This window comes from Actinomadura sp. 3N407, from assembly GCF_052245875.1.
Taxonomy (GTDB): Bacteria; Actinomycetota; Actinomycetes; order Streptosporangiales; family Streptosporangiaceae; genus Spirillospora.
Window position 1 is genome coordinate 338,545 of the sequence record NZ_JBQQBP010000002.1, and the last position, 55,916, is coordinate 394,460.

53 protein-coding genes and 1 pseudogene (2 of these 54 only partly in view) are annotated in these 55,916 nt (G+C 70.8%); 14 read left to right on the top strand and 40 right to left on the bottom strand.

What is annotated here, in order from left to right; translation table 11 throughout:
* Positions 1-1,189, bottom strand: partial view of a glucuronyl esterase domain-containing protein gene (locus tag ACTWPP_RS05645; protein WP_443103007.1) — the 5' portion only. Its footprint begins 416 nt before the window's first position; only the first 1,189 of its 1,605 coding nucleotides appear in the window; it begins with the start codon at positions 1,187-1,189; its stop codon lies off the left edge, out of view.
* Positions 1,190-2,348: 1,159 nt separating this feature from the next.
* On the opposite strand from ACTWPP_RS05645, the gene ACTWPP_RS05650 reads away from it, so the two are divergent.
* Positions 2,349-3,590, top strand: a complete 1,242-nt coding sequence (locus tag ACTWPP_RS05650) for a DUF222 domain-containing protein (RefSeq protein WP_443103008.1) — start codon at positions 2,349-2,351, stop codon at positions 3,588-3,590.
* A gap of 1,698 nt (positions 3,591-5,288) precedes the next feature.
* On the opposite strand, the pseudogene ACTWPP_RS05655 reads toward ACTWPP_RS05650, so the two are convergent.
* The 3 genes and pseudogenes from ACTWPP_RS05655 to ACTWPP_RS05665 all read right to left on the bottom strand — a co-directional run.
* Positions 5,289-5,433 (bottom strand): annotated as a pseudogene (locus tag ACTWPP_RS05655) (IS481 family transposase); the annotation flags it as partial.
* Positions 5,430-6,323: an NAD(P)-dependent oxidoreductase gene (locus tag ACTWPP_RS05660; RefSeq protein WP_443103009.1), complete on the bottom strand. Its 894-nt coding sequence runs from the start codon at positions 6,321-6,323 to the stop codon at positions 5,430-5,432. The pseudogene ACTWPP_RS05655 and the gene ACTWPP_RS05660, both read right to left, overlap by 4 nt.
* Positions 6,320-7,186, bottom strand: coding sequence for an NAD(P)-dependent oxidoreductase (locus ACTWPP_RS05665; RefSeq protein WP_443103010.1), 867 nt, complete (start codon positions 7,184-7,186; stop codon positions 6,320-6,322). Before ACTWPP_RS05665 ends, ACTWPP_RS05660 begins: the two co-directional genes overlap by 4 nt.
* A 131-nt stretch (positions 7,187-7,317) precedes the next feature.
* Between ACTWPP_RS05665 and ACTWPP_RS05670 the strand changes: the two genes are divergently transcribed.
* Entirely contained in the window at positions 7,318-7,698 is a 381-nt protein-coding gene (locus ACTWPP_RS05670) for a winged helix-turn-helix transcriptional regulator (protein ID WP_443103011.1), read from the top strand.
* Positions 7,699-8,006: 308 nt separating this feature from the next.
* Here ACTWPP_RS05670 and ACTWPP_RS05675 read toward each other — a convergent pair whose 3' ends face one another.
* The 4 genes from ACTWPP_RS05675 to ACTWPP_RS05690 form a co-directional block, all read right to left on the bottom strand.
* On the bottom strand, positions 8,007-8,645 hold the full coding sequence (locus ACTWPP_RS05675) for a hypothetical protein (RefSeq protein ID WP_443103012.1): 639 nt from the start codon (positions 8,643-8,645) through the stop codon (positions 8,007-8,009).
* Positions 8,646-8,955: 310 nt separating this feature from the next.
* Positions 8,956-9,213, bottom strand: a complete 258-nt coding sequence (locus tag ACTWPP_RS05680) for a hypothetical protein (RefSeq protein WP_443103013.1) — start codon at positions 9,211-9,213, stop codon at positions 8,956-8,958.
* 89 nt (positions 9,214-9,302) lie between these two features.
* On the bottom strand, positions 9,303-10,070 hold the full coding sequence (locus ACTWPP_RS05685; protein ID WP_443103014.1) for an endonuclease/exonuclease/phosphatase family protein: 768 nt from the start codon (positions 10,068-10,070) through the stop codon (positions 9,303-9,305).
* Positions 10,067-10,450, bottom strand: a complete 384-nt coding sequence (locus tag ACTWPP_RS05690; protein ID WP_443103015.1) for an MmcQ/YjbR family DNA-binding protein — start codon at positions 10,448-10,450, stop codon at positions 10,067-10,069. Before ACTWPP_RS05690 ends, ACTWPP_RS05685 begins: the two co-directional genes overlap by 4 nt.
* Before the next feature lie 521 nt (positions 10,451-10,971).
* On the opposite strand from ACTWPP_RS05690, the gene ACTWPP_RS05695 reads away from it, so the two are divergent.
* The 3 genes from ACTWPP_RS05695 (at position 10,972) to ACTWPP_RS05705 (ending at position 13,407) form a co-directional block, all read left to right on the top strand.
* Positions 10,972-11,199, top strand: coding sequence for a hypothetical protein (locus ACTWPP_RS05695; RefSeq protein ID WP_443103016.1), 228 nt, complete (start codon positions 10,972-10,974; stop codon positions 11,197-11,199).
* A gap of 100 nt (positions 11,200-11,299) precedes the next feature.
* Positions 11,300-12,406: an LLM class flavin-dependent oxidoreductase gene (locus tag ACTWPP_RS05700; protein ID WP_443103017.1), complete on the top strand. Its 1,107-nt coding sequence runs from the start codon at positions 11,300-11,302 to the stop codon at positions 12,404-12,406.
* Complete coding sequence (locus tag ACTWPP_RS05705; RefSeq protein ID WP_443103019.1) at positions 12,403-13,407, top strand: AraC family transcriptional regulator; 1,005 nt, start codon at positions 12,403-12,405, stop codon at positions 13,405-13,407. Before ACTWPP_RS05700 ends, ACTWPP_RS05705 begins: the two co-directional genes overlap by 4 nt.
* A gap of 93 nt (positions 13,408-13,500) precedes the next feature.
* Here ACTWPP_RS05705 and ACTWPP_RS05710 read toward each other — a convergent pair whose 3' ends face one another.
* From ACTWPP_RS05710 to ACTWPP_RS05725, 4 genes are all read right to left on the bottom strand, one after another.
* Complete coding sequence (locus tag ACTWPP_RS05710) at positions 13,501-15,309, bottom strand: SDR family oxidoreductase (RefSeq protein WP_443103020.1); 1,809 nt, start codon at positions 15,307-15,309, stop codon at positions 13,501-13,503.
* A gap of 72 nt (positions 15,310-15,381) precedes the next feature.
* Positions 15,382-15,912 carry a GyrI-like domain-containing protein gene (locus ACTWPP_RS05715; protein WP_443103021.1) on the bottom strand — a complete coding sequence of 177 codons (531 nt, stop codon included), beginning with the start codon at positions 15,910-15,912 and terminating at the stop codon, positions 15,382-15,384.
* On the bottom strand, positions 15,909-16,667 hold the full coding sequence (locus ACTWPP_RS05720; protein WP_443103022.1) for a MerR family transcriptional regulator: 759 nt from the start codon (positions 16,665-16,667) through the stop codon (positions 15,909-15,911). The genes ACTWPP_RS05715 and ACTWPP_RS05720 overlap by 4 nt, the downstream gene beginning before the upstream one ends.
* A gap of 91 nt (positions 16,668-16,758) precedes the next feature.
* The gene (locus ACTWPP_RS05725; protein ID WP_443103413.1) at positions 16,759-17,850 is read right to left on the bottom strand and encodes a CapA family protein; all 1,092 of its coding nucleotides are present in this window, start codon (positions 17,848-17,850) and stop codon (positions 16,759-16,761) included.
* 370 nt (positions 17,851-18,220) lie between these two features.
* Between ACTWPP_RS05725 and ACTWPP_RS05730 the strand changes: the two genes are divergently transcribed.
* Together ACTWPP_RS05730 and ACTWPP_RS05735 are read left to right on the top strand one after the other, a co-directional pair.
* The gene (locus tag ACTWPP_RS05730; RefSeq protein ID WP_443103023.1) at positions 18,221-18,838 is read left to right on the top strand and encodes a Uma2 family endonuclease; all 618 of its coding nucleotides are present in this window, start codon (positions 18,221-18,223) and stop codon (positions 18,836-18,838) included.
* A gap of 31 nt (positions 18,839-18,869) precedes the next feature.
* Entirely contained in the window at positions 18,870-19,490 is a 621-nt protein-coding gene (locus tag ACTWPP_RS05735) for a hypothetical protein (RefSeq protein ID WP_443103024.1), read from the top strand.
* On the opposite strand, the gene ACTWPP_RS05740 is transcribed toward ACTWPP_RS05735, so the two are convergent.
* Together ACTWPP_RS05740 and ACTWPP_RS05745 are read right to left on the bottom strand one after the other, a co-directional pair.
* Complete coding sequence (locus ACTWPP_RS05740; protein WP_443103025.1) at positions 19,491-20,495, bottom strand: SPFH domain-containing protein; 1,005 nt, start codon at positions 20,493-20,495, stop codon at positions 19,491-19,493. It abuts the gene before it with no gap.
* Entirely contained in the window at positions 20,492-20,944 is a 453-nt protein-coding gene (locus ACTWPP_RS05745) for an NfeD family protein (protein ID WP_443103026.1), read from the bottom strand. Before ACTWPP_RS05745 ends, ACTWPP_RS05740 begins: the two co-directional genes overlap by 4 nt.
* Positions 20,945-21,092: 148 nt before the next feature.
* Here ACTWPP_RS05745 and ACTWPP_RS05750 point away from each other — a divergent pair, with 148 nt between their 5' ends.
* Both ACTWPP_RS05750 and ACTWPP_RS05755 read left to right on the top strand, forming a co-directional pair.
* A complete protein-coding gene (locus tag ACTWPP_RS05750) occupies positions 21,093-23,327 on the top strand; it encodes a molybdopterin oxidoreductase family protein (RefSeq protein WP_443103027.1) in 2,235 nt (744 codons plus the stop codon).
* A gap of 105 nt (positions 23,328-23,432) precedes the next feature.
* Positions 23,433-24,350, top strand: a complete 918-nt coding sequence (locus ACTWPP_RS05755; RefSeq protein WP_443103028.1) for a Rieske 2Fe-2S domain-containing protein — start codon at positions 23,433-23,435, stop codon at positions 24,348-24,350.
* Between the two features lie 158 nt (positions 24,351-24,508).
* On the opposite strand, the gene ACTWPP_RS05760 is transcribed toward ACTWPP_RS05755, so the two are convergent.
* Positions 24,509-25,114, bottom strand: a complete 606-nt coding sequence (locus ACTWPP_RS05760; protein ID WP_443103029.1) for a hypothetical protein — start codon at positions 25,112-25,114, stop codon at positions 24,509-24,511.
* A gap of 375 nt (positions 25,115-25,489) precedes the next feature.
* On the opposite strand from ACTWPP_RS05760, the gene ACTWPP_RS05765 reads away from it, so the two are divergent.
* The gene (locus tag ACTWPP_RS05765) at positions 25,490-26,566 is read left to right on the top strand and encodes a TauD/TfdA family dioxygenase (protein WP_443103030.1); all 1,077 of its coding nucleotides are present in this window, start codon (positions 25,490-25,492) and stop codon (positions 26,564-26,566) included.
* Between the two features lie 75 nt (positions 26,567-26,641).
* Here the strand turns inward: ACTWPP_RS05765 and ACTWPP_RS05770 are convergent, their stop codons facing one another.
* Genes ACTWPP_RS05770 through ACTWPP_RS05785 form a run of 4 tightly spaced genes read right to left on the bottom strand, consistent with a single transcriptional unit; the run spans position 26,642 to position 30,945 of the window.
* A complete protein-coding gene (locus ACTWPP_RS05770; RefSeq protein WP_443103031.1) occupies positions 26,642-27,898 on the bottom strand; it encodes a hypothetical protein in 1,257 nt (418 codons plus the stop codon).
* Positions 27,862-29,040, bottom strand: a complete 1,179-nt coding sequence (locus ACTWPP_RS05775; RefSeq protein ID WP_443103032.1) for a Dabb family protein — start codon at positions 29,038-29,040, stop codon at positions 27,862-27,864. The genes ACTWPP_RS05770 and ACTWPP_RS05775 overlap by 37 nt, the downstream gene beginning before the upstream one ends.
* Before the next feature lie 10 nt (positions 29,041-29,050).
* Positions 29,051-29,590 (bottom strand): aromatic-ring-hydroxylating dioxygenase subunit beta, encoded by a 540-nt coding sequence (locus ACTWPP_RS05780; RefSeq protein ID WP_443103033.1) that lies wholly within the window; start codon positions 29,588-29,590, stop codon positions 29,051-29,053.
* The gene (locus tag ACTWPP_RS05785; RefSeq protein ID WP_443103034.1) at positions 29,587-30,945 is read right to left on the bottom strand and encodes an aromatic ring-hydroxylating oxygenase subunit alpha; all 1,359 of its coding nucleotides are present in this window, start codon (positions 30,943-30,945) and stop codon (positions 29,587-29,589) included. The genes ACTWPP_RS05780 and ACTWPP_RS05785 overlap by 4 nt, the downstream gene beginning before the upstream one ends.
* Before the next feature lie 349 nt (positions 30,946-31,294).
* Between ACTWPP_RS05785 and ACTWPP_RS05790 the strand changes: the two genes are divergently transcribed.
* Positions 31,295-32,080: an IclR family transcriptional regulator gene (locus tag ACTWPP_RS05790; protein WP_443103035.1), complete on the top strand. Its 786-nt coding sequence runs from the start codon at positions 31,295-31,297 to the stop codon at positions 32,078-32,080.
* Between the two features lie 103 nt (positions 32,081-32,183).
* On the opposite strand, the gene ACTWPP_RS05795 is transcribed toward ACTWPP_RS05790, so the two are convergent.
* The 13 genes from ACTWPP_RS05795 to ACTWPP_RS05855 all read right to left on the bottom strand — a co-directional run bounded on the left by ACTWPP_RS05795 (position 32,184) and on the right by ACTWPP_RS05855 (position 45,616).
* On the bottom strand, positions 32,184-32,573 hold the full coding sequence (locus ACTWPP_RS05795) for a cupin domain-containing protein (RefSeq protein WP_443103036.1): 390 nt from the start codon (positions 32,571-32,573) through the stop codon (positions 32,184-32,186).
* The gene (locus ACTWPP_RS05800) at positions 32,570-33,349 is read right to left on the bottom strand and encodes an HpcH/HpaI aldolase family protein (RefSeq protein ID WP_443103037.1); all 780 of its coding nucleotides are present in this window, start codon (positions 33,347-33,349) and stop codon (positions 32,570-32,572) included. The genes ACTWPP_RS05795 and ACTWPP_RS05800 overlap by 4 nt, the downstream gene beginning before the upstream one ends.
* Entirely contained in the window at positions 33,346-34,500 is a 1,155-nt protein-coding gene (locus ACTWPP_RS05805; protein ID WP_443103038.1) for an amidohydrolase family protein, read from the bottom strand. Before ACTWPP_RS05805 ends, ACTWPP_RS05800 begins: the two co-directional genes overlap by 4 nt.
* An 82-nt stretch (positions 34,501-34,582) precedes the next feature.
* Positions 34,583-35,428, bottom strand: coding sequence for a fumarylacetoacetate hydrolase family protein (locus tag ACTWPP_RS05810; RefSeq protein ID WP_443103039.1), 846 nt, complete (start codon positions 35,426-35,428; stop codon positions 34,583-34,585).
* Positions 35,429-35,576: 148 nt separating this feature from the next.
* Positions 35,577-36,050 (bottom strand): nuclear transport factor 2 family protein, encoded by a 474-nt coding sequence (locus ACTWPP_RS05815; RefSeq protein ID WP_443103040.1) that lies wholly within the window; start codon positions 36,048-36,050, stop codon positions 35,577-35,579.
* The gene (locus ACTWPP_RS05820) at positions 36,032-36,484 is read right to left on the bottom strand and encodes a VOC family protein (RefSeq protein ID WP_443103041.1); all 453 of its coding nucleotides are present in this window, start codon (positions 36,482-36,484) and stop codon (positions 36,032-36,034) included. The genes ACTWPP_RS05815 and ACTWPP_RS05820 overlap by 19 nt, the downstream gene beginning before the upstream one ends.
* A 57-nt stretch (positions 36,485-36,541) precedes the next feature.
* Entirely contained in the window at positions 36,542-37,456 is a 915-nt protein-coding gene (locus ACTWPP_RS05825) for an ABC transporter permease (protein ID WP_443103042.1), read from the bottom strand.
* Complete coding sequence (locus tag ACTWPP_RS05830) at positions 37,453-38,619, bottom strand: ABC transporter permease (protein WP_443103043.1); 1,167 nt, start codon at positions 38,617-38,619, stop codon at positions 37,453-37,455. The genes ACTWPP_RS05825 and ACTWPP_RS05830 overlap by 4 nt, the downstream gene beginning before the upstream one ends.
* Before the next feature lie 81 nt (positions 38,620-38,700).
* Positions 38,701-40,377, bottom strand: a complete 1,677-nt coding sequence (locus ACTWPP_RS05835) for an ABC transporter ATP-binding protein (RefSeq protein ID WP_443103044.1) — start codon at positions 40,375-40,377, stop codon at positions 38,701-38,703.
* Between the two features lies 1 nt (position 40,378).
* Positions 40,379-41,464 (bottom strand): BMP family ABC transporter substrate-binding protein, encoded by a 1,086-nt coding sequence (locus tag ACTWPP_RS05840; RefSeq protein ID WP_443103045.1) that lies wholly within the window; start codon positions 41,462-41,464, stop codon positions 40,379-40,381.
* A gap of 1 nt (position 41,465) precedes the next feature.
* Positions 41,466-42,899, bottom strand: a complete 1,434-nt coding sequence (locus tag ACTWPP_RS05845; RefSeq protein WP_443103046.1) for an amidohydrolase family protein — start codon at positions 42,897-42,899, stop codon at positions 41,466-41,468.
* A complete protein-coding gene (locus ACTWPP_RS05850) occupies positions 42,896-43,924 on the bottom strand; it encodes a zinc-binding dehydrogenase (RefSeq protein WP_443103047.1) in 1,029 nt (342 codons plus the stop codon). The genes ACTWPP_RS05845 and ACTWPP_RS05850 overlap by 4 nt, the downstream gene beginning before the upstream one ends.
* Before the next feature lie 234 nt (positions 43,925-44,158).
* Positions 44,159-45,616: an aldehyde dehydrogenase family protein gene (locus ACTWPP_RS05855; RefSeq protein ID WP_443103048.1), complete on the bottom strand. Its 1,458-nt coding sequence runs from the start codon at positions 45,614-45,616 to the stop codon at positions 44,159-44,161.
* 77 nt (positions 45,617-45,693) lie between these two features.
* Here ACTWPP_RS05855 and ACTWPP_RS05860 point away from each other — a divergent pair, with 77 nt between their 5' ends.
* Positions 45,694-46,773, top strand: coding sequence for an NAD(P)-dependent alcohol dehydrogenase (locus ACTWPP_RS05860; RefSeq protein ID WP_443103049.1), 1,080 nt, complete (start codon positions 45,694-45,696; stop codon positions 46,771-46,773).
* A 69-nt stretch (positions 46,774-46,842) separates the two neighbouring features.
* Positions 46,843-49,053: a cytochrome P450/oxidoreductase gene (locus tag ACTWPP_RS05865; protein WP_443103050.1), complete on the top strand. Its 2,211-nt coding sequence runs from the start codon at positions 46,843-46,845 to the stop codon at positions 49,051-49,053.
* Positions 49,054-49,135: 82 nt separating this feature from the next.
* On the opposite strand, the gene ACTWPP_RS05870 is transcribed toward ACTWPP_RS05865, so the two are convergent.
* From ACTWPP_RS05870 to ACTWPP_RS05880, 3 genes are all read right to left on the bottom strand, one after another.
* Entirely contained in the window at positions 49,136-49,387 is a 252-nt protein-coding gene (locus ACTWPP_RS05870) for a hypothetical protein (RefSeq protein WP_443103051.1), read from the bottom strand.
* A 78-nt stretch (positions 49,388-49,465) separates the two neighbouring features.
* Entirely contained in the window at positions 49,466-50,245 is a 780-nt protein-coding gene (locus tag ACTWPP_RS05875; RefSeq protein WP_443103052.1) for a sulfite exporter TauE/SafE family protein, read from the bottom strand.
* Positions 50,246-50,391: 146 nt separating this feature from the next.
* On the bottom strand, positions 50,392-51,183 hold the full coding sequence (locus ACTWPP_RS05880; RefSeq protein WP_443103053.1) for an ABC transporter ATP-binding protein: 792 nt from the start codon (positions 51,181-51,183) through the stop codon (positions 50,392-50,394).
* 222 nt (positions 51,184-51,405) lie between these two features.
* On the opposite strand from ACTWPP_RS05880, the gene ACTWPP_RS05885 reads away from it, so the two are divergent.
* Positions 51,406-52,161, top strand: a complete 756-nt coding sequence (locus ACTWPP_RS05885; protein ID WP_443103054.1) for a hypothetical protein — start codon at positions 51,406-51,408, stop codon at positions 52,159-52,161.
* A gap of 50 nt (positions 52,162-52,211) precedes the next feature.
* Here the strand turns inward: ACTWPP_RS05885 and ACTWPP_RS05890 are convergent, their stop codons facing one another.
* The 5 genes from ACTWPP_RS05890 to ACTWPP_RS05910 all read right to left on the bottom strand — a co-directional run.
* Entirely contained in the window at positions 52,212-52,940 is a 729-nt protein-coding gene (locus ACTWPP_RS05890; RefSeq protein ID WP_443103055.1) for an RDD family protein, read from the bottom strand.
* Between the two features lie 88 nt (positions 52,941-53,028).
* Positions 53,029-53,478 carry a DUF2752 domain-containing protein gene (locus tag ACTWPP_RS05895; RefSeq protein ID WP_443103056.1) on the bottom strand — a complete coding sequence of 150 codons (450 nt, stop codon included), beginning with the start codon at positions 53,476-53,478 and terminating at the stop codon, positions 53,029-53,031.
* A 541-nt stretch (positions 53,479-54,019) separates the two neighbouring features.
* The gene (locus tag ACTWPP_RS05900; protein ID WP_443103057.1) at positions 54,020-54,805 is read right to left on the bottom strand and encodes a PP2C family protein-serine/threonine phosphatase; all 786 of its coding nucleotides are present in this window, start codon (positions 54,803-54,805) and stop codon (positions 54,020-54,022) included.
* 36 nt (positions 54,806-54,841) lie between these two features.
* The gene (locus tag ACTWPP_RS05905) at positions 54,842-55,561 is read right to left on the bottom strand and encodes a response regulator (protein WP_443103058.1); all 720 of its coding nucleotides are present in this window, start codon (positions 55,559-55,561) and stop codon (positions 54,842-54,844) included.
* Positions 55,558-55,916: the 3' portion of a GAF domain-containing sensor histidine kinase gene (locus ACTWPP_RS05910; RefSeq protein ID WP_443103059.1), read on the bottom strand. 784 nt of this gene lie beyond the right edge of the window; only the last 359 of its 1,143 coding nucleotides appear in the window; the start codon falls outside the window, past its right edge; the stop codon is at positions 55,558-55,560. The genes ACTWPP_RS05905 and ACTWPP_RS05910 overlap by 4 nt, the downstream gene beginning before the upstream one ends.

Sequence of the window (55,916 nt, forward strand, 5' to 3'; positions counted from 1 at the left end):
CATTGCCGGTCTTCAGCAAGAACTTCTGGATGTTGGCCTGCAAGGGCGCCTGCCATTCGGACCGGTCAGCGCAGTGGCTACCGTCCTGAATGTCGGACCAGTAGGTGATGTTGTCTCCCGCACCGAGCGCCTTGTAGACCTCCGCCCCGGCCAGGGCCGCGACACTCCCCGACCTGGCAGCCAGCCAATCAATGTGAGGGTTCTCCATGACGAACAAGCCTCGCGGCGCGATCATGGCGACCATCTCGTGCGTATCCACCGGCAGCGTGGTCGGGTTGCCCGTGAAGGAGCCGAACGCATCGCCAAGCCACGGCTGCTCGTCATATGCGCTGCTCAGAGGCTGGGCACCGCTCTCCCCTGGAATCCCGCGGAAGATGGGAACACCGGCGCTACCCGACTCGATCGGCATGGTCAGAGCAATACGCTGATCGAACGCGCCGGCAGCGAAAGCTCCCTTTCCGTAGCGCGAGCATCCCGTGACGCCCATCGCATCCGCTTTGAGGATGTTGCCACCCGACTGCTCAATGACATCGATGATGCGGCTCGCACCCCAGGCCCAGGCGGCCAGCAGTCCGGTGCTGCTCGTGGCGCCGTAGATGCCGTAGAACGCGCCTTGCTTGTTGTTCCGTCCTGTGCCCTCTTCCCCGACCGCGAGAGGGTCGTAGCTGATGACGGCGGCACCGGCGGACCTGATCGTGTTCGTGTCCGCTCCGAATCCCCCAAGTACAATGACGGCCGGGAAAGGTCCGGTACCGCTCGGCAGTTGGACGCCCGCTGAGAAGCTGGCGGTTCTGCCGTTGTGCGACACATTGACAGTGATGTTGTTATTCGAAACCGTCCCAGTGACACTTGCCGGTTTTGCGGGCTTCTCGCCGTAGACGTATCGCTCCGCCAGTTCCTTGATTTCTGCCCGTCGGCACCGCCAGTCGGACTTGGTGGTGATGCGCGTACCGTCCAGCTTCCTGAAGGGATCGGGGAGCTTGGAGTCGGCGGGCAAAGAGCCGGGGACAGTGACCTCGCAGTCGGCGCCCTCGTCTTCAACGGACGAGGCCGCCACGAGGCTGCCGGCGGCGGCCTCGGCAATTGTTGTTCTCGCTATTACCTGTACCGCTCCAGCGATCGCAAGCGCCGCTATCGCCAACATGACGATCGTCGCACGCAGCATGGAACGGCCCGAGCCGATGACCACTAGGGCCCTCCTTCCAGGAGGCGTTGAAGGCTGCGCAGCGATCGATGATCACGGATGTCGACAGTCCCGAGTTTCAGATGAGGTAGCGAGACATGTCAATGGCGCCCCGGGATGCTTTCATTTCCTTTCATAGGTCAACGAATGATGATCAGTAAGCGTCGCCGGGTTTCGCGCGGTGTTGGATGTATGGAAGTGGTCCCGGTTGTGCGGGCGGCATCCGGCCTGCCCTGGGCGATCTCCTCGCTGGGCGGTCGACTCGTCGAAACATTTTCGCTGCCCGACAGATGTCACGCATGTGCTGGGTAGGGCTGGGCCGCTGCCATGTAGGACGTTCCGGACAGCTTTGCACGGGCGATCCGCCGCCTCCTTGGAAGCCAGCAGGCGTGGCATACGGGAAACACCACATGACCGCGCTGCTAGATCTGCTGGACGGTACGCCCGAGGGGCGGTCGAGTCGGCTGCTCCATCGGCCGAGTCGGCTGCTCCATCGGCCGAGTCGGTTGTTCCATCGGTTGAGTCGGCTGTTTCATCGGTCGAGTCGGCTGCTCCACGTGCCCGCCGTCTGTCCGAGGGGTAGAGGAACCCGGCGGCTGGGCTGGGGACGAGTCGCTCAGGCGATCAGAGGTTCAACTCGTCCCGCTTCACGACCACCGGCGCTTGAGGAAGGCCTCCGTGGGTGACAGCACACCGATGGCATCTGTTGCGTCCTAGGATTATTCGAGGCGCGATCGCGGCGACTACATCGACTCAATATAGGTCCGTGTTTCGTTGTTCTGGCTGCTGGACTTCACTGGCTCGATTTCTGTGTTCGGGGTTGGCGGTTCGGCGGTGGGGTGGCGCTGCGTACGGGGCCGCCCCTCCAAAGTCAAGGGCGCTTCGCGTCGCTTCGCGATGGGACTCCGTCCCACCCTTGACTTCGGAGCCTCTGCGGCCCCTGAGTGCAGCTTTCGTCGGGCAGGCTCCGCCTCCCCTCTGCCCGACGCGCCACCCCACCGCCCAGCTCACCAACACACAGACCCCACACCCGGCCACGGGTGCGTCCGAAAAGGCAACCCCGAAGTTCGATTCTCCAACTCACCGGCTCCGACTAGCCGCAGAGTGACAATAATCAAGCCCATTTCTCGGCCCGGTCGCTTTGATCAACCGGTATTCTTTTCCCATGCGTCCGATCACCGTCGATCTCGACGAGGCGTCCACCATGGAATTGGTGCACGCCGCAGCCGCGATCGCCGCCCAATTGGCCGGACGCACCCCACCCGAATCGGCGGCCGCGTGCATGGAACTCGCCGAAACCCTGGCTGCGGCATCGGACGCGCACGAAAGCGCCCTGGCCGGCCTGATCGGGCGGGTGGACACCGCCGGAGAGACACGCCGCTGGGGCCTGCCCTCCACCCAGGCGTGGCTACGATCACGGCTGGGCATGCGCGACACCCGCGCCAAAGAACGCCTCACCCTCGCCCGGCAGCGGCACCGCCTGCCCGAAGTAGCCGACCGGTGCGCCGCCGGAACGCTCTCATTCGGGTACGCCGCCACCATCGCCGGTGCGGTCGCCCGCCTGGACGACACCGACTGCGCCAAAGCCGAAACCGTGCTCCTCGACATGGTCGAACAAGGGTTCTCGGCCGGGAAGATCGCCGCGTTCGGCGGCCGGATCCGAGACATCATCGCCGAACGCGACGACACGGAGGAACCCGACACCGACACACGACGCGGATACCAGCGGTCCTGGATCACCTCCACACGGTCCCTGGACGGCGGCCGGTACATCAAGGGCTGGCTCAACCCCGAAGACACCGCGATCTGGGACGGCACACTCGCACCCCTGGCCACACCCACCGGCGACAACGACCACCGGGACCTGCCCGAACGGACCGCGGCGGCAGTGTCCAGCCTCCTGTCGGGCGGCCACCAGGCCACCAAGGTCACCGTCATCTGCGACCTGGACACCCTCACCGGCGGCACCGCCCCCGCCCGGCTCACCGACGGCACCCCGATCCCCGCCGCCCAAGCCCGCCGCATCGCCCTGACCGCCGGCGTCTCGCCCCTGCTACTGGGACGCGGACACCTACCGCTCTACCTCGGCCGCCGCCAACGGTTCGCCACCCCCGCCCAACGCCGCGTCCTGGAAACCCTCTACCCCACCTGCGCCGTCCAGGACTGCCAAGTCCCCGGCACACTCTGCGAAGTCGACCACGTCAACGGCTGGGCCCTCGGCAACAGCCCCACCGACATCGACCAACTCGCCCTGGCCTGCGGCTGGCACAACCGCTTCAAACACACCAACGCCGAACAAATCCACATCGCCCGGCACGCCAACGGACGCTACATCTACCGCGTCCTCCCGCCACCCCACACCGCACCGACAAACCACCCACCAACCGAACTCGGCTGGGCCGCATGACGCCCAGAATCGTCGGCTACCCGAACGACACCGATCTTGGCCGCTGGCAGGTCTCAATGCCGGGCTGGCTGGGCCTGGGGTGTGGTGTCGGACGCGGTGACTGCTGCGGAGATCACGCTGATGCGCCGGTCCAGGGGGCCTCGGCCGCCGGTGCGCGCAGAGTCCGGGCGCACTCACCGCAGGTGCCCACGGCTCTGTCAGCGTCAGCGCACGGACCCGGCGGAGACGGGCTGGGCTGGCAGGACGTCCAGCCGATGTATCTCGGCCGCCGGCGCAGGGTGTGCCTCCCAAGGCGATGTCCGGGCGGTCAGGTTGTGCGAGCCCGGCGATGACGGGACTCGTCAGCAGGGCACGGCTCCTCCCACCGCGCTTGGCGATCCCTTGCAGGGCGTTCCCAGGACGGCTTGGGTGCGGGCGCGGCCGAGGCGGCTTCTCCGGGGAACGCCTAGTCAGGGTTCCCTGTTCGCGGAGGCTGATCTGCTCTTACCTGTGGAGGCCGGTCTGCTCCTGCCGGTCGACTGCGGTGAAGCTGGGGCGCGAGTTGGGGAGGTCTGGGCGGTTGTCGGTGGTGGGGAAGCGCGGCGCGCGCCGCCTACCTTGATGCCCCGGTCGGTCGGATGTGCGGTGAGAGGCGTGCCGCCGCCTCGGGTGCCTTCGATGGTCGGCGACAGGTGCGGGGAGGAGGGGCGAGCTGCGGTGGTTGGGCGGTTCACTGTGATGGGAGTGGCAGGATCGGGTCATGCGTAACGACGTGATGCTCCGGCCGCTCAAAGGTGAGCTGCTGCTGGAGTTGTTGGATGCCGCCGTGGCGGACGCGGATCCTCTTGAGGTGATGCCGCCGGTGGCCGGGCCACCGGGGTGGACCACCGAGCGTCGGGACGAATTCTTGCGTTTCCATCGGTCGAGGGCGCTGGCGGCCGAACCGTTGGAGGCCACGTATGCCATCGTCGTGGGGGCGGCGGTGGTGGGAGCTGCCCGGCTGTGTCCGGTGGAGAGTGAAAAGAGGCGGCCGAGGCCGGAGTGTGGATCGGACGTTCCCATCGGGGTGGCGGCCTCGGCGGTGCCGTACTGGAGCAACTCCTGGCCTTGTGGGCTGTGTGGACGCTCCGTCCATGCTGCTGCCGTCGCGGCGTGCCGCGCGCATCTCGGGGTCCGCGGATCCAGGTGTGCGCCCGGGCCGGTGGGGGGCTGATGGCCGCGGGCGCATGCGCTGCGCCCGGCGGCCGGTTCTTCGAGATGCGGCACCCACTGTCTGAGCGCGACTCAACGCCCCGCAGCAGCTCGTCCGCCTCGACCCTCTCATCAGATCACTGCCGACCCGAACCGACGCCGACCTCGACCTGGTGGAGGCGCCGCCATCCCTCACGGTCCGTCGAAGTCCCCGGCCTGGACGATCTCGCCAATCCGTCTTTCCCCGCTGGACTGAGCGCCTGGTCCAGCCTCCGGCAGGATCGCCCCGGCCGGCGAACACCCCCGCCTACAGATGGCTTGCCGACGACCTCACCTCCGTGGGCCGGCAGCGCCACCGCCGATCCTTCTTCGACCGACGACGCCAAGCTCGACCACGCGCGAAAGGAGGGCTAGCTGTAGGAGGGCTGAACGTTGGTGACGCCCCAGCGCAGCCGAGAGGCGGGCGGCTGGCCGCCGGCTCCGCTGTGCAGCCGGTGGTAGCTGTAGTGCGCATTCAAGACGCTGATGGCGCCAGCGGTTGACCCACTTCGACACGCACGCTCGGGAGATACCCGTCCTGCGGCCACGTGTGCGATCGGCCGGTCTTGGCACCGTTCCACGAGTCGTCGGCGCCTTCGGCCGGCAGTGGAGCATTCCGGTGGACGGCATTCATGCATTTGTCTCGGGGGCTCGGATGCCGTCGATGGTGCGGGTCCAGCCGTCGGTGCCGTGTCCGCCGTCGATGGCACGACGGTAGAGCGTTTGCACCGCACGAGGGAGTGCGGTGTCGATGCCGACCGACTCGGCGGTGGCGTGGATGTGGTCGGCGGTGGCGCCCATCATGATGTTGTTGCTGCCCTCGCCGGGATGCTCGCCGGCATCGATACGAGCTCCGAGAGCCGCGATGCCGCCAGGGGCGATCATGTCGGGGATCGCGGTGAACAGCTGCATGACCTCGGGCAGGAATGTTTCGGCCGTGATCCCCGCGGAGCCCACGAGGGCGGTGGCGTGTGCGAATCCGGCCAGTGTGGTCAGGAAGACGTCGAGATTCGCTTGGTACATGAGCTGGGCACGTCCCGGATCGTCACCCAGGAACCGTGGATCTCCGATGTGGGCGAGGGTGTCTCGATGAGCGTCGAAGCCACGCTGGTCGCCGCTGTAGTAGGCGTAGGAGTGGTCCGTGCCGACCATCGGGGCGGGCACCATCACGCCGCCCGCCACGAACGACGCGTCGTGCGAAGCCGCCCAGTCCGCCGCCTCGCGGGTCTTGTCCGGTGTGTCCGAGCTGAGATTGGCGAGCGTGCGTCCGGCGAGTGAGGCGGTGGCGTTGCCGAGGACGTTCCACATCGCTTGGTAGTCGGTCAAGCTGAGGATGACCAGGTCACCGGCCGCCACGGCCTCGGCAGGCGACGCCGCCAGTCGTGCTCCGGCGGCGACAACACTTTCCGCGCGCTGCGGAGTACGGTTCCACACTGTGACGGGGTGCCCGGCAGCCAGCAGGGAGTGGGCCATCGCCTGGCCCATCGGGCCCAGGCCGATCACGGTGACGGGCGAGGCGCTCACGCGACACCACCGAACGTCCGGTCGTCCGCGCGCAAACTCTCATAGATCCGCGCGAGCCCTTCGGAGCCGTGTCCGGCGGCGATCTGCCGGCTGATCAGCGCCTGCACCGCCGCGAGTGTCGCCGGGTTCACGCCCTGTTCGTCGCTGGCCCGGACGATGGGGGACAGGTCGGAGAACTCCAGGCTCTGCTGCCCCGGGACAGCGTAGTCGCCACCGTCGATGACCTCTGCGTACCCGGCGAATCCGTTGGTCATGGCGCTGATGAACGGGGTCGTGCGGGCGGCGAACTCCGTCGCGGTCATGCCTTCGGACCCGACCATGGCGGCACCGTGGATGAAGCCCGCGAACATCTGGTACATGCCCGACAGCATCGCGAGGTCGATCAGCGACGCCATGCCCGCGTCCCGGCCGTCGAATGTGCTGGTCGCCCAGGTGTCGAAGATGTCGCGGTGCTGCTCGAATGCCGTCTGTGAACCGCTGTAGAAGATCTGTGCCTCGCGCGATCCGATCATGTCGGGCACCGCCATGATCGCGCCGTCGAGATACGAGACGTCATGCTCGGCGGCCCATGCGGCGAGCTCGCGCGCTTCATTCGGAGTGGTCGTTGTGAGGTTGACCAAGGTTCGGCCGCGCAGCCCGTCGACGACGGGGTCAAGGGTCTCGTGGACCGAGAGGTGTCTGAGCAGGCAGGCAACGATCAGCGGCTGCGCGGTGATCGCGTCGGCCACGGTCGCAGCGGCCTCGGCGCCGACTTCGATCAGAGGCTTGTCGCGTCCAGGAGTCCGATTCCACACCGTCACCGGGTGACCGGTGTCGACGAGCCGGGCGGCGAGGGCACTGCCCATGTCGCCGAGGCCGAGCACCGTGACGCCGGAGCGCATGTGCGGGGTTGTGGATGTTGTTGGCATGCCTCCATGCTGAGCAAGACACCACCAGCCGGGGAAGTACCCACTTTTATCTGCGGTACTTACCAGTTCGTAAGTAGGGAGTCGTCATGGCGAAGGCACCACGGTCCGGGCCGTACATCTGCGGCATCGACGCCGCTCTGGACGTCGTCAGCGGGAAGTGGAAGGGCCTCGTCCTCTGGGAGCTACACACCCATGGCACGCGACGTTTCGCCGAGCTCCGCCGCGCACTGCCGGGTGTGAGCGAGAAGATGCTCACCCAGCACCTCCGCCAGATGGAGGGAGACGGTCTCGTCCACCGCAAGGTCTACCCAGAGGTGCCGCCGAAGGTCGAATACTCCCTCACCGAGTCAGGCATCTCCCTCAACGAGGCACTACGCCCACTCGGCAAGTGGGGGCAAGAACGACTGCGCCGAGAAGGCCTCGATGTCACCGACACCCCTCGAACCGCCGCCTCAACAACGTCCTGACCCGCAACGGCTAGCGATGATCACGGGTCGGCGGACATGCCGTGCGATCGGCCGGTATGACGGCGATTGGCACGGCGACGGCGGCTGTGGAGTGTGCGGCGTGCCGACCCCAGGGGGAGCGAAGGTCCATAGCTCAGATCACGGCGAGACGGCCCTCGACCAAGGGGAGACAGACGCCGAAGACCTGCCCCGCCGAGCCGCGTGACGGCGATGACCGGCTCGGATGGGACGAGGTCGACGTGGCCGACTGTGGGTGGTTCAGCGAGAATCGGGGCGCACGCGTCGACGCCCTCCGCCTGCCCCTTCGATCAGAAGTGGCCTTCGGCGGTGACAGCAGGGCCGTCCCGTTCCGTGGCTCGGACCGTGTAGGCGTCCTTGCGCGAATTGTGGGCGGTGGTCCGGTTGTACTGGGCGGCCAAGACGTACGAGCCCGGCCCGACGGTGCGTTTCGGCAAGAGCGTCCACCGGTAGACGACCGCGTCCCGGGTGGTCTCAGTGGAGGCCTTGAAGTTGCTGCTCGGCAGCGTCAGCCACGAACCGGTGGCCTGGACACGCTCGGTGCGGACCACCCGGATCGTGACCGTCAGAGCGCGCAGCGGCCGCTGCACCCGCAGGGTGAGGTTGTTCTGGGCCCAGTGGTCGTTGCTGTCCGGGTCGAGTGCGCCTCGCGAGGAGATGGCGGCCTTCCCTTGCGGCTTGTTCACCGACGGGTGGCGCGGGCTGGTCGGCGCGGTGGGGGAGGGCGACGGCGACGGGCTGCCGCTCGGCACGGTCCCGCCCGCCGTGGTGGGCGGCGTGTCCTCGGGCTGGGTCTCGATGGCCTGAGCAGGCGGGCTCGACGGGCTCGGCGGGGTCGGGGCGTTGTGGTCGGCCAACGACGTCGCGATGCCGTACAGGGCCCCGCCCGCGGCCGTGGCGAGCAGCGCCAGCCCGGCCCACGTGCTCATGTGCTTGGCCCGCTGTGGCCGTGAGTGTTTCGGCCGCCTTCGCCATCCGGCAACCAAACTGGCAAAGTGCCGCACCAGAAACATCCGTTCCACTTCCGTCGTTTCGCCCTTTCCAACCCTCACGTCACTGCCTACGCTCGCAGATCATTCCGGTCAAGAAGGAACAGGTCACGATTTTGGCTCGTGTCGCCACACACGGTGAACGCCCTGGGCACGCTCGGTGCCGCAAACGGCGCCGCCGCCCGCAGTAGGGGGCAGATCAAGTAAAGATGCAATGGCCCGGGCAACCTCGTGCGCCTGACATCAGTGGTCACGTGGAGGACAGGCCCAGCAGGGGCAGACAGGGCGTCCGGCCCTCGATGGTGACGGTGCGGTGATGATCCCAGTCGGCGCGGCTCAGACGCAGACGGCCATCGGGAACCATCATTCCCCGGACCACGCGTCGGTCGACGCCGTCGGGACGGTAGCCGAGTTTGCGTGAGACGGCATGGGAGGCATTGTTGGTCACAAAGGCCGCGGCGTGCTCAGGCGTGGGCCCAGCAACGGCCACCGCGCCGCTGTCGATCACTTCGTTTCCAGGAGCGCCGGGCGGTCCGGATTCCCGGCCGTCCGCTCACACGGCGCCGCGCTTCACCAGGTCGGTGAAGTTCGAGCGTATTAGGGCGGCGGCCGGCGGGCGGTGAGGGTCGCGTCTATGCCGTAGTGGTCGGACAAGACCGTCGTGCGGCCGTCGGGCAGGCGGATCTTCTCCTTGAAGACCAGGCGCGGGGTTGCGTCCATGCCCTGCCGGGTGAGGATCTGGTCTATTGGCTTGATGTCCGCGTACTCGGGGCGGTAAGTCGGTTCCGTGTCGTCGGCCAGGGCGTCCTGAAGGCCGGTGGTGGACGCGAAGTCCTTGAAGAGGGAGTAGTCGCGGGGGACGTTGAAGTCGCCCATGACCACCATGGGTTCCGCCGGGTCGATCCTGCCGATGAGGGCGGCCAGTTCGCGCAGTTCGGATTCCTCGGCCTTGGTGTACGCGTTGGACGGGGCCCAGTGCATGTCCATGTTCGCGGAGAGGTGCGTGTTCACGACCGTCAGGAAGCCGTCAGGGAGATGGACGCGTGTGAACAGGGCGCCCTTGCGCAGCAGCCATTCGAGGCGGGCCGGGCGGGTGGGTGTGAACGGCTGGAAGTAGCGGCGGGTGATCGGCCAGCGGGAGAGGGTGACCAGGCCGCCGCGCACGACCGGGAAAGTCGCCGCGTGAGCGGTGTGCGGGTACGATCTCGCGGCGTGCCGGAGGTGGGCCAGATTCCGCGGCGATATGACCTCTTGAAGGCAGACGACGTCGTAGTCCGATTGCTCCATGAGCTGGGCCAACGCGCCCAGGCGGGCTCGGGAACGGCCTCGGAACAGGGTGTTGAACGTGAGGACTCGGGCCTTCATGACTTGAGATACTCCGTGGCGAGGCGCTTCGGGGCGCGGTCCAGCCATGCTTCGATGAGGAGTTCCTCCAGTTCCGGAGGTTCCATTCTCTCCAGGCGGACGAGGACGGCCGGGAGACCGTCGAAGTGCGGGGTCGTGAAATACACGTCCGGGTCGTCTGTGAGCAGGGCCTCTTTGGCGCCCAGGTCGGGGACGCGTGCGGCGAGGATCGGGCCGTCCGGTGCGCTGTCGCCCAAGGCGGCCAGGTCGGATTTTCTCAGGGGGCGTTCCCACGTGAACGCCTTGGCCCGGACGCGCCATGCGAGGTCGCCTCGCCGGTCGATCTCGTCCGTCTCCGGAAGTGCCAGCGCGATTCGTCGCACGTCGTCCCACGTGGCCATGCACGTCACTCTACGGGGAGGGTTCGGTGATGCCGCATGGCCTGTTCCCCGGTGATGCTTCGGCGCCTGTGAGCCCTTCCACGTCGGCGGTGGGCCGATTGCTCGGCGGGGGCGTCGATGTCGATCCTCTCCCCGTCCGGTCACGCCGATCCGGCGGGACGATCGTGACGTGGCTCGACACCGCCGGCGCTCGTCATGTCTCGACACCACCGGCCATCATGTCTGTATTAATCAGTAGATAGCACGCATTCAGGACTAGCCCATCGGCGCGGTGGACTATCTCGTTCGCGTTGAAGCATGCGGTGACCTAAGGCATCATTGATGCTTCACGCCCAGCCGTTGCCACGGAGGCATATCCCTGCGGCTCTACTGTCCGCAGGGGTACTGATTTCCTACCTCCGAGGCAGCATTTCCGCTCTCCGCGACGCCGAAAGTGCCACTTGATGCACCCCGCACGTCTTCCCCTCAACGGCAAGCAACCCTGCTCGATGTCACACTGTGGTCGTTTGTCGTGCTTTCATGTGCGACTTGAGACCGGCGGCGTCACGGACGATCGGCCGCGTGCCGGGGATTCCTGCGGAGCTCATCTCGCCGAGGTCGTCCAGAAATTGGCGCGCTGGGCCAAGGAGGAGCGGCGGCAGCCCGCGCAGGTGGTCGTCTACGCGATGACGGAGGACCGCCTCGCAAATGAGGCGAACGGCAAGGTGAGGCCTTTCGACCGGCTCCCTCTCGGCACGATCCCGGTATGACATTACGCAGCGTGGCTGCATCCGGACATTGCCCGCCGCCCGGCGGCTTCCCATACTGGGCGGGCAATGCCGAACGCGGACGGACGGAAAAGGGGTCGGCATGGGATTCCAGCTGGGCTTGTTCTCACCCAACACCGAGTCGGGACTCGCGATCACGACCGCCCCGGAAAGATGGCACGCCACCTGGGACAACAATCTCCGTCTCGGGCGTCTCGCGGATGAGGCGGGCATCGACTTCCTGCTGCCCGTCGCGCGGTGGACGGACTGGGGGCCCGACACCGACTTTCACAGAAGCGCCCTCGACCCGCTCGTGTGGGCGTCCGGTCTCCTCGCCGCCACCAGCCGGATCCGCGTGTTCAGCACCGTCCACACCGCTTTCCATCACCCGGTCGTCGCGGCCAAGCAGCTCGCGACCGCCGACCATCTCAGCAAGGGACGGATCGGGCTCAACATCGTCGCGGGCTGGCACGCCCCCGAATACGAGATGTTCGGGCTCACCCTGCCCAACGACCATGACACGCGTTACGCGCTCGCGCAGGAATGGTGGGACGTCGTCAAGCGCATCTGGTCGACCGACGAGCCGTTCGACCATGAGGGGCAGTTCTTCCAGCTCAAGCATGTCGTGGGGAGGCCCAAGCCGTACAACGGGCACAGCCTTCCGGTGATCAACGCCGGGTCGTCCGCGCAGGGACGTTCGTTCGCCGCCCGCAACGCCGACCGTGCGTTCACCGTCGTCGGGGGCCCCGAGGACGGGGCGGAGATCGTGAAGGCCATCCGCGCGGAGGCCGCGTCCCATGGCCGGACGGTCGGGGTCTTCACGCTCGGCCACGTCGTGTGCCGGCCGACGAGAACCGAGGCGGAGGACTTCCTGCGCTACTACGCCGACGAGCAGGCCGACTGGCCCGCCGTCGACGAGGTGATGCGGTTGCAGGGTCTGCACGCGCAGTCGTTCACGCCCGAGATGCTGCAGGTCTACCGGGACAGGTTCGCGGCCGGCCACGGAAGCTGCCCCCTGGTCGGCGACCCCGACGACGTCGCGGACGGTCTCGCGGCGTTCGCCAGTGCGGGATTCGACGGTATCGCTCTGTCGTTCCTCAATTACGCTGATGAGCTGGGCTACTTCGCCGCCGAGGTCATGCCGCGGCTGCGGGCCCGGGGTGTTCTGTCCGCCGACCGTCACGAAACGGCCCCACCACCACGAACATGACTTCTCCCGAGACCTCGCCGCCCCTGTCGGCCTACCAGCGGGTCGTCAGCCAGGACATCGATGTCCTGCACGACACGGTCGAGCCGTTCGCCGTCGGGCACGACCTCCACGCCCGTGAGCCGGATGCTCCGCTGGACGGTCTCGTCAACGCCGTCGGTGTCGGCTCGGTCAATCTCGTCTGGGTGCGCTACGGGGGCGGTGGGGTCATCGTGGACACGCCTCCGACCGAAGGACACTTCGCCATGTGCGCGCCGATCGCGCCGATGGGCGTCGAGTACCGGTCCACCCACAACCGGGACACGGCGGGCGGCAGCCTCGTCCTGTCCCACGACGAGGCGATGCGGATGACGCCGCACCCGACGCTGGGTTGCCTCGTCATCGCCACGAGCACCGGACGCCTCGCCGACCATCTCGCCGGCCATCTGGGGCGGGAGCACAGCCCGCCGCTGCGTTTCCACAGCGTGGACGGGCCGGCCATCACACCGTCCTCGATCGTCGAACGCACCTGGCGGCACGTCTGCGGCGTGCTCGACCACGCGACGGCGCGGGGCGGCCTGCATCCGCTGGCGGCGCGGAGCCTGGAGGAGTCGCTGCTCACCGCCATCCTCCTGGGGCTTCCGCACACCGCCACCGAGAGCCTCGCGGAGACGCCCGCCCGCGTCCCGCACCATCTCGCGGGGACGATCCGCGAGTGGGTCGAGGCCCATCACCATCGCCCGATCGGCGTCGCCGACATCGCCTCGGCCGTGGGGATCGGTGTCCGGCAACTCCAGGCCATCTGCCAGGACCAGTGGGGCGTGACGCCCACGCAGCTCCTGCGCGGGGTACGGCTCGACCATGCCCGCACCGCGCTCGTCGAGGCCCGCCCCGGCCCGCGCACGGTCACGGACGTCGCCGGGGCCGCCGGATACCTCCACATGAGCCGTTTCGCCGCCCACTACCGGCAGCGTTTCGGGGAGACCCCCACCCAGACCCTCAAGCGAGGCGTGGGCACCCTCTGATGCCCCCGCGCCGACGCCGCCCGTCCGGTTGGTTCGGCCGCGCAGGTGTCAGCCGTCCGGGTGTCGACCGTGCACGTGTCGGCCGTGCGGATGTCAGTCGTGTAGGCGTTCCACGTTCGTCCGGATGCGGTCTCCTGCGCGGCGGCCGATTCGGGCGAGCGCCCGGTTCGCGGTGGGCGACACGCGGGAGAGCGCGCGGCCGAGGCGGGCTTCGGCGGTGACGAGCGCGACCGGTGTGTCCTGCCGGACGGCGCGCAGGACGGCCCGTGCGACCTTCTCCGGCGGGAAGGCACGCCGCTCTACAGCGCGGCCCATCCGCTCGCGCAGTTCGCCGTCCACGCTGGGCGGCAGGCCGACGAAGCGGGTCCGGCCTGTCATGGGCGTGTCGATCGCTCCGGGGCAGACGGCGGAGACTCCGATGCCGTAGCGGTCCATGTCGAGACGGAAGCATTCGGTCATCTGGAGCACCGCGGCCTTGGTGGCGCCGTAGGCGGGGAGTTCGGGGCTGGGCAGGTACGCCGCCATGGACGAGATGTTGACGATGTGGCCGCCCTCGCCGCGCTCGACCATCTGCCGCCCGAACAGGCGGCAGCCCCGGTACATGCCGTCCACGTTGATGGCGCGGATGCGCGCCCAGTCCTCTTCCGGGGTGTCGAGGAGCGATCCGGCCAGGGCGATGCCCGCGTTGTTGACGACGACGTCCGGGACGCCGAAGGAGTCACGGACGTCGTCGGCGAACCGTTCCATCGCGTCGGCGCCGGCGACGTCGACCCTGTAGGCGTGGGCTTCGCCTCCGGCTGCGGCTATCTCGTCCGCGGTGCGCTTGGCGGCGCCTTCGTCGATGTCCGCGACGACCACGCGGGCCCCTGCGTCGGCGAAGGCGCGGACGGTGGCGCGGCCGATGCCGCTGCCCGCCCCGGTGACGACGACGAGATCGCCGCCGAAGTCCTTGCCGGGCTCTCCCGCCGCGCGCGCGTGGGCGAGCGCCGGTGCCTCTGGCCCGCCGTCGATGTGCTCGACGAACTCGGTGACCCAGCGGGCAATGAGGTCCGGGTGGCTGCGCGCGACCCAGTGCCCGGCCGGTACGCGCCGCACGTACAGGCGTGACACCGGTCCGCGCGCGGACAGCAGCAGCGGTTGGGACCCGTACTTGTCCTTGATCGGGACGATGAGCTGGACGGGCACGTCCGTCCGCCCCTCGTCGGCCCGGTCCGCATGGCCGCCGGACCGGGCGGTGCGGCGGCCCATGTTGGCGCGGTACAGGCCGAGCCCGTTGCGGGCGTCCGTCGCCAGCGTGTCCGCCGGGTGACCGGACCGGGGCTCGGCACCCTCCCGCGGCGCCATCACGCGCGGGAACCCAGCGGACAGGACGCGGGCCGCGGCCTCCCCCACCTTCGGCGCCATCAGCACCGGCATGTAGACGCTCCGCCGCGCCTGCCCGAGGACTTCCGCCACCCCGCGCGGCCCGGACCGGACGGCCTGCCGGGCCCAGCGCGCCATGTGCCGCCGGTCCGGTCCGGAAATCGACGTGAACGAGGCGATACGGCCCCGTAGCCGGTCCCCGATGACGGCCTCCCAGCCCTGCACCGAGCCCCAGTCGTGCCCCACCAGGTGGGCGGGCTCGTCGGCGCCGACACCGTCCAGGACGGCTTCGAGGTCGCCCATGAGCGCGTCCAGCCGGTAGTCGAGCGGGTCGGACGGGCTGCTGGACGCGCCGGCGCCCCGCACGTCGTAGGCGACGACGCGGAACCGTTCGGCGAGCCGCTCGGCCACCTCGTCCCACATGGCGCTCGTGTCGGGGTAGCCGTGGACGAGGACCACCGTGGGCCGGTGGTCCTCGCCGCGCACCCGCACGGCCAGCTCGATCTCGTCCGACCTCACCCGCTGGTCTCGCATGAGCATCGCCCGCCCGTCCTCAGAAGCGTTTCCCGTGAAACTACGTCCTGCGGAGGGCCGCCGGTAGCGCCTGCCCGCCTACCGGACGGGCTGGCGGAGGATCGTGCGCATCTTCTCCGGGTCGGTCTCACTTGGGTCGGACAGGTAGATCTCGTGATGCAGGCCGTTCCGCACAACGCCCTCGGCCTCCATCAGCGCGGCCATGCGGGCGAGCGACGCGGGCTCGTCCGAGTAGGCGCCGCGGTGGAGGACCTGGACGCATCGGCCGTCGGTGAACGTGACGTGCTGGACGCGGCAGGCCGCGGGCACCCCGGGCCGCACCTCTTCGCAGGCCCGGTCGACCGACGCGGCGTCGTCCGGGAGGCGCAGGAACAGATGCCACCACCACTGGTCGCGCGGCACGTCGAACGGCGAGCGCTCGTCCTCGACCCACCAGCGTCCTTCCAAGGGCACCATCGGCGCACCGAGCGCGCCCATGACCGCGTACAGCGCCCCCACGCTCTCGCCGTAGGCGGTGCCGCCCGGCTCACCGCGGCCGGTAACGGCCAGCCCCGACACCGCCCCGTGCTCCACGAGCTCCGGTTCGTCCGCCGCCTCATACCAGCTCATTGGTCATCCTCCACTCGAATCAGCACCCGGGTCTCCAGGTGCTCGGGCGGCGTGGTCGCGGGGTCGTTGAGGTACACCTCGCGGACGGGCCCGGCGGGCGTGTGCCCGTAGTCGCCGAACCACGCGAGCACGCCATGGACCGTGAGCGGAATCTCCTCGTACGGGCCGGTATGGACGGCCGAGGCGAACGAACCACCGGGCAGGAGGTCGTCGCCGTCCGCCGCCTGGACGACCACGCGGACGTCGAACTCCTCCTCCATGTCCAGCGGGAACAGCCCGACCAGCACGCCGTCCGGTGACATCAGGGGCAGCAGCCGGGCCACGCACGCCGCGGTCGCGTCGGGAATCGTTACCGGTGTCGCGGGCTCACGCGCGGCGAACACCCGCCGCGCCGGTTCCCGGACGATCGACACCGCGCTCTGCGGCAGCCCGTCGGCGAGGACGCGGTCCAGGAGACGCAGGCCGCGCTGCCGGCGGGCGACATCGGCCTCGATCCGGTCCCGGGCCGCCTTCAGCTCGTCGCCCTCGTTTCCGGAGAGGACGCGCGCCACGACCGGCAGCGGCACGTCCATCGCCCGCAGCAGGCCGATCATCAGCGCGTCGCGGGCCTGGCCGGGCCGGTAGTACCGGTAGCCGGACGCCGGGTCCGTCCACGCCGGGGCGAGGAGCCCGAGGTCGTCGTAGTGCCGCAGCTGCTTGACGCTCAGCCGGCACAGCCGGGCGAAGCGTCCGATCGGCAGGAGATCCTTGCTCACGGACCCCACCCTGGCGTCTCCCATAGTGGGAGAGTCCAGCTCAGGCGACGGACGACCTCAAGCACCAGACGGTCTCGGGCACCAGACGCCGTCAGGACGGGCGTGCCTGGAGCCCGGTGCAGTCACGCAGGCCGTTCCACCGTTTGACGGCGGCCTTCGCCTGGGCGCCCTTCAGCGGGATCGGGATGCCGCCGGAGATCCGGGCGGGGGCCCACTTGTCCTTGGTGACCTTGCCGTTCTCCACGCGCAGGAACAGCACACCGGACTCCGCCGTCTTGCCGTTGGCGGAGTAGAACACGAAGTTCCCCATGCCGTAGTGCACGTACGCGCCGTCCTGGTAGCCGCCGCCAAGCGGGATGTGCGCGTGACCGCCGACGAGGACGTCCGCACCTGCCGCGATGAGTTTCTCGGCGAGTTCCTTCTGGCGCGGAAGCGGGCAGGCCTGCAGTTCCGCTCCCCAGTGCAGGTGGACGATGACGACGTCGGAGCCCTGGCTCGCCTCCTTCACCGCCTGGACCATCCGCGGGACGTTCTTGGCGGACGCGAGCCCGCCCTGGGTGTCGGTGGCCGTCCACGCCTGGATCAGGTTGTTGTCCAGTACCTGCGTGGCCCCCACGATGGCGAGCTTGTTGCCCTTCACGGTGACGCGGTAGGGACGGTAGGCGGCGTCGGCGTCCTTGCCGATGCCGACGGTCGGGAACTTGGCGCGCTTGATGGCGGCGAGGGAGTCGCGTAGCCCGCCCTCCATGTAGTCCATGCCGTGGTTGTTGGCCATGGACGTGACGTCCACACCGGCGGCCTTCAGCGCCTTGAACACCGTCGCCGGTGCGCGGAAGGTGAACTGCTTGCCTGGCGCGGGCGTGCCGCCCGTCGTGATGGCGGTCTCCAGGTTGACCATCGCGAGGTCGGCGGCGCGCAGTTGCTTCGCGACCGGCCCGAACGCTGTGGAGGGATTGTTGAGGCGGGAGCGCAGGACGCCCTCGAAGTGCGTGTCGCCGCCGAACGCCAGGAGGATCGGCTCCTTGGCCGGCTGGGTCGGCTGCGTCCCGCCCGAGGGTTCGCCGGACGGTGCGGGCGGGGATGTGGCGCCCTTCGCCTCGGAGTCGCCCGAACTGCCGCACGCCGCGGCCGTCAGCGTCATCGTCCCTGCCACGGCCGCAGCCGCGACCCTGTTCCGACGCATGCTCATCGCCTCACCTCCGCCCCCGGCCCCCATGGACCTCCTCGATCGGACGCCAAGCATGCCATGCGCACCGAACACCCAACAAAGATGCGAGATTCAGTCTCTTGAACCGCTCGTTTTTACGGGGATAGGTTGAGCCGCGTGACCGCGTCGCCAAGGGCCTCGGCGTGGACGGTTGCTCAACCCTCTCCGGAGGGACGGTCCGGGCCTCGGGGCCGCCCCTCATCCCGGGCGTGTTCCTGCGGACGCGCCCCGAAGCGGCCGGGCGGCCTCCCCCGCCCGGCCGCTTCCCACATCACCGACCTGCCTGCGCCTGTCTTCGTGCGTATAGGCTCTGGCCACGTACGGAACCGATACCAGGAGCACGAGCATGCCGCTCCCCGCGTGGGCGACAGACCCCTCCAGCCTCCTCATCACCGTGGAGGAGTACGAGGCTCTGCCGGAAGAGGTGTGCAAGTCCATCGAGGTGGTGGATGGCACCGTCGTCTTCTGCGCATCACCGTCACCCAGGCACCAGCGCGTACTGAGGAACCTCACCCGTGCGTTGGGGGACGTCCGACCGAGTAATGGTCCCTGCGTCGACGTGCTGCCGAATACTGGCATGTACTACGTCGAACAGAATGCGCATGCCAAGGACAAGGGGCGATGGTTCACCATGCGCCGCCCCGACATCAGCGTCCTGTACTGCCTTGAAGGCAACGCCAGGCTGACGAGTGCGAACGTCTTCACAGCCGTGGAGATCGCGGGCTCCGACAGCAAACAGCGTGACTTCCAGGACAAGAAGGCGGAGTACGCGGGTCAGCGCATCCCCATGTACCTGATCGTCGTTCTCGATGCCGACGACGCGATCCACTCCGTGGAGGAGTACCGGCTCGACTGGAGCGGTCGGAACTACCAACTGGCGACCGTTCATTACGGTGTGCTCGATACCGAGCTTCCGGAAGGCATGAAATTGAGCGTGGCGTTCTCTGATTTGGAAAGCGTCTGACGTGGCGTAGTTCGCGTTAGGGTGCGGCGCTATGTCGTTGCGCTTCGATGTGACCGGGTGGGAGCAGACGCAGCCCGGGGCCTTCCGTAACGCGGACGGGGACGGGCTGGCCATCTACGGGTTCGACATCGCCCCGGATCTGCCCGCGCCGCTGGAGGATCTCGACCTGCTGCGTGCCCGGACGGTGGCGCACACGGCGGCGGGCGGCGGCGGGGTGGTCGAGTTGGACGTGGTCACGCTGGACGGGCTTCCCGCGGTGCGGCAGATCGTCAAGCTGCCGTTGCCGGATCGTCCGAGCGGCGTGGGCTATCTCGGGTCGTTCACGGTGCCGCGCGCGGACCGGAGCCTCGTGCTGAAGGTCCAGTGTCTGGAGGAGGGCGTCACCGGTACGCGCGACAGCGTGGCGCTCGACCGGTTCATGTCGGAGTACGGGCAGGGGCGGGACGTGCAGGAGATGATGCGCTCGTGGGCGCAGCACCCCTACGCGCCGGAGGTACAGGGCGGCCTGCCGCGGAACTGGTCGGACGATCCGGGGTGGGATCCGCATTTCCCGCAGCATCCGCTGTCGCGGGTGCGGCGCATTCTGGGGGCGCTCGCCCCGACCATCGAGGTGCATCCCGATTTCAAGGCGGCGGCGCCGTTCCTCGGCTGATCAGCGTTCGGCCTTCTGCCGGTTGCCGTGGGTCAGTTCGTAGGGGCCGTCTCCCTGGTCGAGTTCCTGTGGTTCGTCGGCGGGTCGGCGTGCGGCTTTCTGGAGGGCGGACGTGGCGTCGTCCAGGGAACCGCCGAACGCCTGCGAGACGGCCTGGAGGGCGGTCGTGACCTCGCTGGGGATGACCCAGAAGGTGCTGCCCTGGCCTTCGGCCAGTTTCGGCAGCGTCTGCAGGTATTGGTAGGCGAGGAGTTTCGGGTCGGGGTCGGCCTCGTGGATGGTGTTGAAGACCCGTTCGATGGCGACCGACTGCCCCTCGGCCTCCAGAATGGCGGCCTGCCTGGCGCCTTCGGCGCGAAGGATCGTCGACTGCTGCTCGCCCTCCGCGGTGAGGATCTTGGACGCGCGGGCGCCCTCGGCGGTCAGGATCGCGGCGCGCTTCTCCCGCTCGGCGCGCATCTGCTTCTCCATCGCCTCCTTGATGGACGGCGGCGGGTCGATCGACTTGATCTCCACGCGGGTGACGCGGATGCCCCACTTGCCGGACGCGTCGTCCAGCACGCCGCGCAGCGCCGTGTTGATCCGATCGCGGGACGTCAGGGTGGCCTCCAGGTCCAGGGTGCCGATGACGTTGCGCAGCGTCGTCGCGGTGAGCTGCTCGATCGCCTTGATGTAGTCGACGATCTCGTAGTCGGCGGCGCGGGGATCGGTGATCTGGAAGAACAGCACGGTGTCGATGTGGACGACGACGTTGTCCTCGGTGATGACCGACTGCTTCTTGAACGACACGACCTGCTCGCGGAGGTCGAGGCTGGGTTTGACGCGGTCGACGAACGGGATGACGAAGCTGATGCCCGGTTCGAGCGTGCGGTGGTAGCGGCCGAGGCGTTCCACGTTGCGGGCACGCGCCTGCGGGATGATCCACACCGCCCGCATCACCGCGGTGGCGAGGAGGGCGACCCCGGCGATCAGGGCGATGAGGACGGTGATGGCGATGTCGGTCATGGCTGCTCCTCATCCGAGGACGAGACCCAGTACAGGAGGGCGGTGGCCCCCTCGATGGCGAGGACGTCGGCGATGGCGCCGGCCGGGATGACGAGGTCGGGGTCGTAGGGGCGGGCCGTCCACTCCTCGCCGCCGACCCGGGCGCGTCCGCCGTGGCGGTTCACCTCGGTCAGGGTGACCGCCTCGCGTCCGACGAGCGCGGCGGTGCCCGAGCGCAGCGGCGGCGGCTGGGTGATGTGCTGGCGCGCGATCGGGCGCACGACGACCAGGCCGGCGATGGAGCCGAGCGCGAACACCGCGACCTGCGCGGCGAAGGGGAGGCCGAGCGCGCCGGCCAGCCCGGCGACGAGGGCGGCGGCGGCCAGCAGGCCCAGCGCCAGCGTGAGCGTGAACATCTCGGCGATCCCGAGCAGCGCGGCGACCAGCAACCAGGCGACCCATGGCTCCATAGCAGTTCCCTACCGGCTGCCGAATGTCCTCTTTGTCAAGGTAACTCCGGAATCGGGGTCCCGGCCATGCCTGGCCGCCACCCGATGATGGCGCCCCCTGATGGAACCGGCCATCATGGACACGGTCCCGTTCTCAAGGAGAGTCCCTATGGGCGACCGCACGGCGTTCCGCACCTGTCCCCTCTGCGAAGCCCTGTGCGGCCTCGAACTGACCCTGGACGACGCCGGGGCGGTGACACGTGTCCGCGGCGACGAGAAGGACCCGTTCAGCATGGGGTTCATCTGCCCCAAGGGCGCGACGCTCGGCAGCCTCGACGGTGACCCGGACCGGCTGGCGGAGCCGCTCGTCCGGGACGGCGACGAGCACGCCGTGGCCCGGTGGGACGAGGCGTTCGAGACCGTCCGGCAGGGGCTTTCCGACGTCATCGCGCGGCACGGGCGTGACGCGGTCGCCGTCTACATCGGCAACCCGACGGCCCACTCGGTCGCGGGCCCGCTCTACGCCGGCGCGATCGTGAAGGCGATCGGCACCCGCAACCTGTACACGGCCAGCACCGCCGACCAGATGCCGAAGCACGTCGCATGCGGGCACATGTTCGGCGACCCGCTGGCCATTCCCGTGCCCGACCTCGACCGCACCGACCATCTGCTCATGCTCGGCGCCAATCCCCTGGAGTCGAACGGGAGCCTGTGCTCCGCACCCGATTTCCCCGGCCGGCTCAAGGCGATCCGCGCACGCGGAGGGAAGATCACCGTCGTCGATCCGCGCCGCACGCGGACGGCCGCCCTCGCCGACGAGCACCTCTTCATCCGTCCGGGAACGGACGCGTTCCTCCTCATGGCGCTCGTCCACACCCTGTTCGCCGAGGATCTGGCCGTGTCCGCCGAGCACCTGGACGGGCGCGTCAACGGCCTCGACGACCTGCGCGCCCTCGCCGTGGACTTCGCTCCCGAGCGCGTCGCGGAGGTCACGGGCATCGCCGCCGACACGATCCGGCGGACGGCCCGCGAGCTCGCCGCCGCCGGACGCGCCGCCGTCTACGGACGCATCGGCACCTGCACCCAGGCGTACGGGACGCTCAACAGCTGGCTCGTGGACGTCCTCAACGTCCTCACGGGGAACCTCGACCGCCCCGGCGGCGCGATGTTCCCCCGGCCCGCGCACACGCCCGCGTACCGCCGCAAGAAGCCGTTCACGACCGGGCGGTGGCGCAGCCGTGTCCGCGAACTGCCCGAGGTGAACGGGGAACTGCCGGTCGCGACGCTCGTCGACGAGATCGAGACACCCGGCGAGGGGCAGGTCAAGGCGCTGATCACGATCGGCGGGAACCCGGCGCTGTCGGCGCCGAACGCCGCCCGGCTCGACCGCGCGCTCGCCGGCCTGGAGTTCATGGTGAGCGTCGACCCGTACCTGAACGAGACGACCCGGCACGCGCACGTGGTGCTGCCGCCGCCGCGTCCCGCGCAGACACCGCACTACGACATCGCGCTGACCGGGCTCGCCGTCCGCAACTACTCGCGCTACTCGCCGCCGGTCGTGCCGCTGCCGGACGGGCGGCCGAGCGAGTCCGACCTGCTCGCGCGGCTCGCCATGATCGCGTCCGGGGCGGACGGCGACCCGGCCGCCCTCGACGAGATGATCATCAGTTCGACGCTGAAGAAGGCCACCGCCCTCGAAGGCTCACCGGTGCACGGCCGCGAACCGGGCGAGCTGCGCAAGCTGCTCGACAGCGGGACGCCGACCGAGCGGCGGCTCGACATGATGCTGCGCCTCGGCCCGTACGGCGACGGCTTCGGCGCCGAACCGTCCGGCCTCACGCTGGACAAGCTCCGCACCGAGCACCCCCACGGCCTCGACCTCGGTGCCCTTGAGCCGCGCCTGGACGAGGTCCTCTGCACCACGTCGGGCCGTGTCGAGCTGTGCCCGTCGACGTTCGCCGCGGACGTCGACCGCCTCCACTCCGCCTTGCGCGACCCGGGGCCGTCCGGCGGAATGGTGCTCATCGGACGCCGCCACCTGCGTTCCAACAACAGCTGGTTGCACAACGTCCCTGAACTGGTGCGCGGCTCCAACACCTGCACGCTCCAGCTCAATCCCGCCGACGCGGACCGGCTCGGCATCGCCGCCGGTGACAGCGTCCGCGTCGCCTCCCGGACGGGCGCCGTCGAGGCCGTCGCCGAACCCACCGACACCGTCATGCCGGGCGTCGTCAGCCTCCCGCACGGCTGGGGCCACGACCGTCCCGGAACCCGGACGGAGGTCGCCCACCGGCACGCGGGCGTCAACATCAACGCCGTCACCGACGAACAGGAGATCGACCCGCTGTCCGGCAACGCCGTGTTCAACGGCGTCCCCGTGACCGTCGAGCCCGTGGCGCGCTGACCCCGTGGTTTAGGCCCTTCCCCCTCCAGGTAGGAATGACTGGCCGCACGAGAACACGGAAGACTAGTGTCGCAACAGGCGTCTCGGCAGCCGCGGAGGAGGGGCATGGACCGCAGGACGAACATCTTCCGGCGCATGTCCCGGCCGCAGGGGCCGGCGCGGCTCGTGGACGCCACCGAGAGCCTGGAGCACGCCCGCGGCCTCGACCGCACGATCCGCGTCCTGTCCACGGCCGTGCGGCGGACGCTGCGTCCCGGGCCGGTCAAGGACGCCCTGCACGGCGTCCCGGTCGGGCATCCCGCGCATCCGCCGCTGACCGACGTGCCCATGGGCTGCTGGATATCCGCCGCCGTCCTCGACCTGATGCCCGGGGGGCGCCGCGCCGCGCAGACCCTCGTGGCCACCGGGCTCGCCGGGGCGGTCCCGACCGTCCTCACCGGCATCGCCGACTGGTCCGCGATGCACCGCGAACAGCAGCGCGTCGGGCTCGTCCACGCGGCCGGCATGGCGACGGCGAGCACGCTGTACTCGGCGTCCTTCGTGGCCCGCTACCAGGGACGGGACGCCGCGGGACGCGCCTTCGGGTTCGCGGGCCTCACCGCCCTCCTGGCGGGCAGCTACCTGGGCGGCCATCTCGCCTTCCGCCAGGCCGGCGGCGCCAGCCACGCCGACCAGACCGTGCATCTCGTCACGCTCGGCTGGCACGACCTGTGCAGCGCCGAAGAACTCCCTGACGGCTGGCCGGTGCATCGCCGGCTCGGCTACATCGGCCTGTTCGTGCTGCGCACCGGCGACGAGATCCATGTCCTCACCGACCGCTGCAGCCACCTCGCCGGACCGCTCCACCAGGGCCGCATCGTCACCGACGACAACGCCGAGACCTGCGTCATCTGCCCCTGGCACGGCAGCACCTTCCGCGTCCGCGACGGGGCCGTCGTCCACGGCCCCGCCACCGGCCGCCAGCCCTCCTTCGAAACCCGCGTAACCGAAACCGGAGTCGTCCAGGTCCGCCCCCTCGGCTGACACCCCGGAACCAAGGGACCGAACGGCAGCGTCCACAGGCGGCCGGCTCCGGGGACGGGCAACGTGTCGGCGTATGGACGGGGCCGCGTCGAACCCGTAGGGGGCAGGGCCGAATCCTTCCCAGCCGTGGGTGGTCACAACGGAAGCGCTCAGCCAGATCAGAGCCGAGCCCCGAGCACCTGACCTCTCTGCTTCCGGGAGCCACCGCTCTCCAAGACCTCGTTGCGGACGTCGGTATTACCGCTGAGCTGCGCGGACTGAACGTAGGGCGCGGTGCCGCGGTCGGCGATCCGCGCCGACGTGATGGTGAGATCGTAGTGAGCCCACACCATGGCGACGTCGACCAGCCGGCGAGCCGTGGCGCGGATGAGATGGACGTCCGGTGAACCGGTGACGATCAGCAGGACGGGCTCGCCGCGGTTCAGGTCGATCGCGGTGGGGTTGTCGGGCCATATCGCCACGCGCAGACACCGATCCTCGATCACGCGCAGCTCCCCCGAGTCCGGAACGCAGACCCCGGGCCGGCCGTCCGCGGCACAGGTGATCATAATGACGGGGCGTTGCCGTGCCTGGGAACTCCTGATCGCGTCGATGGAGGTCGAGAGGACGTCGGGCGAGGCTGTCATCGGCACGTCCGCCTTGCGTCGAAGATTCGGTCGGCCCAGGTCGCCCTCCAAGCCGATCAGCGCATCGATCCGTTCGGGTGAGAACCACTCCAGAACCCACTTGAACATACATTCGATAGTAGCGGATGCGGGCGACATTCGCGTCTTGCGCGCTCCGGGGCCGGCGCGAACTGGCTCTGGTCGCGAAGCCGACCGTGGCGCAGATGCCGGTTGGCCTATCTATACGAGACGGCATCTCGCTTGACGGGATCAGAGGGTCTGACTTACGGTTTGCGGTAGATCCTCCACAGTCGGGAGCACGCCAATGATCCGAGCAGCCTCGCAGGGCGGCCTTGGACCGGCCGTGCGCGCCTACTCTGAGCCGCTGCGCGTGCGTCCGCCGCGTACCGGCATGCGTCCCGGCACGGCGGCGGGCCTTCCGCAGACGCCCTTCTAACTCACGCGTCCGCAGCCCCATCCCGGGCCGCGGCGTGCGTCCGCGGCCTGCTCACCCTTTCTGAAGTGCGAGGCATCATGTCCACGACCGTTGACCTGTCCCCGATTTCCGGTCCGTCCGCCTGGCGCGGCGACGAGCTGGCCGGCTCCACCGAGTGGATCTACCACCTGTCCGACGCCGAGCGTGACGAGCTGGAGGCCGCCGGCCGCCGCTTCGTCGCCGACGCCCCCGACCTGCGCACCGTCACCGCCGCCGGCTACCCGCTGGACGCCTGCGCCGGCCTCATCGAGGAGTGCGCCCAGCAGATGGACACCGGCCGCGGGTTCGTCCTGATCCGCGGGCTCCGCACCGAGGAGTACGGCGACGCGGTCGCGGGCGCGATCTTCTACCTGATGGGCCTGCACCTCGGCTCGCCCATGCCGCAGAACCAGTACGGCGACGTTCTCGACCACGTCATCGCCACCTCGGACAAGACCCTCGAAGACCCGTCCGCGCTGCCGTCCCGCGTCCGCGACCGGCTGCCGTTCCACTCCGACAGCTCCGACGTCGTCGCCCTGATGTGCCTGCGCGGCGCCCGCGCCGGCGGCGCCAGCAGCCTGGTCAGCGGCACCACGATCTACAACGAGATCCTGCGCCGCCGCCCCGACCTCGCGCCGCTGCTGTTCGAGCCGTGGCACTGGGACTGGCGCAAGCAGGACCCCGACGCGCCCGCCGACACCTACCGGTCGCCGATCTGCAGCTATGTCGACGGCGTCTTCAGCACCTACGCCGGCGCCTCGATGATCTTCTCGGCGCAGGACTACCCCGAGGTGCCGCGGCTGACCGAGGCGCAGATCGAGGTCCTGAACCTGTTCGACGAGATCGCGCAGGAGCCCGGCCTCCCCCTGGACATGGACTTCCAGCCCGGCGACGTCCAGTGGCTCCTGAACTACGCCGCACTGCACTCGCGCACCGAGTACGTCGACTACCCCGAGCCCGAGCGGCGGCGCCACCTGCTGCGCCTGTGGCTGCGCCGGGACGCCGGCCGTCCACTCGTCCCCGGCTTCGGCAAGAACGTCATCAACACTCCGGGTGACGAGGCGGCCGAGCCGCTGCCCGGCGGACGCTTCCAGATCGCCGACGCGGTCGTCCCCAACTACGACTGGGGCCTGTGACCCGAAGACCCGGCGGCCCGCGCTCACGAAGGGGGGAAGTGAGCGCGGGCCGTCGCTTTGAGCAGGGCGAACTGGTCAGGCAGTGCGCGAAGTTCCGGCCAGGCGCGCGTAGAGGCGGGCGTAGGCGGCCAGGGACGCGAGGTCCAGCAGGTCGCACCGGGGGTCTCCCGGGGACGGGCGGGACGCGGGGCCGAGGCGCACGGTGTCGATTCCGTGGGCTCTGAGGACGACGCCGTCCGTGGAACCCGTCCAGCCGGTGATGGGAGGCGGGTCGGCGCCGAACTCGGCACGCCAGGCGGTTCCGGCCTCGCGGACGATGGATGCGGCGGCGGAGGTCGCGGCGGCGGGGTGGATCTCGTCGATGTCGACTTCGACCGCGCAGGTGGCGAGGGGGCCGGTCGCGCAGGCCGCTTCGACCTCGGTTCGCAGCGCGGCGGCGATGGCCTGCGGGGCGGCTCCGGGGACGGTCACTACGTAGATCCCGGCCTCCAGCAGGGCCGGGAAGAGGTCGGGCTTGTCCGGGCGGCCTGCGGTGAGGTTGCCGATGCCGGCGGCCGGGCCCACCTGCGTGCCGGGGGCTGTACTGGATGCGACGTAGGCCGCGCGCCAGCGTTCGACGGCCTCGATGACGGAGCCGGCGTGGGGGATGACACCGCCGTGCGGATCGGCCGACTCGCGGGCCAGGACGGCGCCGTGCCGTCCCCGTACGCGCAGGCGCAGGTAGAGGGCGCCAGGCTCCTCCCACAGGATGGTGGGCGGGCCGCCTTTGGCGACTACGGCGGCCGGCGGCGGGGGCTCGGTGGCGAGGTAGTGGTCCAGGCCGGTGGAGCGGGGCGTGCCGCCTGGGCCGTGCAGGGTGCTTCGGTGCGTTCCCGAACCGGCCAGGAGGAGTCGTGCGGGGACGCCGCGAGATGCGGCGGAGACGAAACCGGCCAAGGCCGCGGACGCCGGGGCCCTCGCCACGCCCAGGCCGAAGCCTTCGACGTGGGTGGACGTGACCTTCAGCCGGGGCGGCGGGTCGGCGCGGGCGGTGATGGGCCGGTCGTCGGACGGGTCGCCGCTCAGTGAGGTGTCGAGGTGCGAGTAGAGCAGCACCCCGGCCGGGTCGCCCGCCTGGAGGTTGGCCCCGCCCGCCCCGTACCGGTGGACCGTCCAGTCGATCCACGGCCACCGCGCCGTGCACCAGGAGGCCAGGTGCACGGCGGCGGCGGCCTCACGGCCGTACGGCGCCGGGACGCCGTCCAGGACTTCCAGGACGCGGACGATGACCTCGCCCGCGTCCTGCGGTTCCGTACTCAGAAACGGCTCCAGTCGTCGGCGGCCGGTCGCCACACGTCGATGTTGCGCGGGTCCGGCGGCATCCGGCGGGCGACGTGCGTCTCGTGCTCCTCCGGCGTGAACACGCGATGCGCGTCGCACAACTCGTAGCGGGGGCCGTGCAGCGGCTCGTGCATGTAGAACGCGATGGACGTCGACGCCGAGTGGTTCACCAGGTCCGACGCGATCGGCTCGCCCTTGTACAGCGCGCGGGCGCGGAACCGCATGACGTGGTCGAGGCTCTTCATCGCGAAGCACAGGTGCGCGACGAAGTGCTCCTTGTTGTTCTGCAGGGCGAGGCTGTGGTGGTAGCGGTCCTCGCAGCGCAGGAACGTCGTGGAGCCCACGATCTCGTCGGACGCCTGGAAGCCCAGCACCTTGGTGTAGAACTCCAGCGACTCCTCGTACTCGGTCGTCGCGATGAACGGGTGGACGAGGTCGACCGGCCGCAGGTCCGTCACCGGCGGCTCGGCGTACTCCAGGAAGCCGGTGAACAGCTCGACGATGAGGCCGTTGGGGTCGCGGACCGCGAAACCGTCCGCGCAGAGGTCCTTCTGCCGGTCCTGGAGGTCGAGGATCTCGTGCCCGGCATCGGCGACGCGCTTGCGCAGGTCGGCGAGAACCTCGTCGTTCTCCACGCTGTAGCCGACGGCGACGGTGCGGCCGGCCTTGTGCTCCGGCGCGCTGATCAGCTCGATCGAGTGGTGCTCGATGTCCGCGCGCAGGTAGGCGTGGCCGTCGGTGCGCTGTTCGAGCTGGAGGCCCACGTGGTACTGGAGGAACTCGATCGTGCGGTCCATGTCGGGGACCTCGATGCGGGCGTACTCCATCCCGTACGGGCCGCGCGGCCGGCCGGGCCTACCGGGGGTCTCGTAGGTGACGATGACGTGGTCGTCCATGATCGGGCGCCAGCGTTCGCGGACGAACCGCTCGTGCGACTCGCTCTCCAGGTACGCCATCAGGTCCGCTTCGGTGTTGAACTTCACCGAGAACGCGTGGGTGTATCTGGTGCTCCGGGTGCTGATGTTGGGGCCGAGCGTGAAGTCGCGCATGGCCGGGTAGCGCTGCGGGAACTGGCGCAGCTCCGCGAGGACGGACTCGACGGCCTCCGCCGGCGCGTCCTCGCGGAACCGGAACGCGAGGTTGTGTTGGATCATCGCTTTTTCCTCAGAGAATGAAGCTCAGTCGGCTGCCGGCGGTCAGGTGCTCGTGGCTGAGGATCGCGCGCCGCAGCCGGAAGCGAAGGTCCACTTCGCCCGGCACCGGCGCGCCGCCCGTGACCAGCAGGTGGTCGTAGCGGCCCACGTACGCGTCGAACTCGCCGTCGCGGGCCCGGTGGGTGATGAAGGACGCCGTCACCCGGAGCAGGCCCGGCTCGTCGTGCTCGCGCAGCCGCACGTTGGAGATCATCCGGTGGGTGAGGGACGGCGGGTTCTCGGCGTGCGCCTTGCGTGACTTGAGGCGCTTGACGCGGGCGCGCAGCAGGTCCCAGTCGTCGCAGACGAAGGAGCCGGACGCGTGCGGCGAGGTGCCCGTCCAGTCGGTCGCGGGGACCTCGAACCGGGCGCCGGGCTCGAACAGCGCCAGCCAGTCGTCGTACTTCCAGGCGTCCAGGATGTCGGCCTCGGCGTAGAGGAAGTCCTCCACGTCGGCGCGGGTGATCTCACGTCCGCCGACGAGCACGGTGCTGGTGGTGGGTGCGGTCATCGCACGTTCCTCCCCTCGAGGAAGCGCTCGGGGCGGGGTCCGGCGACGTCCAGGCCGCCGTCGGCGCCGAGCGCGTCCACCCAGTGCCGCCAGAAGCCGCGCATCGCGCCCTCGTCGATGGAGCGGCCCTGGACGCCCTTGACCTCGTCGACCATGCCGCGTGACATGTCGCTGTAGTCCATGCCGGCGCGGGCGTCGGCGGCGGTGGCCTCGATGCCGCGCTGCACGGCCTCGTACGCCTCGATGTCGTCGGGGGTGGCGAGGCCGCCGGGGCCGACGAAGCTGACCATGGTCTTCATCCGCAGGGCGCGGGTGTCGGCGTCCTCGCCGCGCGGCGCGAGCTGCCAGGCGCGCACGTCGGTGCGGTCGGGCGCGGCCGGTTCGAGCTGGCGGATCGACAGCCCTTCGAGGTCGAAGAGCAGGAGGTTGGGCCAGACGAACAGGATGTGGCTCTCGTCGGCGACGTAGCGGGCCCGTTCGGGGCCGAGCCGGCGGTCCATCTCGGCGCGGTGCTCGGCGGTGCGGACCTTCTCGTCCTCGCCGAAGCGCGGCTCCCACAGCATGCTGATCCGGCCGCCGTGCCCGGTGAGGACGAGGAGGCTGTGGCCGTTGCCGAGGTTGTAGGCGTACTGGTCGTCGTCGGTGACGGCGAAGCCCGTCTCGCGCAGGTAGCCGACGAACGTGTTGTGCGTGGGCGAGAAGTGGTAGCCGTCCATGGCGTTCTCGACGCCGAGCTTCCAGTTGCCGCGGACGCCGTACAGCTGGGTGCCCGGCAGGACCTCCATGCCGTCGGCGTGCTGCTCGGAGATCATCGTCATGTAGTCGGCGGCGTCGCCGAGGTAGTCCGGGAGCGGCGGCACGTCCGGGTCGAACGAGACGAAGACGAAGCCCTCGTGGATCTCGAGCCGGGGGACGGTGCGCAGCGCCATCGAGTCGAGGAAGCCCTCACCCGCGGCCTCGTAGGCCTCCTTGCCGGGGATGGCCGCGACGTCACCGTTGTTGCGGAACGTCCACGCGTGGTAGAAGCACTGGAACAGCTTGCTGGACCCCTCCCGCTCCCGGCACAGGATGGTGCCGCGGTGCGGGCAGGAGTTGAGGAACGCGCGGACGGTGCCGTCGGTGTCGCGGCAGAAGATCAGCGGCCGGCCGCCCAGCGTCCGCGTCTTGAAGTCGTTGGGCGCGGCGATCTCGGTCTCGTGGCCCAGGTACAGCCATGTACGCGCCCATATCCGGTCCCGCTCCGCCTGGAAGATCTCTTCCGAGCGGTACGCGACCCGATTCACGCGGAAAGTCAGTGCGTCCCAGTCCTCGACGACCAGCCGCCCCGGAAGACCCGTGCCATCCGGTTCGGGCATCGGGCTCCACCCCCTTCCACGCCGCTTCCTCAGCAGCATCATTCACTAATTCGAGATACCATCTCGCATGGTGTACAGAGTTCCCCAGTCCGGTTCGACCTGTCAAGGGGTAGACGGGCGGGTTCCAACCGGGTTGACTAGCTACGTCTCAGTTAACATGATTGCGTCTCGCAGTGAGAGATGGCATTCGGTCAGTCGGGGGACACGTACCGTTCTGGGCGCTCTACCCGTAAGTAGCGAATGACCCCCGCGGCGGTCGCGCTCATGATGAGATGACGTGTCGTGCCGCCACGGCGCCCGCCGCGCAAGGCGGAACACGGCCGGTGACCGAGGCAGAAGCGAGGAACGGATGGCGACGAGCACCGCACGAGAAACCACGGCCGAGAGCTCCTCATCGATCCAGACGGTGCAGCGTGCCGCACTGATCCTGGACTCGTTCACGGTGAGCCGGCCGCATCTGAGCCTGAACGAGATCACCGCCCGGCTCGGTGCCAGCAAGGCGACCGCACACCGGTACACCAAGGCACTGCGGGCGGCGAACCTGCTGCGGTACGACGACCGCACCGCCCTGTACTCGCTGGGCCCGCAGGTCCTCACCCTCGCCGCCGCCGCACGGGCCGCGCTGCCGATCGTGACCGCCGCGGAGCCGTACATGGACCGGCTCGTCCAGACCGCCGGGCAGACCGTCGTGCTGAGCATCTGGGACGGCGAGTCGCCGACCGTCGTCCGCTCCGCCGACAACACCGACCACCTGATCCGGATCAGCGTCCGGGTCGGGTCGCGGCTCGACCTGGCCACCTCCGCGCAGGGCCGGGTGTTCTGCGCGCACCTCCCGCCCGAGCAGGTCCCGGCGCTGGCCAAGCTGCTGCGCCGCGCGCCGGAGCTGCGCGAGGAGCTCGACTGGATCCGCGAGCACGGCCTGTCGGTCAACTCCCCGTCCGAGAACGGCCTGCACACCATCGCCGCGCCGGTGTTCGAGGGCGACGCCATCATCGCCACGATGGCGATCGTGGGCACCTCCGTCGACGTCCCGCGCCAGGCCGACTCGCCGATGGCGCGGTCGCTGCTGGAGATCACGAGGGACCTGTCCCAGCGCCTGGGCAACAACGGCACCCCCCACGCCGAGGCCGGCTGAACGTCGAGCCGCGGCGCGCCGCCCTCATGTGACGGTCTTGAGCGGGGTCTCCTGAGGGGACGATACGCCGCGGGTGAACGTGATCCGGGGCGGGACGGGGGCGTCAGGGGAGCTCGTCCAGGTACGTCAGGGACTTGGCGAAGTCGGCGCGCGGCGGGACGAAGATGTCGATGTTGACGCACGGCTCTTCCAGCGGCTCGATGTAGTGCTCGGCTCCCCTGGGCACCAGCAGGAACGTCCCCGCCGTCATCTCGTGCGGGACGCCATCCACGTAGTAGTTGCAGCGGCCCTCGGCGATGTAGACGAGCTGGTCGAAGTCCTCGTGGCTGTGCGGGTTGAGGTCCATGCCGACGTCGAGGGTGTGGTGCGCGACCATCACCTCGTCGGTGGAGTAGACGCGGCGCCGCACCCCCTTGCGCAGCTCCGACTCCGGCATGTCGGCCCAGCCGATCACCCTGTTGTAGAGCTTGGCGTTGCGGCTCTTCTCGGTCATCCGTTGCCTCCTTCGCCGGCCGCCGCTTCCAGTCCGGCGGCCAGAATCTGCAGGTCCGAGCCCGTCACCAGGTAGCGCGCGGCGGTGAGCCCCTGGCCTTGCGCGGCGGTCCGGGACGGGGCCCAGCCGCCGAACGCGATCCCGTGCCGTTCCGCGGCCCCCTCGATCTCGCCGACGGCCGCGCGCAGGTCGTCCCCGCCGGGGTCGGCACCCAGGCTCACCGCCAGGTCGGTGCCGCCGACGAAGACCACGTCCAGGTCGCCGATCACCGCGTCCCAGGAGTCGCCGTCCCTCCACCAGGGGGTCTCGACCTGCCCGACGAGCAGCGGCGGGTCGTCGCGCTCGGCGTCCAGGAACGCCTTCAGGCCGCCGGACGAGCGCAGCCCGAACCCGGCGGCCCGGTTGGCCAGGCTGACCGACCGGGCGCCTTCGGGCGCGAACCGCGTGGCCCGGACGAGCGCGCGGGTCTGCGCGGCCTCCCCGAGCATGGACAGCTGCAGCCCGGCCGCGCCGTTCTCCAGGAGACGGCAGATCAGGGGCGCGTCCACCTCGGGGATCCGGACGAGCGCTGGCAGGCCGCAGCGTTCGGCGTGCCGGACGAGGCCGATCGCGTCGGCCTCCGTCAACGTGGAGTGCTCCAGGTCGACGACCACGAAGTCGAAGCCCGCCAGGCCGCACAGCTCGACCACGTCCGGCACGGGCAGCTTGACGAACGTCCCGGTCAGCCGGGTCCCCTCCGCCAGCGCCGCCCGCAGCCGGGCCCGGTTCGATGTCACAGGCCGCGCCACGGCACGGTCTCGACCTCCGCCCCGCCGTGCAGGACGAGCGTCGGCTCCAGGCGGGGCGCGCTGATCGAGTTGCCCGACGCGTCGGGGAGGACGACCGGCTCGGTCTCCTCGACCACGGTCACGTGGGCGGGGCCGCCGGCCTCCAGGCGCCCGTAGCCCTCCGCGTCCAGCCCGAGCAGCCGCGCCGGGCGCACGGTGGCGCGGGCGACCGCCTCGGTCGGCGGCATGCCCAGCGCGACGAGCTTCGACATGCTGGTCAGCAGGTCGAACACCGGGCCCTGCCAGTTGCGGGCGCTGGTGTCGGAGCTGAGGACGTCGGGGTAGAAGCCCCGCGCGATCGCGCGGCGCGCGACCTCGAAGCTGAGGTTGCTCTTGCCGTGCGCCGAGTCGAACAGCACGCCGCGTTCCCGGGCCGCCGTCACCGCCGGGAGCACCTCGTCGCCGTCCAGGATGCCGTGCTTCTTGCCGGTGTAGCAGTGCGCCACGAGGTCGCCGGGACGCAGGTGGTCCAGGACGATCGGCAGCGGCTCGGATGTCTCGCCGATGTGCACCATGAGCGGCAGCCCGGCCTGCTCGGCGACCTGGAGCGACTTCTTCAGCAGCATCTGCCAGTTGTCGCCGACCACGTCCTCCGACAGCCGGATCTTGAAGCCGCGGACCACGTCGGGGTTGCAGGCGGCGGTCTCCAGCGCGTCGTCCGGGACGAGCGTGTCGGGGTTCATCAGCTCGCCGAAGCGGAAGTCGATGAGGCCGAGGACCGAGACGTTCAGGAAGTTCACGATCCGCATCGGGGTCGGCTCGACGACGAGCTTGCGGAACGCGGCGAACGTGGAGGCGCCGGCCGTCCCGGCGTCGGCGGCGGCGACGACGCCGCGGCGCAGGTGCGCGTCATCGGAGGGAGCGCCGACCTTGGACACGTACTGGAAGATGTGGGTGTGGCCCTCGACCAGCCCGGGCAGCACCCATTTCCCGCTGCAGTCGACGACCTCTGCCGCGTCGGCGGCCAGTCCGCCGCCGACGGCGGCGATCGTGGTGCCGTTGATCGCGACGTCGAGCACGGCGTCGGTGCCGGAGGCGGGATCGATGACCGTTCCGCCTCTGAGCACACGATCGTAGACGGGGTTCTGTTCTTCGGTCATCGAGGTACTCCCGGTTCTGTGAAGGTGCTGCGGGGGGAATTACGGGTCGGGTGCCGCGGGCGGGGCGGTGCGGGGCGCGGGTTCACGCCCGGACCCGGATGGTCAGTGGCAGGACGCCGTCGATCTCGACCCGGACGGTGTCGCCCGGCCGCAGGAAGTCGCCGCGGTCCTGGCCGGTTCCGGCGGGCGTGCCGGTCAGCACCACGTCGCCGGGGTGGAGCACGGCGTAGCGGGAGATCCGGGCCAGCAGCTCCGGGATCGGGAAGATCATGTCGGCGCTGGTGGAGTCCTGGCGCGACTCGCCGCGGACCCATGAGCGGACGCCGATCGCGTCCGGGCCGGCGATCTCGTGGCGGCCGAGCAGGGAGGCACCGAGCGGGGTGAAGCCGGGGAAGCTCTTGGCCAGGACGGGCGCCGACGTGCGCTTCATGACGTCACGGCAGGTCATGTCGTTGGCCGCGGTGACGGCCGCGACGGCGGACCAGGCGTCGTCTTCGGCGGTGTGGTCGAGGGTGCGACCGATCACGACGGCGATCTCGGCCTCGTAGTCCATCTCGGCGGTCTGCCCGGCCGGCAGCCGGACCGCCGCGCCGGGGCCGCACACCGACGACGGCGCGGCCAGGTAGAGCACCGGCTGGTCGGGGACGGGACGTCCCGTCAGCTCGGCCTTGGAGCGGTAGTTCATGCCGATGCCCCACACGGCACGGGGCCGGGCGATGGGGGCGAGCAGGCCGGCCCCGTCTCCGGCACCGTTCCCGTGGCCGTCTCCGGCGCCGTTCCCGTCCAGCGGGAACCGCCGGACGACCTTCGCCGTGGCCAGCGCGTCCAGCGAGCCGGTCGCCTCGATCAGCGCCGCCGCGTCGGGGTACGGCGTGTCGAGGACGGCGACGCCGCCGTCCTCGATCCGGCCGAGACCCCCGGAAGTCATCACAACATGCACGACATCATCTTTCGATGCGAGATGGAATCCTGTCAACAAATGAGAGACGGTATCTCATAATGCGATATAGCGGCGAGTGGGCGGCATGCGCCCACCGCCCGGCGCGGCCGGCCGAGCGGTACGGCGGGAACGCGGATCAGCCGCCCTGAGACGGGACGGCGGCGGCGAGCTGCCGGGTCACCTCGGAACCGTCCCAGTAGTCGACCCTGCGGGCCACCAGGCCGTTCGCGTCCACCCACAGCCGGAACACGCCGCGGACCCGTACCGGCGCGTTCCCGGCCGAGACGAGCCGGAACGACATCGTGTAGGCCAGCACGGCCCGCACGTCCCGGACGACCAGGTCCTCCATCTCGTACTTCAGGTCGGCGAAGTCGGCCAGGAAGCCGTCCAGCCGTTCCCGGTACGCGGCGCGGCCCGTGACGCCGCGCCCCATCGGGGACGTGTGCTCGCTGATGAAGCCTTCGGCCACGCACCCGGCGACCGCGTCGGCGTCATGGCGGTTGAGGGCGCCGAGGTACCGCAGCACCGCCGCACGGGTCCGTTCCTCGACCCGCGCGGCGGCGCCCGGTTCCGCCGGCCTGGGGACGCCGGTCAGGACCGCCCTCCCCACTTGGCGCGGACGGTGTCGAACACCTGCTGGTTGTGCGAGATCTCGATGACGTTGCCGTCGGGGTCCTTGAGCGCGCAGATGTAGCCGACCGGGTCCGGCATGTCGCGCGGCTCCCAGTGCAGGCTGCCCAGCTCGCGGGCCCGTTCGGCCATCGCGTCCACGTCGCCGCGTTCGGGTACCTCGATGCCGATGTGGGCGAACGGGTGCAGCAGCCCCAGCTGTCCGCCCCTGTCCTTGTTGAAGGACACCAGCACCAGCACGAAAGGCGTCTCCACCTGGCCGTCGTTGGACAGCCAGACGCTCTCGCCGTCGGCGTCCTTGAACCGCTCCACCACCACCAGCGGGGTGAGGGTGGTGTAGAAGTCGATCGACTTGTCCAGGTCGCCGCTAGGCAGCGCGACGTGCGTCCAGCGCGCGGCGGTCAGTCCGGTCACGTTGTCCTCCTCGAATCGTCCGGGCTCTGCTCGCCCGGATCCGGTCGCTCTTGCAAATCACGCCGTACCCCGCTCGAACGCCTTGCCCAGGGCCCGCGGCTCGCGGTCCTTGGCGGCGAACAGCAGCATCGCCAGCAGGGCCAGCAGGTACGGGGCGACGATCAGCAGCTGCGAGTTCAGCTGGAACCCCAGCGCGGGCAGCGCCAGCCGCATCGCGTCGGCGAGCCCGAACAGCGCGCAGCCGAGCAGGGTGCGGCCCAGCCGCCACGCCCCGAAGATCACCGCGGCGATCACGATGAACCCGCGGCCCGCGGTCATGTTCTGGCTGAACGAGCCGACCTCGCCCACCGCCAGGTAGGCGCCGCCGAGCCCGGCCAGCAGCCCGCACCACAGCAGCGCCTGCCGGCGCCGCGCATTGACGTTGATGCCGGTCACGTCCGCGGCCTGCGGATCCTCGCCGACCGCCCGCAGCTCCAGTCCCCACCGGCTGCGCTCGACCAGCCACCATGTCAGCGGGACCAGGGCGATCAGCAGGTAGACGGGCCACCGCTCGACGAACAGCACCTGCCCGACGATCGGGATGTCGCGCAGCACCGGCACGCTGACCTGCCACACCTGGTGGCCGGTGAACGTCCCGGTGACGATCAGGTAGCTGGTCAGCCCCAGCACCAGCGTGTTCAGGACGAGCCCGACCACGAACGTGTTGACGGCCGCCCGGTGCGACAGGTTGCCGTGCACGAACCCGATCAGCAGGCCGACCAGCATCCCGGTCACGAGCCCGGTCGTGGCGCTGCCGGTCACGGACGCGCCGGCGATCGCGCCGAACGCCCCGCCCAGCATCATCGCCTCGACCGAGATGTTGACGGTCCCGGCCCGTTCCGCGAGGTACTCCCCGCAGGCCGCGAACGCGAGCGGCACCGTCAGCCGGGCCCCGCTGGCGAGAATCGTGGAGATGTTGTCCGCGGCGCTCATGACGCGACCGCCTCCTTGGCCTTGGGTGCCGCCGTGTCCGCGTCGGTGCCGCCCCGGCGGCTCTCACGCCGGCGGCGCAGCGCCTCGGTCAGGACCGGCGGGACGACGAACGCGAGCACCAGCAGCGACTTGACCACGTCCACCAGGAAGTGCGGTACGCCGGTCGACGCCAGGAACCCGCCCCCCGAACGCAGCACACCGAACAGCAGCGCGACCGGGATCGCCATCAGCGGCCGGTTGCGGGCGACCAGCGCCACCAGCAGACCGTCCCAGCCGATGTTGTTGGAGATGCCGCCCTGCAGGCGGTTGGTGCCGACCGGGCTGGCCAGCAGCACCGCCCCGGCCACGCCCGCGAACGCGCCGGACACGGCCAGCGCCGTCCCGCTCAGCGCCGCGACCCGCACCCCGGCGTGCCGGGCGGCCCGCGGGTTCAGGCCGAGCATCGTCAGCCGGAAACCCCACCGGCTGCGCGCGATCAGCACCGCGATCACCACGGCCGCGACCAGCGCGAGCAGCAGGCCGCCGTTGACCTGCAGCCCGGGGTACTCGCCGAACGAGCCGAGCAGCCCGTTCTCCGGCAGCCGGTTGGACTGCGGCGAGACCGTCGCGTTCCCGAGCCGGGTCTCCTGGAGCAGCCACGGCGTGTTCACCGCGTACGAGACGAGCTGCTGCGCCAGGAACGTCATCAGCAGCGTGCTCACCACGATGTTGACGCCGCGGAACCGGTGCATCAGCGAGCTGATCCCGGCCCACGCCCCGCCGGCCAGCGCCGCCGCGATCAACGCGATCACCAGCAGCGCCGGGCCCGGCAGGGCCAGCCGCAGCCCGACGCCCGCCCCGGCCAGCGCTCCGATGAGCACCTGGCCCTCCTGACCGAGGTTGAACACGCCCGCGCGAACGCACACGCACGTCCCGACCGCCACCAGCAGCAGCGGCGCCGCGTACAGCAGCGTCGAGCTCACGGCCGCCGGACTCGACAGGCTCCCGTCGTACAGCGCCGTCACGGCCCCCGCCGGGGACCCGCCGGTCGCCGCCACCAGCGCCGACGACACCGCCAGCGCCAGCGCGACCGCGACCGCGGTCGCCATGGCCACCTGCGCCCCGCCGGCCCCGGGAGTCAACGCCGCGGCCAGCCGCCGCCCGGAACGATCAGCGTCCGTCATGCGGTCCCTCCCGGTCGCCTCGGGGGCGCTCACCCGCCCCGGCCGGCCCGCCCCGCCGGCCGCCCCGGCCGTCCGGCTCCCTCATGCCGCTACACCTCCGACGAGCATGCCGAGGCGTTCGGCGGTGGCCTCGGCCGTGGGCAGCAGGCCGGTGACGCGGCCCCGGGAGATGACGGCGATCCGGGACGCCAGCGCCATGACCTCCTCCAGCTCGGTGCTGATCAGCAGGACCGCCACCCCGCCGGACGCGGCCTTGCGCAGGCGCAGGTACATGTCCTCGATGGCGCCGACGTCGAGGCCGTGGGTGGGCTGGGCCGCGACCAGGACCGTCGGGTTCGCCGACATCTCCCGGGCGAGGACCACCCGCTGCTGGTTGCCGCCCGACAGGCTGCGGACGGTGGCGTCCAGCGACGAGGTGATGATGTTGAACTCCGCCGCCAGCCGCCGCGCGACCTCGTAGGTCCTGCGCCGGTCGATCAGCATCCGGCCGCTGACGGTGTCGAGCGACTTCATCACCAGGTTGTCGGCGACGCTCATGTCGAGGACGACGCCGGAGGCGTGCCGGTCCTCCGGGACGATGCCGAGGCCCGCCCTGTGCAGCGCGCCCGGCTTGGCCGGGTCGATCCGCACGCCGTTGACCTCGACCGTCCCGGCGGAGGGCTCGGTCAGGCCGGACAGGACGTCGCCCAGCGCCGCCTGGCCGTTGCCCTCCACCCCGTACAGGCCGACGATCTCGCCGGGCGCGATGTCCAGGCTGAAGTCGTCGAGCAGCGTGACGCCCTCGGCGCGGACGGTGATGCCGGACAGCCGCAGCGCCGGCTCGGCGTCCGGCTCCAGAGCGTCCTCCTCCGGGGCGTCCTTCTCCGGGGCGTCCTTCTCCGGGGCGTCCTTCTCCGGCTGCGGCCCGCCGCGGCGCTCGACCGGCAGCATGCCCAGGGCGGCCGCCTCGGCGCGCAGCGACACGTCCCGGCCGACCATCTGCCGGGCCAGTTCCCGCGCGCTGGTCTCCGCGGTCACGCTGTGGAACGCGACGCGGCCCCGGCGCAGCACGGTCACCCGGTCGGTGGCCGTGGTGATCTCGGTCAGCTTGTGGCTGATGAGGACCACCGCGCGGTCCTCGCCGGCGACGACCTCGCGCAGCACGCCGAACAGCTCCGCCGACTCGGCCTGGGTGAGCACCGAGGTGGGCTCGTCCAGGACGAGGACGGACGGGTCGCGCCGCAGGCACTTGATCAGCTCGACCCGCTGCCGCTCCCCGGCCGACAGCCGCGACACCGGGGAGAGGGGGTCGATCGGCAGCCCGTAGCGGCTGCCGACCTCCTCGACCTGCTCGCATGCCCGCACCCGGTCGACCCTGCCGGTGTCGCCGAGGCTGACGTTCTCCCACACGGTCAGCGGCTCGATGAGGCTGAAGTGCTGGTGCACCATGCCGATGCCGAGCGCGATCGCCTCCTGCGGCCCCGCGACCTCGACCGGGCGGCCGTCGTGGTGGATCGTTCCCGCGTCCCGCCGGACGAGCCCGAGCAGGACCTTCATCAGCGTGGACTTGCCCGCGCCGTTCTCGCCGAGCAGGCCGTGGATCTCGCCGCGGTGGACGGTCAGGTCCACCGCGTCGCAGGCCACGACCTGCCCGTAGTTCTTGCAGATCCCGCGCAGCGCCAGCGCGGGCGCCCGGGCTCCGCCGTCATGACCGGCGCCGCCATGACCGGCGCCGCCATGTTCGAGGCCGTCATGTTCGAGGCCGTCATGATCGGTCATGTCACTTACCGAGCCTCTCCACTTCCGCGGAGGCGTCGATCTTCCCGCTCGCGATGTCCTGCATGAAGGCGTCGATCTTCTTCTGCGCCTCCGTGTCGGACTTGCACAGCTTGACCGTGGGGTACGGGTCCTTGCCGATCGTCCACACCTTCTGCACGCCCATCTCGAGCTTGCCGTCGGCGAACAGCTTCAGCGCCTCGGTGAAGTAGTCGCCGGGGCTGAACAGCACCGAGATGTCGAACTTCGGGTCGGTGGAGGCGCACCGGTCGGTGCCGGGGGTCAGCGTGATGAGGTTCTTGGTGTTGGCCAGCTTCGTGGCGGCGTCGGTGGAGCCGCCGAGGTACGGGTAGACGGCGCCCACACCCTGGTCGATCTGGGCCTGCACGGCCTCCTTGGCCTTGGCGGCGTCGTCCTGGTCACCGGCGTAGGTCGTGGTGATGTTCGCGTCCGGGATCAGCGAGCGGATGCCCGCCGTGAACGCCTTGGAGGCGTTGATGTTGAAGTCGAGCTCCATGCCGGCCACGAACGCGGCCTTCTTGGTTCCGCGCGCCTGCATCAGGACGCCGGTCGCGTACCCGGCCGTCAGGATGCTCTGGGCGGGGTCGTCGGTGGACAGCATGATCCTGGGGGTCTGCTGGACGTTGCCGGAGCTCGGGACGTACCAGGCGGTCTTCGCGCACACCGCCTCCTCCGAGGCGGGGATGGCGTCCTTGAGCTCGGAGGCGCCGAGGGCGACCATGTCGACCTTCTGCTGGCACAGCGCGCGGGCGGCGCTCAGCGCCTCGCTCTCCGGGACGCTGCCGCGCTTGATGACCTCCCAGCCCTTCTCCTTGGCGAACGACTCCGCGCCGGTCACGAAGCTCTCGTAGTAGCCGTTGTCGTTGATGTCGCCGGGGCTGAGCACGCCGATGACGACCTTGCCGTCGCCGTTGACGTCGGGCTCGCCGGGCAGCACCCCGCTGCCCGATCCGCCGGTGGCGCCGTTCTGGTTCGCGGTGGCGTCGCCGTCGGCGCAGCCGGCGAGGGCGAGCATGGTGGCGCACGCGACGGCCGCGCCCGCGATCCGTACCGTTTTACGGTTCTTCACCTCAGGGGTCCTTTCGATCGGACGGTGAGCCGAGCAAGGAGCGGGAGCTCGTTGTGGCGGCGGTCGCGGGGACCACCGGCCAGCGGCCGGGGACTTCGAGCCCCGCCGCGCGCAGCAGTGCGGTGGACCGCTCTGCCGCCTCCCGGCGCAGTTCCGCGACGTCGACGGTCGTGATCCGGCGGTCGCGGACGACCGCCTTCCCGGCGACCAGGACATCGCGGACGGTGTGGCCGGGTGCACCCCACACCAGATGCGTGGCCAGGTCGCCGACCGGCGTCCAGGCCAGATCTCGCGTGTCGAGCACGACGAGGTCGGCGGCCTTGCCGACCTCGATCGACCCGATCAGGTCGCCGAGGCCGATCGCCTCGGCACCGGCGCATGTGGCCAGCGCGAACGCCTCGTCCGCGCGCAGCGGCCACGTGCCCCGGTCGTTCTCCAGGCCGGCCAGGAGCCCGGCCGTGCGCAGCACGTCGGGCGCGTCGCCGGCGTTGTGGGCGTCGCAGCCGAGCGCGACGCGCCCGCCGCGCCGGACCAGCTCGCCGTGCCGCCCGGCCCGCGTGTAGCCCTGGCCGAGGCGCAGGTACGCACCCGGGCAGGACGCGACCGCCGTGCGGGTCGCGAGGACGGCATCGACCTCCTCGTCGTCGAGCCACACGGCGTGGCCGAGGAGGAGGCGCGGGCCGAGCACGCCCAGCTCGCGCAGGTGGACGAGCGGGCGTGCGCCGGTGCGGCCCAGGTACGACTCGGCGTCGCCGGGTCCGGGCGACATGTGGAAGGTCATGGTGGTGCCGAGGCGGTCGGCGAGGGCGGCCGCGCCGGTGAAGAGCTCGTCGCTGACCAGGTCGTGGCCGACCAGCGTGATCCATCCGGTGACGAGGCCGTCGGCGGGCAGGCTCCGCACGGTCTCCTCCTGCCGGGCCAGCGTCTCGGCGGCGGGCAGGGAGTGCGGGACGCCCGGGGCGTCCCAGCCCCAGCCGCCGACCCGTCCCCGGATCCCGGCCGCGGCCAGTCCGGCGGCGACCCGGCGCGGGTGGGCCACGGTGCCGGCCTCCAGGACGGTCGTGACGCCGCGCATCAGCGACTCGGCGGCGGTGAGGGCGGCCGACAGCTCGTCGTCGCCGCCGGAGACCAGCCCGTGCAGCGGCACCGCCCAGCCGAAGATCGCCTCTTGGGAGTCGATGTCATCGGGGATGACGCTGCGGATCAGCGGGTCCACGGTGCAGTGCTGGTGGGCGTTGACCAGGCCGGGCACGACGACGCAGCCGCTCGCGTCCAGCTCGGCGGCGCCCGGGTGGTCCGCGCGGAGCGTCCGGTACGGGCCGATCGCGGCGACACGGCCGTCCGCGACCGCGACGGTGGCGTCGGTGACGACCTCGCGTCCGGGTGCCATCGTCACCACGGTCGCGCCGGTGACCAGGAGGGGGTCATGGGTCATGGCCGGACCAGGACCTTGCCGATGGCCTCGCGCGACTCGGCGGCGGCGAACGCGGCGGGCACCTCGTCGAGCCCGTACTCGGCCATCCGGACGGCCCGCAGGCCACCGTCGTAGTAGGCGTTCAGCATCGCGGCGAAGTCGGCCTCGGTGTAGGCGCCCGAGCCCAGCAGCCGGAGCCCGCGGTGGTAGACGCCGGCGAGGGAGATCGTGACCTCGTCGCCGGTGGTGTTGCCGAAGGTCACCAGCCGCCCGCCCGTGCGCAGGCTGTCCAGCGAGGTCGTCCAGGTCGCCGCGCCGACATGGTCGAGCGCGATGTCGGCGCCTTCGCCGCCGGTGAAGCGGCGTACGGCCGCGACGACGTCGGCGTCGTTGTGCAGGAGGAGGTCGGCGCCCAGGTCCGCGGCGAGCGCGAGCTTGGCGTCGCTGCCCGCGACCGCGACGACGCGGGCACCGGCGCGCTTGGCGAGCTGGACGGCGGCGATGCTGACCCCGCTGGCGGCGGCCTGCACGAGCACGGTCTCGCCGGCGGTCACCGCGCCGACCGTGAGGGTGGCGTGCCAGGCGGTGCTCCACGAGGACGGCAGCGCGGCGGCCTCGGCCAGCTCGACGTGCTCGGGGACGCGGTGGACGAGCCGCGCGGGCACGGCGACGTACTCGGCGAAGCCGCCGGCGACGTTCCCGCCGATGACGCGGACTGCGGCGCAGTGGCCCGGGTCTCCGGCTCCGCAGCGCCGGCACGTTCCGCAGCCGAGCGTCGGGTCGATCACGACGCGGTCGCCGGGGGCGTGCCCGCGCACGTCGTCGCCGGCCGCCTCGACGTGCCCGGCCACGTCCATGCCGGGGATGTGCGGGAGGCGGAAGCCGGGCAGCACGGCGGGGCCGCGGCGCTGGAGGACGTCGAGCCGGTTCAGCGCGCAGGCCCGTACCCGGACCAGCACGTCACGAGGACCGGGGGCCGGGTCGGCGACGCGCCGCAGCGACACCACCTCCGGACCACCGAACCCCGTCTGGACCAGCGCTTTCACCAGAACCTCCGTCAACGACACCATGGAATTCATCTCGCATTGTGAACCGATGGTTCGCAATGTGAGGCAACTCTGAACCCCGTCTCCGGGATGTGTCAACACCTACGCGGAAAGTCGCCGACACCCCTCGCGACGGCGCGACGGCCGCGCCCGCACACGAAACGGAAGACGGCCACGATCCGGGCCGTGACCTGGCACGTTCCAGCCGTGTCCTCCGGCGTGCGCGCGGGCCGCTCAGCGGTCGAGCAGCCGCACCGCCACCGCCTTCTCCTGCGTGTACTCGCGCAGCGCCGCGTACCCGCCGCCCGCACTGAACCCGCTGTCCTTCTGCATGTTGAACGGGAACCCGATGACCCCCGCGTCGTGGAACTGGTTCACCGCGACCTGCCCGGACCGCACGTCCTTGGCCACGCGCAGCGCCCGCGACACGTCGTCGGTCCAGATGCAGGCCAGCAGTCCGAAGTCGGTGCCGTTCATCATCTCGACGGCCTGGCCGGTGCCGGAGAAGCCCTGCACGGTCAGGACCGGCCCGAAGACCTCCTCGCGCACGACCCGCATGCCGGAGTCCACCCCGTCCAGGACGGTCGGCGCCACGAACCAGCCGTCGCCCGGCACCTCTGCCTTCGCGCCGCCGGTGAGCACGCGGGCGCCCTCCCCCGGCGCCCCCTCCAGGAAGCCGAGCACGCGCTCGTGCTGCTCACGGCTGACCAGCGGCCCCATGTCGAGGTCCTGGTCCCAGGTGCCGAGCCGGACGGCCTTCATGCCCTCCACGACGCGTTCGGTCACCTCGGCACGGATCGACTCCTCGACGAGGAGCCGCGAACCCGCGTAGCAGTTCTGGCCGGCGTTCTCGGTGATGGAGCCGACGATCGCCGGGATCGCCACGTCGAGATCGGCGTCAGCGAACACCACGTTCGGCGACTTTCCGCCCAGCTCCAGCTTGACCGGCACCAGGTTCTCGGCCGCGGCGCGCATCACCGCGCGGCCGGTGGCCGTGGAGCCGACGAAGCTGATGTGGTCGATGTCCGGGTGGGAGGTGAGCGCGACGCCCGCCTCCGCGCCGAGGCCGGTGACGACGTTGAACACCCCTGGCGGGAGACCGGCCTCGCAAGCCAGTTCCGCCAGCGCCAGCGGCCCGAGCGGGGCGATCTCGGACGGCTTGAGCACGACCGTGTTGCCGGCCGCGAGCGCGGGCGCGACATTGGCGGCCGACAGCAGCATCGGCACGTTCCAGGGGAGCGTCACCGCGCACACCCCGAACGGCTCGGGGATCGTGAAGCCCAGGTAGTCGGGCGTGCGGGTGGGCAGCGTGACACCGGTGAGCTTGTCGGCGGCGCCGGCGAAGTACTCGATGATCCCGTGCGCGATGAACGCGTTCGTCCGCCCCCCGGACAGCGGCTTGCCGACGTCGCGCGCCTCGTACCGGGCCAGATCCTCGACCCGTTCCATGACCAGCGCGGCCCAGCGGCCCAGCAGAGCGCCGCGCTCGGCGGGCGAGGTCGCGGCCCAGCCGGGGAAGGCGCGCCGGGCCGCGGCGACCGCGTCGTCCACGTCGGCCTGGCCGCCGCGCGCGATCCGCTGGATAACCTTGCTGTTCGCAGGGTCCAGTACGGGGAGTTCTCCCTGGTCACGCGCGGGAACCCAGGCTCCGTCGACGAGCTGCCTGGCGGCCGGAATATCAAGTACGGACATATGGGGAATCCTTGACCGGAATTATCCCGCATGTCAAGATGCCATATCTCTTTATGAAATGACCTTGGGGAGGTCGCATGCGGGTCACCGCCGCCGTACTACACCGTGCGGGCGAGCCCCTGGCCCTGCGGGACGTGGAACTCGGCCCGCCCCGCCCCGACGAGGTGCTGGTCCGGCTCGGCTCCGTCGGCATCTGCGCCACCGACCTGGAGTTCGCCACCTTCATGGAGGCGCCGGCCGTCCTCGGGCACGAGGGCGCGGGCATCGTGGAGAAGACCGGCGACCAGGTCACCTCCGTCGCGCCCGGCGACCATGTGGCGCTGTCGTACACCTCGTGCGGCCGGTGCCGCCCGTGCATGACCGGGTCGCCCGGCTACTGCCTGCGGTTCGACGCGCTCAACTTCAGCGGGCGGCGCCCCGACGGGTCGTCGGCGGTCTCGCTCGGCGGAACCGAGATCAACGCGCACTTCCTCGGGCAGTCGTCGTTCGCCGACCACGTCATCGCGCCCGCGCGGGCCGTGGTGCCCATCGGCAAGGACGCCGACCTGACCCTGGCCGGGCCGTTCGGCTGCGGCTTCCAGACCGGCGCGGGCGGCGTCCTCAACGTGCTGCGGCCCTCGCCAGGCTCGTCGATCGCGGTCTTCGGGGCCGGCGCCGTGGGCGTCGCCTCGATCCTGGCGGCCGTGCTCAGCGGATGCACGACCATCGCGGCCGTGGACCTCAACGCGGAACGCCTCGCCACGGCCCGCTCCCTCGGCGCCACGCACGGCGTGACCGGAGGCGGGGGCGCCGCCGGCGAACTGCGCTCGATCGCCCCGGACGGCTTCGACTTCGTCCTCGACACCACCGGGCGCGCGGACGTCCTGCGCACGGCCGTGGAGGCCCTCGCCCCGCTCGGCCGCTGCGGCGTGATCGGCGTCGGCCCGAGCGAGGAGATGAGCTTCGACTGGCGCAGCGTCCTGAACGGGCGCACCATCACCGGCATCATCGGCGGAGGCGGGATACCGCAGGTCTTCGTGCCCGAACTGCTGCGGCTGAACGCGGCGGGCCGGTTCCCGGTGGACGGGATCGTCGGGCACTTCCCGTTCGAGCGGATCGGCGAGGCCGTCGAGGCGGCCAAGCGGGGCACGGTCGGCAAGGCCGTCCTGACCTTCTGACACCTGAATCTCCCAGAGGCGCGGCTGGGCAACACCGCGCGGAAGACATGCGCATCTGGAGTCGCGCCAATGACGCAGCAGCAGGACCACCACTTCGACCACCACTCGGACGAGTGCAACGCCGACCCGGTCGCGTACTACGCCGCGTACCGGGAGGGCTGCCCCGTCGGGCGCACAACCGCGCACGGCGGGTTCGTCTACACGACGCGGTACGCCGACGTGACGCGCATCGCCCGCGACGACGACGCGTTCTCCTCCTCACGCGAGACGAGCGGGGTGGACGCGGTCGCCATCGTCATCCCGAGCGGGCCGGGCCTGGAGCAGTATCCGATCGAGGTCGACCCGCCGCGGTCCGCCGGCTACCGCGACCTGATCAACCCGCTGCTGAGCCCGGCGGCGGTCGAGCGGATGCGGCCGATGATCGCCCGCCATGCCGCGCGGGCCGTGGACGCGTTCATCGAACTCGGCTCGGCCGACTTCGTCCGCGACCTGACCAACCCGGTACCGGCCGCCGTCACCCTCGACTGGCTCGGCTTCCCCGAGGAGGACTGGGCGCCGCTGGCCGGGCCGATCCACGACATCTTCGCCGCCCCCGCCGGCAGCGAACGCGCCCGGCGCGGCGCCGAGGGCCTCGCGTACATGGAAGAGCGCATCCGCGAGCTGATCCGCGACCGCCGCGCCGGGCCCGAGCGGGACGCGGTCAGCGCGCTCGTCACCGCGCGGAACGCCGACGGCGAGCCGTTCACCGAGGACGAGCTGGTCTCGGTCATCGGGCTGCTCATCGCGGGCGGCGTCGACACCACGACGTCGCTGACGGGGTCGACGCTGGTCCACCTGAGCCGCAACCCGGACCAGCGGCGGCGCCTCATCGACTCGCCCGACCTGCTGGAACGGGCCACCGAGGAGTTCCTGCGGGCGTTCGCGCCGTCCCAGTCGATGGCCCGCACCGCGCGCACCGACACCGAGGTCGGCGGCTGCCCGGTCCGGGCGGGCGAGCGCGTCCTGATCCCGTGGGTGGCCGCCAACCACGACCCCGCCGTGTTCCCCGAGCCCGAGGACATCCGGCTCGACCGCGACGCGTCCCGGCACCTGAGCTTCGGGATCGGCTCGCACCGCTGCGCGGGCGCCCATCTGGCCCGCGCGATGTTCCGCGAGATGATCACGCAGGTGCTGACCCGGCTGCCGGACTTCCAGGTGCTGGAGGACGGTCTCGTCGAGTACCCGACCAGCGGCAACCAGAAGGGCTGGGACGCGCTCCCGGCCGTGTTCACCCCGGGCCCGCGCGCCGGTGCGAACACGGTGGCCGCCGCGCCCCTCGGCGCCTCGTACGACCTGACCGTGACGAGCACCGAAGAGGCCGCCGACGATGTGCTCAGCCTGACGCTGGCACGCGCAGACGGCGACGAGACACCCGCCTGGGAGCCCGGCGCTCACCTTGAGCTGCGGCTTCCGTCGGGCCGTGTGCGCCAGTACTCGCTGTGCGGCGATCCAGAGGACCGCTCGCACTACCGGATCGCGGTGCTGCGCGAGACGGACGGCAGGGGCGGCTCTGAGGAGGTGCACGCGCTCGCCCGCGAGGCCCTCACGCTCGGCGTGCGCGGCCCGCGCAACCACTTCCCGCTGGTGGAAGCCGACTCCTACCTGTTCCTCGCGGGCGGCATCGGGGTCACGCCCATCCTGGCCATGGTGCGCGCGGCGGCCGGGCGCGGCGCCCGCTTCCGCGTCGTCTACGGCGGCCGGACCCGCGCGTCGATGGCCTTCCGCGACGAGCTCACCGCACTCGCGGGCGACCGGCTGCGCGTGCTGCCACAGGACGAGACGGGCATCCCGGACCTGAAGGCGATCCTCGCGGAGGAGGCCGGGCCGGACACCGCGATCTACTGCTGCGGGCCCACCGGGATGATCACCGCGGCCGAGGACGCCTGCGACGAACTGGACCTCCGGTCCCGGCTGCACGTCGAGCGCTTCACCGGCGACGACTCGCTGGAGGTGGCGTTCGACCCGGCGCTCAACACCGAGTTCGACGTCCACCTCGCCCGTACCGGCGCCACACTGCGGGTCCCCGCCGACCGCCGGCTCATCGAGGTGATCCAGGAGGCGGTGCCCGGCCTGTCGTACGACTGCGAGAAGGGCTACTGCGGCGCGTGCGAGACGCGCGTGCTGGCCGGGGAGCCCGAGCACCGGGACTCGCTGCTCAGCGAGGAGGAACGGGCCGCGGGCCGGACGATGATGATCTGCGTGGGCCGCTGCACCTCGTCCCGCCTGACCCTCGACCTGTGACCAGACCTCGTTGACCTGCGGCATGTCGCCCTCATCGGCCGTCTCATAAGGGCGGCACGCCGCAGGTGCACGTGGTTCGGGGTTAGCCGGTGCCGTCGTCTGAGTGGCGGCCGCGCTCGTCGGAGACCGGATGCTCGACCAGGGCGAGCACCCGGTTGGACATGAAGCGGGCCGTGCGCACCGTGGTGCCCGTGCGGGTCACCTCACTGACCTCCACCACGCCCCGCCGGTTGCCAATCTCCACGCGGCGGCCGGCGCGGGTCGCGGCCACCTCGTAGGTCCTGGTGGACGCGCCGCCGACGTCGACCACGATCTCGACCCAGTCGCCCTTCATCGCGAACCCTTCCGATATCCGAACGGATGTTCGATATATACCCGGGAACACCTTCGGGCAACCCCGCGCGGGCGCAGGTCAGCCCCACAGCAGCTGGACGATCGCGGCCAGCCCCACGGCCACGATCACCCCGCGCAGCACCAGCGGCGGGATCCTGCGCGCGAGCGTCGCGCCGAGCAGTCCCCCGACCGTCGAGCCGACCGCGATCAGCAGCACCGCCCACCAGCTGATATCGGTCTCGCCGAGCAGCCACATCGTGATGAACAGCAGCGCGGCCGTGCCGTTGACGACCGACACCATCGCGTTCTTGAGGCCGTTCAGCCGCTGCAGGTCGTCGTCCAGCCCGATCCCGAGCGACGCGATCAGCACGATTCCCTGCGCCGCGCCGAAGTAACCGCCGTACGCGCCGGTTCCGAGCACCCCCAGCCACAGCCAGGGGCCGCCGTCCCGCCCGTGCCGCTCCCGCCCGTGCCGGCGTTGCCGCATCCACGCCTGCAGCCTGGGCTGGACGACCACCAGCACCAGCGCGATCATGATCAGCCCGGGCACGATGACGGCGAACGCCTCGGCGGGCAGCGTCAGCAGCAGCAGTCCGCCCCCCACCGCGCCGATCAGCGAGGCGCTGCCGAGGCGCACCAGCCGGCCGCGCTGCCCCCGCAGCTCCTTGCGGTACCCGTACGCGCCGCTGACATTGCCCGTCACCAGGCCGAGGTTGTTGGACACGTTCGCCACGACCGGCGGGTATCCGAGCGCGAGGAGGGTCGGGAACGTGATCAGCGAGCCGGAGCCCACGATCGCGTTGATCCCGCCGGCGGCGATCCCGGCGGCGAGCACCGCGACCGCGTCAAGGACGTCCAAGCCTCACCTGCTCAGGTACCGGAAATGCGCGAGTGCCCCACGATGGTAGAGAGCCGGACAGACCAGCCCGGGAGCCGGGGTACCTGGAACGGTCCCGCCCCGCGACAGGCACGGCGACAGGCACGGCGGGAGGCACGGCGGGCCGCTCAGCGGGGAGCGGCGCGGGCGTACCAGCGGCCGTTCTGGCGGTCCACGGCGAGCGAGAGGCCGAAGGTGTCCGACAGGTGCTCGGAGGTGAACACCTCGTCCACCTTCCCCTGAGCGACGATCTCGCCGCCGCGCAGCAGCAGCGCGTGGGTGAAGCCCTCGGGGACCTCCTCCACATGGTGCGTGACGATCGCCATCGTGGGCGCGGCCGGGTCGTCGGCGAGGGCGGCCAGCCGGGCCACGAGGTCCTCGCGTCCGCCGAGGTCGAGGCCCGCGGCGGGCTCGTCCAGCAGCAGCAGCTCGGGGTCGGGCATCAGCGCGCGGGCGATCTGGACGCGCTTGCGCTCACCCTCGGACAGCGTGCTGTACGTGCGCCGGATGAGGTCGGCGCAGCCGAGCGCGTCCAGCAGCGCGACCGCGCGGCTCACGTCGGTCGTGTCGTACTCCTCCTGCCAGCGCCCCAGGATCGCGTACGAGGCGGTCAGCACCAGGTCGACGACCCGCTCGCCGACCGGGATCTTCTCCGCGACCGAGGAGCTGGCCAGGCCGATGCGGGGACGCAGCTCGAACACGTCGGTGCGGCCCAGTTCCTCCTCCAGGATCTCGACCGTGCCCTCGGTCGGATGCAGCATCGCGGCGGCGATCTGGAGCAGGGTGGTCTTCCCGGCCCCGTTCGGGCCCACGATGACCCACCGCTCGCCCTCGCTCACCGTCCACGTGACATCGCGCAGCAGGGTCGCCCCGTCGCGCCTGACCCCGACTCCGCGGAGTTGAAGTACTTCGCCGGCCATCGCGCGCCTTCGTCCCCAATCCCGGTGGTCCCTGATCCTCAGAAGAGAACCTATGCGATCCGGGGCGGCCGCCGCCTCCCCGCTCGGCACCGGAAACGTCGGTCCCGGGATGCACCCTGGACGCGAGAGGTTGGTTACGTCCGGTGGCATCGGCCATCCGAACGCTTATGGTGGTTCGCATGCCCGTTCGGGAGTGTTGGGAAAGCGAATGAGCAAGACAGTATGAGCACGGCCGTCGCGACGGCGCTGGTCGCCTGGGGCAACGCCTGGCTGACCGGGCACATCGGTCTCGACGAGGCGGTGGACGCGGTCGAGAAGAACGCGGGCCCGCAGATCCTCGGCGGCGAGCCCGCCGAGGTGACGCTGCGTCGCGGGCTCGGCGACCTGCGCGTCGGCGGGATGACGGCACTGCGGCTGGCCCTGCCCGAACCGGGCGACCCGCTCGGGCTCACCGGCCCGCCCGGCCTCAACAGCGCGGCGATCGAGGCGGGCGCCGCCGTCGTCGCCGTGCTCGGCGACCGGGCGATCGGCCTCCTGCCCGCCGAGGACCGGCGCGGATCGTCGTACGTCGGCATCCGCTGGACGACCCACGACGCGTCGCCGGGGCCGCCGGACGTCCCGTCCCTCGCGGAGGCGGACCGGCAGCTCACCCTCGCGATGCGGGACGCCACCGAGGCGCTGCTGACCGTGGACGACTTCGCCGGCGTGCCACCGGAGATCGCCGACGCGCTGGCCGACATGCGCGACCCGGACCGCGGCGGCCATCCGCTCGCCCCCGGCTACCCGGCCCGCGCCCACCGCCTCGCCGCGCTCGCCGGCCGGCTCTCCCTCGTCGTGGAACTCGCCCGGCAGATGGACGACCGCGGCCTGGGCGCCGACCAGATGCGGCGCCGCGGTGAGGCCCTCCGGCTGCTGGACCGGGCCGTCCGGCGGGCCCTCGTGGCCGCCTGCAACAGCGCGTTCGATCACGTCCCGTGAACGGAAACGGGGCGCCCCCCGGAAGGGACGCCCCGCTCACGAGCCGATGATCAGTTGCGCACCACGAGGGTGTTGCAGACCTTGTCGGCGAACGTCTGCTTGCGGTCGTCCCACAGCGGCCAGAGGAAGCCGAGGTAGCACACGGCGCCGTCGAGGACGTGGGCGATCTTGCGGACGAAGGCCATGCCGAAACCGATCGGCTGGCCGGTCTGCGCGCTGACGAGACGGATGCCCATCTGCCGCTTGCCGATCGACTGGCCGGTGGTGCCCTCCTGGTAGCAGATCCAGAGGAAGGCGGCGAGGTAGACGGCGAACCCGATCAGCATGAACAGCGCGCCGATGACGGCGGCACCGCCACCCGAGCTCGACAGCAGGCTGCCGATCAGGTACAGCACGAAGAACGGCGCGCCGATGACCAGGTAGTCGATGATGTAGCCACCGGCACGCGAGCCCCATTCGGCCAACTGGCCGCCGGAGCCGTAGTGGTGGTGGTGGACCTCCTGCTGGCCGTACCCGGGCTGTGCCGGGGGCGCCGCAGGCGCACCGTAGCCGGGCTGGGCGGGAGGCTGCTGGCCGTACCCGGGTTGCGCCGCGGGCTGGCCGTAGCCCGGCTGCGCCGGGGGCTGACCGTAGCCCGGCTGCGCGGGGGGCTGCTGGCCGTAGCCCGGCTGCGCCGGGGGCTGACCGTAGCCGGGCTGGGCTGGGGGCTGCTGGCCGTACCCGGGCTGTTGCTGCCCGTAGCCCGGCTGCTGACCGTACGGGTCGTAGGGGTTACCCACACTTGCTCCTTATAGATTGACCCTGTGGTTATGTGACGCCCGCCGGACCCGGTGGGCTCCGCAAGTCTGACCGACGATCGACCGCGGCTCAAACGCGCAGAACACCGAACCGGACGAGCTGCCACAACTCCGACCCCACGAGGGCGGTGCCGAGCATCCAGGCACGGGTCTTCGGCTGGAGTGCCCACCACCGTCCTCCCAGCCCCAGTGGTGCGACCGCCACGGCGATCGCGCCGGTGAGGACCATCGGATTCGCGAGCACGGCCTGGGCGGGACGACCCGAGCCGAACTCGATGAAAACGGTGGTCCCCCCGCACAGGGGACACGGGATTCCGGTGAGCGCCCGAAGGGGACAGAGCACGCCGGGGTCGTTGACACGGTGGATCCATGACGCGCCGACGGCCGCGACGGCCATCGCCGCAACACGCAGCACCACACCCAGGGGTCCGTGCCGTGCTGCGGTGAGGGTCCGGCTGACGAGCCCGCCGAGTACACCGTCCGGTGCACAGGTGGCCGCCGCCCCGGGCGCTTCCCCCACGAATCCTCCGCCTCGATGACTAAAGCTGAGTGTCCCGTATACCGGGTGCACCCTGAGGCGGGTCAAGCCCTGGCAACGATCTGCGATCGGACCGTTACGCAGCGCTCGGCGACACCACCTCTCGGCAAGAGTAGGACAAATCGCCACCGGCGTGAGCACTCTTTTACCCGACGAGTTCCATGAATCGTCTGGAAATCCGCCACCCGGTCCACCACAGCGGGGGCGGACGGCGCCCATGAGGTTGGACGGTTCCAATGGGGAGCGTGGCGAAGAACACGCGACCCAGGACACCGGAAGCCTCCGAACGAGGGCGCCACGCAGGTGACCAGGTCACGCGCGGGAGCCGGGCCGCCCGCGAAGCGAACCGAACATGTGAGCAAGCCAGGCGTGGTTCGGAGCGAGGCGGGGGGCGGGTGAGCGGGGTGAGTTTGTAGTGGGCGCGCTGAGGTCGGGGGGCGCGTGGAGGCGCGAGGCGGGTGAAGGTGGGCGGTGTGCAGGCATGCGGGGGTGGTCTGTCGGGCTGCCGGGCCGGGGGACCTGGTCAGGCCTGGGCCGCGGCGCCGACGACCATCGTGGACTCGGCGCCGGTGACGTGCTCGGACTCGACGACGTCGGCGACGACCGCGGTGATGTTGTCGGGGCCGCCGTTGTCGCGGGCCATCTCGATCAGCCGGTCGACCGCCCGCTGCGGGTCGGCCTCCGCGGACAGCACCTCGTAGATCTTCTGCGCGTCGACCGGGCCGCTCAGCCCGTCCGAGCACAGCAGATAGCGGTCGCCGAGCTGGGCCTCGCGCAGCCGCAGATCGGGCTCGCGGTCCTCGCGTCCGTCCAGCACCCGGTACAGCACGTGCGACAGCCGCGACGTCTCGGCCGGGTCGGCGGTCTGGCCCGCCTGCTCGGCCTCCGCCTTGAGCAGCTCGTCCATCGTGTGGTCCTGGGTCATCTGATAGAGCTCGCCGTCGCGCAGCATGTAGCCGCGCGAGTCTCCGACGTGCGCCAGCGCCACGGAGTCGCCGGACCAGAGCATGGCGGTGAGCGTGGTGCCCATCCGGCTCAGGTCGGGGCGTTCCTCCCGGACGATCCGCAATTTCTCGTTGGCCTCGGCCACCGCGCGGCCCAGCATGTCAACAAGATCGTCTTTGCGGGCATCGGTGTCCAGGGAGCGCAGTGAGCCGATCACGGTGGAACTCGCGACCTCACCGCCCGCGTAGCCGCCCATGCCGTCCGCGACCGCGATCAACTGCGCACCGGCGTAGCCCGAGTCCTCGTTGTTCTCTCGGTTGCACCCGATGTCGCTGCCTGCTGCGTATCTGATTGCTACGTTCATACCAATTTCGATGACGATCCTGTCAGAGGAGTTGTATCAGCCGCGGGCGGTGGCTTCCCCGGTTTCCCCGGGGACGCCGGACGAACCGACGCCGTGCCGGACGGCGTACAGCGCCGCCTGCGTCCGATCGTGGACTCCCAGTTTCATGAGCAGATTACTGACGTGCGTCTTGACCGTCTTCTCGGACACCACGAGCGCGCGGGCGATCTCCCGGTTGGACCTGCCCCGCGCAATGTGCACGAGCACCTCCCGTTCCCGTTCGGTCAGCGCGGCCAGGCCGCGGTCGTTCCCTCCGGCGGCACGGGCCGCCGACCCGTCCGCCAGCATCGCCTCCGCCGCGTCGGGCGCGAACAGCACATGCCCGTCGTGGACCGCCCGGATGGCCTGGACGAGCGCCTGCGGATCGACGTCCTTGTACAGATACCCGGCCGCACCCGCCTGGACTGCCGGCAGCACGTGCCCGCGCTCGGTGACGCTGGTCAGGACCAGCACCCTTGCCGGCACCCCACGAGCCCGCAGCTCCGTCAGCGCGGCCAGACCGTCGGCGCCCGGCATCTTGAGGTCCAGGAGCACGATATCGGGCTCCAGCGATTCGGCCAGTGTCACGGCCGACGCGCCGTCCCCGGCCTCGCCGACGACCTCGATGTCGTCCTGGATGCCGAGGAAGGTGCGCAGTCCCTGCCGGACGACCGGATGGTCGTCGGCGATCAGGACCTTGATCGTCCCGCCGCGCGGCCTCGCGCCGTCCGCGGTCACAGCGGCACCTCCAGCCGGACGGTCGTGCCCCGCCCCGGCGCGGCGTCGATCGTGAGGCCACCGCCGATCGAGTACGCCCGGTCCCGCATGGATTCGAGCCCCAGCCCGCCCTGCGGCTCGGCCGAGTCGGACGCGTCGAAGCCCGAGCCGTCATCGGCGACCTCCAGCACGGCGCGTCCGTCCTCCGTGGCCAGACGGACCTCCACCGTCCGCGCCCCGGCGTGTCGCAGCGCGTTGTAGAGGGCCTCCTGGGTGATGCGGAAGGCGACGGCCTCATGCTCCTCCGGCAGGACGACCGTCTCGTCGGCGGCGATGCGCACGGTCGTCTCGTGGGCCCGGTCGAGGACCTCGACGT

Coding starts and splice junctions, on each gene's coding strand:
- ACTWPP_RS05755 (WP_443103028.1), top strand. CDS start 23,433: ATGGACCGCAGGACGAACATCTTCCGGCGCATGTCCCGGCCGCAGGGG.
- ACTWPP_RS05705 (WP_443103019.1), top strand. CDS start 12,403: ATGACTTCTCCCGAGACCTCGCCGCCCCTGTCGGCCTACCAGCGGGTC.
- ACTWPP_RS05675 (WP_443103012.1), bottom strand. CDS start 8,645: ATGAGCACGTGGGCCGGGCTGGCGCTGCTCGCCACGGCCGCGGGCGGG.
- ACTWPP_RS05780 (WP_443103033.1), bottom strand. CDS start 29,590: ATGACCGCACCCACCACCAGCACCGTGCTCGTCGGCGGACGTGAGATC.
- ACTWPP_RS05690 (WP_443103015.1), bottom strand. CDS start 10,450: ATGGCCACGTGGGACGACGTGCGACGAATCGCGCTGGCACTTCCGGAG.
- ACTWPP_RS05710 (WP_443103020.1), bottom strand. CDS start 15,309: ATGCTCATGCGAGACCAGCGGGTGAGGTCGGACGAGATCGAGCTGGCC.
- ACTWPP_RS05650 (WP_443103008.1), top strand. CDS start 2,349: ATGCGTCCGATCACCGTCGATCTCGACGAGGCGTCCACCATGGAATTG.
- ACTWPP_RS05830 (WP_443103043.1), bottom strand. CDS start 38,619: ATGACGGACGCTGATCGTTCCGGGCGGCGGCTGGCCGCGGCGTTGACT.
- ACTWPP_RS05795 (WP_443103036.1), bottom strand. CDS start 32,573: ATGACCGAGAAGAGCCGCAACGCCAAGCTCTACAACAGGGTGATCGGC.
- ACTWPP_RS05865 (WP_443103050.1), top strand. CDS start 46,843: ATGACGCAGCAGCAGGACCACCACTTCGACCACCACTCGGACGAGTGC.
- ACTWPP_RS05740 (WP_443103025.1), bottom strand. CDS start 20,495: ATGACCGACATCGCCATCACCGTCCTCATCGCCCTGATCGCCGGGGTC.
- ACTWPP_RS05765 (WP_443103030.1), top strand. CDS start 25,490: ATGTCCACGACCGTTGACCTGTCCCCGATTTCCGGTCCGTCCGCCTGG.
- ACTWPP_RS05825 (WP_443103042.1), bottom strand. CDS start 37,456: ATGAGCGCCGCGGACAACATCTCCACGATTCTCGCCAGCGGGGCCCGG.
- ACTWPP_RS05855 (WP_443103048.1), bottom strand. CDS start 45,616: ATGTCCGTACTTGATATTCCGGCCGCCAGGCAGCTCGTCGACGGAGCC.
- ACTWPP_RS05790 (WP_443103035.1), top strand. CDS start 31,295: ATGGCGACGAGCACCGCACGAGAAACCACGGCCGAGAGCTCCTCATCG.
- ACTWPP_RS05835 (WP_443103044.1), bottom strand. CDS start 40,377: ATGACCGATCATGACGGCCTCGAACATGACGGCCTCGAACATGGCGGC.
- ACTWPP_RS05735 (WP_443103024.1), top strand. CDS start 18,870: ATGTCGTTGCGCTTCGATGTGACCGGGTGGGAGCAGACGCAGCCCGGG.
- ACTWPP_RS05750 (WP_443103027.1), top strand. CDS start 21,093: ATGGGCGACCGCACGGCGTTCCGCACCTGTCCCCTCTGCGAAGCCCTG.
- ACTWPP_RS05870 (WP_443103051.1), bottom strand. CDS start 49,387: ATGAAGGGCGACTGGGTCGAGATCGTGGTCGACGTCGGCGGCGCGTCC.
- ACTWPP_RS05885 (WP_443103054.1), top strand. CDS start 51,406: ATGAGCACGGCCGTCGCGACGGCGCTGGTCGCCTGGGGCAACGCCTGG.
- ACTWPP_RS05880 (WP_443103053.1), bottom strand. CDS start 51,183: ATGGCCGGCGAAGTACTTCAACTCCGCGGAGTCGGGGTCAGGCGCGAC.
- ACTWPP_RS05860 (WP_443103049.1), top strand. CDS start 45,694: ATGCGGGTCACCGCCGCCGTACTACACCGTGCGGGCGAGCCCCTGGCC.
- ACTWPP_RS05725 (WP_443103413.1), bottom strand. CDS start 17,850: ATGCGTCGGAACAGGGTCGCGGCTGCGGCCGTGGCAGGGACGATGACG.
- ACTWPP_RS05785 (WP_443103034.1), bottom strand. CDS start 30,945: ATGCCCGAACCGGATGGCACGGGTCTTCCGGGGCGGCTGGTCGTCGAG.
- ACTWPP_RS05715 (WP_443103021.1), bottom strand. CDS start 15,912: ATGAGCTGGTATGAGGCGGCGGACGAACCGGAGCTCGTGGAGCACGGG.
- ACTWPP_RS05845 (WP_443103046.1), bottom strand. CDS start 42,899: ATGACCCATGACCCCCTCCTGGTCACCGGCGCGACCGTGGTGACGATG.
- ACTWPP_RS05670 (WP_443103011.1), top strand. CDS start 7,318: ATGGCGAAGGCACCACGGTCCGGGCCGTACATCTGCGGCATCGACGCC.
- ACTWPP_RS05805 (WP_443103038.1), bottom strand. CDS start 34,500: ATGACCGAAGAACAGAACCCCGTCTACGATCGTGTGCTCAGAGGCGGA.
- ACTWPP_RS05700 (WP_443103017.1), top strand. CDS start 11,300: ATGGGATTCCAGCTGGGCTTGTTCTCACCCAACACCGAGTCGGGACTC.
- ACTWPP_RS05810 (WP_443103039.1), bottom strand. CDS start 35,428: ATGACTTCCGGGGGTCTCGGCCGGATCGAGGACGGCGGCGTCGCCGTC.
- ACTWPP_RS05775 (WP_443103032.1), bottom strand. CDS start 29,040: ATGATCCAACACAACCTCGCGTTCCGGTTCCGCGAGGACGCGCCGGCG.
- ACTWPP_RS05900 (WP_443103057.1), bottom strand. CDS start 54,805: ATGAACGTAGCAATCAGATACGCAGCAGGCAGCGACATCGGGTGCAAC.
- ACTWPP_RS05685 (WP_443103014.1), bottom strand. CDS start 10,070: ATGAAGGCCCGAGTCCTCACGTTCAACACCCTGTTCCGAGGCCGTTCC.
- ACTWPP_RS05730 (WP_443103023.1), top strand. CDS start 18,221: ATGCCGCTCCCCGCGTGGGCGACAGACCCCTCCAGCCTCCTCATCACC.
- ACTWPP_RS05745 (WP_443103026.1), bottom strand. CDS start 20,944: ATGGAGCCATGGGTCGCCTGGTTGCTGGTCGCCGCGCTGCTCGGGATC.
- ACTWPP_RS05760 (WP_443103029.1), bottom strand. CDS start 25,114: ATGTCGCCCGCATCCGCTACTATCGAATGTATGTTCAAGTGGGTTCTG.